Raw genomic sequence first — 40,740 nt, 5'->3', positions numbered from 1 at the left:
GAGAATAGAATAACCCAAAAGATTAAATTCCCCATAATTTTATCAACTGTTTTTTTGTCGCCCTTTCCTATAGCTCTTGATAAAACCGATGCTGAACCTACACCAATAAGTGTAGATACACCACTATTGAAAAATGTAAGTGGCATAGCTACACCACAAGCTGTCATTGCTGTTTGTCCTATAATATTTCCTGCAAAAATTCCATCCATTAGTGGATAAAGACCTATTACTATCATTCCTATTACAGCAGGGATAGATAATTGAAAAAGTAAATCTATAGGTCTTTTTGTTAATAATTGTTCTTTCATATCTTGTTTCATAAAATTACCTCCTTTTTTCATCCATATTTTTTAAGCAAATTTTAAGTTTGATTGAAGAATTCCCTAATTTTTTCCATATTCTTTTCATCTTTAATACCATGCCATTTGACTTTTCCATTCTCCATAAACATAAAATAATCACAACAACATTCTACTAATTCCGGATCATGTGTGATAATAAAAATAGTTTTTCCGTCCTCTTTAAGCCTTATCATTTCATTAGAAACTTCTTTCATATTCTTAAAATCCAAACCACTTGTAGGTTCGTCCAAAATCAGTATTGTCCTATCAGAAGCGATAGCACTTGCAATTGCAACCCTTTGTTTTTGCCCTCCGGATAATGACATTGGATGGCAATCTATAAAATCCATTAAATTTAACTTTTTACATATTTCATCGATCTTTTCTTCTTTATTCTCATCGTTCTCTATACTCAAAAGAATTTCTTCTTTAACTGATTCGGTAAATAATTGATGATTAACATCCTGCATCACCATAAAACATTTTTTTAGCCTTTCTCTTGTAGCATAACTTTCTGTTTGTATATTTAAAGTTCCTTTTGCTTTTTCTTCAACTCCACATAAGCATTTTGAAAAAGTTGATTTTCCAGAACCATTATTTCCTAAAATAGCCACAATAGATTTTTGAGGTAATACAGCATCATTAATTTCAAAAAACGGCTCTTTTCCATAACTAAACATAAAATTCTTAATCTCTATTTGTTCCTTAGATTCTATATTTTTTATACGGCTACTGGTATCAATAGGGTGTATGCTCCTTAACCCCATATTATTTAAAATGCTGTTAGGTAATTTCTTGAACTCAACACAAGAAAATTCTTTGTTAATTTTTCCATCTTTCATATAAATAAATCTATCTGCAATATCTATTAAATATTGTAGTCTATGCTCTGCAATAACCACAGTTGACTTTTTTTCTTTCCATTTTTTTATGATATCTTTTAACATTTTTATAGTTTGTATATCTAAATTAGAAGATGGCTCATCTAATACATAGATTTCAGGCTCCATAACAGCAGCAGAAGCACAAGCAATTTTTTGTTTTTCTCCTCCTGACATAGAAAACAAGCTCTTATCAAGCAAATCTTTTATATTTAATTCTTTTGTCACTTGACCAATTCTTTTACAAATTTCTTCTCTTGGAATTCCAAAATTTTCACAGGTAAATGCAATTTCACTTGTGGAATCTACATTGAAAAATTGAGTTCTTGGATTCTGAAATACTGAACCTACATATCGACTTAATTCATCAATCGAATTTTTAGAAATTTTGTGGTTTCTAACTATAACTTCTCCAGTCAAAGTTCCTGTATAATATCCGGGAATTAGTCCATTTATCAATCTACTTATAGTAGTTTTTCCACAACCGGATTCACCACAAAATACAACCACCTCTCCATCATTGATTTTTAAATTAATATTATAAATTCCAGCATTCTTATTCCCGCTATCATAAGTAAATGACACGTCTTTAAATTCAATCAATGCTATCCCCTCCTATATAAAAATAGTCCTGTAAAGGCAATTGAAAAGAGTAAAATGAGCAAATCATATATAGTAAACTTTACTTTTACTACAGTAGTTCTCTTTTTCAAAGCTCCCAATCCTCTACTTATTGCCGCCGCCGACAATTCATCACCTATTTTTGCAATAGAAACGATTAAAGGTATTGTTACATATTCCAAGTATAAGCTTGGATTTTTCCACGCCTTTTTATTTTTAAAACTAATTCCTCTCATTTTCATAGCAGTCTTAATAGAGTTGTGTTCTTCTTTCAAAGTTGGAATAAACCTGAATGCAACTGCTGTTGGAATAATAAATGCATTGGGAATTTTCCACTTTACCATGGCTGCTATAAACTCGCTCGTTTTTGTGGACATTACAACATAATATCCCAACATAAAAATTGGAAATAGTCTTAAAATTAAGGCATTCAACAATACTGAAATTGTATTTATGAGTGTAGGCAATGTGTACATATCTTTCGTAAAGTGTGCCATAATAGCCAAGGTAAATAGCCCTCCATAAATGAAAGCTATCTTAACTTGTTTATTAGATAATAATAATGCTATTGCCACAATGGCGGATATAAGGCTAACTAAAATATCCTTATATCCGACAGACATTATGGTTGTTATAAATATCATAAATAAAATTTTAGTACGAGGATCTAAGAAAAAGCCCTTTGGTTTATTCGGTTTGTATACCTCATACTCCTCCATTAAATGATACCCGCTCTCTCAAAATGTTTCTTAAGCATTTTCCTCCCTAAATTTGCACCAATAACTGAGCCGATAAAAATGATTCCAAATGCAGCAATCCCCATCCAAGAAGGCATATATTTTGCGAGTGCAAGTGCATATTGTTCTCCCATTTGTTGCTTAACACCTTCCATATAGGTATCTGCCATTACCCACATTGGCATTTGACAACCTATCATTCCGCAAGAAAATAGCCAAAATCCAATAACATTCTTTTTAAAACTCTTAAAACCACCTGATTTCATAACCAGATCACTGATAATTCCAAATGGAATATATCCCACTAACGCTAACCATGTATAGCCCATAAAATACCAAAACACACCGATAATAATTGACATAATCGTAACCATGCCAAATTTTTCTACTTTAGTTAAAAACAACATAAAGGGAATTCCTGTGACTATAGGAATTAGAAGATAGATAGCTGGGTATAAGATAGGTATTGCATTCATCATCCCTATTACAAAAAACAGAACTAAATAAATAGCTGTATAAATGCCTACATTGATTAGATCTTTAGCTGACAATCCTTTTTTCATTTTTTTTAATCCTCCTTAAATTAAAATAATATAAATCTACATGAGCTATATTTGGATAATTCTCATATAAATCATTTTCACTCATGACAATTTCCAATTAACTGCCTTTTGTCGTGCCTCAACAAAATTTTTATAGATACCTTCTGCTTGAATTAGCTCTTCATGTGTGCCTTGTTGCGTTATCTTTCCATTAGCCAAGACAAGAATTTGATTTGCATTTTTTATGGTTTTTAGTCTGTGTGCTATCATTATTACTGTTTTATTTCTTGTGAGTTCCTCCATAGCAACCTGCAATTTATCCTCATTTTCAGGGTCTACATTTGCAGTAGCTTCATCGAAAATAATAATAGGTGCATTCTTTATCATTGCTCTTGCAATTGATATTCTTTGTCTTTCTCCACCAGATAGACTTGCACCTCCCTCTCCTATAACTGTTTCATATTGTTCAGGAAGCTTCATAATAAATTCATGACAACACGCTTTCTTTGCAGCTTCTATAACTTCCTCATGTGTAGCATCTGGCTTAGCAAACTTTATATTGTTCTCAATAGTGTCTTGAAATAAATAAACATTTTGAAAAACCATACTAATTTGTCTCATTAATGACTCCAATGAATATTCTTTAATATTATGTTTACCTATGCTGATTTCTCCTTTCTCTACATCCCAAAATCTCGCTATCAAATTGCAAAATGTAGTTTTTCCAGCTCCTGAAGGTCCAACTATAGCTGTCATTTGGTTTTGTGGTATCTTGACAGAAATATCATCAAGGATTTTTTTGCCTGAATAAGAAAACTCTACATTATCAAAAGAAATATCGAAAGTAGTAGGCTTTATGTCTTTTCCATCAATATCCATCTGTGGAAATTTCTCTAACTTCTTTGTTTGCTCAATAGATCCACTAACAACTCTGAGAGAAGTTGTTGCACTTCCTGCCAATTTTATTTGAGAAAAAGCAAGAAAAGAAATTATAATCGTCATAACTGTATTTAAGAATGAGAGTTCTCCATTAAGATAAAAGAAAATACCTGCACCTATTATCAAAATGCTAAACAAATCCAAAAGAATATTTTGCAAAATCGTATAAGGTGTAAACAGTTTTTCACAATCAAGATTTATTTTTCTGCTATTTTCAATAGCACCTCTGACTTTTTCATCTCCTTTCCCTGTTAAATTGAAGGATTTTATAACAGACATTCCTCCAATTTGTTCTAAAATGGCATCAACTAATTTAGCAGATGCTTTTTGTCTTTTAGGAAGAACACTCCTTGATTTGCTTTCCATTTTTGAGAGAACAAATAAGTACAATAGGCATCCAATTGCAACAATAAAACCTATTCTCCACTCAAATGCTAAAATCATTATTGTAAATATTATCGTGTTTATAAAACCTGATAGTGTATTTACCATAACCATTGCTGCGGTATTTTCTACATCTTCTAAAACAGTTGTAGAAATTCCAACCACTTCACCAATATTGTTTTCATTGAAAAATCCCATAGGTATTTTTTTTAACATTTCACCTATTGCTACTCTTTTATTTGCCACCATAAAATAACTTGCATGGCATTGCTGTAATTGTGAAAAATAATTTGTAACACTTCTTCCGATTATGCTAATAACAAGAAGTATTAATGCGATCCACGCAGGCATCATGCTCATGTCTTTTTGGACAATTGCTTTCACTATAAAATAAATAGCACTGATTTGAAGCATATGAAAAATCGCAAACAAAAAACTTACCCATATAGAGTGATATACATTTTTCTTTTCATCACCTGAGAAATCTAAAATCTTTTTTAAAGCACTTAACATTTCATCCCACCATCCTTTGTTCCTATATGAGCGTTCCACATATTTCGGTATAATTCACAACCTTCTAATAATTCATCATGCTTACCGTATGAAACAAGTTCTCCATTCTCAATTAAGAATATTTGTTCTGCATCTGTTATAGTTGATAATCTATGAGCAATAATAATCACCGTTTTATCTTTTATAAGCTTTGATAAAGCTTGCTTTATAATCACTTCATTTTCAGGATCTATATATGAAGTAGCTTCATCAAGTATTACAATAGGTGCATTTTTGAGCATTGCTCTTGCTATAGATATTCTTTGCCTTTCTCCACCAGAAACATGGCTACCACTACTTCCGACAACCGTATCGTAACCATGTTCCATTTTCATAATAAAATCATGACAACCCGATTTCTTAGCAATGTCTTCTACTTCTTTATCACTGGCACTTGGATTACCCATTCGGATATTTTCCCTAATACTTTCGTTGAACAAAAAATTATCCTGCGAAACAAAGGCAGTTAAACTATATAATTGCTTTAATGGAATTTCATTAAGATTGTATCCACCAATATTTATATTTCCTTCCGTAATATCCCAATATCCAGCTATTAATTTTGCTAAAGTTGACTTGCCACTTCCACTTGGTCCAACAAAAGCCACTGTTGTCCCTTCTTTTATATTTAGGGATATTCCATGAAGAATTTCTTTTTCTTCTTCATATCCAAACTTTACATTTTGTAAATCAATATTATATTGCTGGATAGTCACTTCTCTATCAGAATGCCTTTGTTCTTTTCCTTCTAAAATTAAGTTAATAGAATTTGCAATAGTCCCTATCTTAGCAAGACCATCAACAAAATTGATTGTTTCAAGTAAAGGTCCTGCAATACCTAAAGATAGAATAATTACAGATATAAATACTTCTGCACTTAAACTGCCGCTAATGTAGAAATACCAACCAAATGGAAGCACTGTTATCATTGTAGTAGGAGATATGTTTTTAGATAAAGATACAGGTAACTGACAGCTCTTCATCCATTCATAAAAGTATCTTGCATTTGCAATGACTTTATCTTTGTACTTTGCGTACGATCTCTTGTCTTGATTAAATGTTTTTATCACTTCTATTCCATTAACATACTCAATAATTGCAGAATTCATTTCTCGATTTACCTTTACAGATCCTTCATATTGAACAGCATAATTTTTCATTACGAGTCCCATAAAAAGCATCCCCACAGGAATGGATACCAATGATAAAAGTGCCATTCTCCAATCAAGAAACAATAAATAGATAAATATGCTCAAAGAACCTAAGAGATTCGATGTCATTTCAGGCAACAGGTGAGCGAGCGGTTTCTCCATACTTTCAACCTGATCCACTATAATCTGCTTAAAGTTTCCGCTTGGAACAGAGATTATTTCTCCTAATGGCATCTTTGGAAGTTTTTCAAGCATTCTTAAACGAACATCTTTCAGTACACTAAAAGTTGCTTTATGGGATACAGATAAAGCCATAGAGTATAAAAATGATTTTAAGATGTAGGATAACAATCCTATTCCTAACCATAAAGAATAAATTTTAAAATCCTCATTTCCCTTTAACAATTCAACTAAAATACGACTTGCTGCAATATATGGAATAATCCCTGCAATAACACCGATACTCGCTATAAATACAGATGTTTTTAACTTTGAATGTTCCTTTTTTGCAAGCTCCCACAATATAGCAGCAGGACTTTTTTGTTTCATAATCAACACCTCCAAATAAAATAACATTATTAGCTAACTTAGTTATCATTTATGCAAAAAACTAACCCTTAAAATCCTTGCAATTTTTTCCACCCTTCACGAAAAAATCTCGCAACAATTTCTGAGTTTTGTTTAACCTCTTCAATATTGTCAGAATGCATAATAATTTCACACAATGCATTAATATATGCATGATTAAGTAAGTGCATTGATTTTTCAGATATATTAATGTATTTATAATTATCTTTTAAAACTATTTTTGAGATTTTATTTCTATTTAAATCTTCCATTTTTACTAATTTTTCAATGAAATTATCATATTTTGTTCCATACGCTTTATACACTAAAAGTTCAAATATATCTTTTTTTCTAAATATATATATTGCGGTTTCAATTGATCCATCAATATTAATTTCAGCTAAATCTTTAATGTGTTTCTCATCAATACTTCTAAATGATTCTTCTTCAAATTTTGTATATAAATCTAAAATCTCTTTAGCGAGTGGTTCAACTAATGCAACAAATAGAGCTTCCTTATCCTCAAAATGTCTATAAAAAGCCCCTGTAGTAACACCGGCATCTTTACATATCTTTCTTAAATTAGCTCGTTCATATCCATCATTTAAAAAATTAATTTTCCCACTTTTCAAAATGTTTTCGTGTGTAACATCAAATCCTTTCAGATTTTTCATGTTATTCACCTCTTCCTATATGCAGATAACTTTGTTATCTAAAATTTTACTATATATTCCATTTTAAGTCAAGAGAATTTAGAAGAGACATGATTTTTATGAATTTACAACATCCATATTCATGAACGATTATTTTGTAAGAATAAATGTATGTCTTCGGCAACTTTTTCCCAATGTGGATCAAGCATACAATCATGACATAATTCATTATAAATCTTCAAAGTTGCACCATAATAATTCATACTATCAATCAGAGACTTTACAGGTATGCATCTATCATTTTTTGAGCCAATTATAAAAGTTGGTACAAATTTGCAAAAAAATTTAATAGAAGAATATGTTAATGTCAACAATCTTATATTTTTAGCTTCTTCTTTCATTTTAGCTACATATTCTTCAGCTTTATCTACTCTTCCAGAAAAGAAAAGTTCTTCCTTCGTTTTTCCGTAATAATTAAAAGAAATTTTTATAGCATTCAATAACCTATTACTAATTGGATAAGGTGAAAGTAATACTATTGCATTTACATTATTAATATTTTTATCATCTTGTAAATATTCATTTAAGATTAAATTGCCCATTGAATGAGAAACTATCGCTAATTTACTATTACTTTCTCTTTTTATCTTTCTTATAATTTCTTCTAACATTAAAACAGAGTTCCTAACATTTCTCGCATTTTTAGACAGAACGTGGATATTAACACTATAGCCTTTCTTTATAAAATATTTAGTAAAATTTTCATCCCAACACCATTCAGCATGTGATGCTCCACATATAAAAACAATATTATATTTTTGTGTTACCATATTTTCGCCTCACTTTATCTTTAATTATTAATAACTTTTGCCCAAATATATTCAAATTGAAATTTTCTCTAGGGAAAATACTAATATCAAAATCCCCACATCGATTAATAAGTTCTATCCAATCATTTAATTCTAAAAAAGTGCTATTTTTAATCTTTCGTATATCATCAGGTTCTTCCATCATAAATACTTGTGATACTAGCATCTCAATTGGATTACCTATTGGTTCTGTAATCAACATTACTCCATCTGGTCTTATCTTTTTTAAAAATGCCTTCATTACTTTCTCAAGATTACTAGAATTATTTAAAACCCCTGCTGCAACAATAATATCTACCTTATCTAAAGATTCTATCTCTTCTAAATTATCAATATTAAGCCTTAAATACTTAATTGCTGAATTATTTTTAAACTTCTCTTTTCCAATATCTAAAAAGAACTTCGAAATATCAGTATATAAATAATTTATTTTTTGTATCAAACTATATTCATTTAATTTTGTAATTATACTATCTGTTGACGCACCTATACCAGCGCCAACCTCAAGTATGGTTATTTTCCTAAGCTTGCTTTCAAAATGTCGGTTTACATAATCAGCGACCTGAATTCCGATTATTTCGTTTAAAAATCTGTATATTAAATTATTTTTATACAGAGCTGTAGCATATTTTATATCAGCTTCCGGGAATAATATAGCATTACAATCAATTTCCCCATAAAACAACTCTTTCAAATTTTTTATATTTTCTCTGATATAATCTATCGAAGAGGGATCACCTAATTTCCAATCCCATAATTCACGCAACTCACAAAAAAGTTGTTCTGTATTGATTTGTAAATTCTTAGTCAAATAAAAACTTCCTTCATTATTTTCTATAAATCCATGCAAAACAAGCATTTTTAACCATCTCTTTACTATCTTACTATTTTTGCTATGGAAGCAGTTTTTAATGATCTTTTCCTCAGAATATTTTATATTTTGATCGTTAAAAGCACCGTTGTCTTTAAAAAATTTAAATATTTCTCCTAATATATAAGTATCCAACGTTTCTTTATACTTTAATAAATATTCTTTCGAGATATATGAATAATTCCTCTCTATATTAGCAATTTCTTTACTCATATTTATTGTAACTGAATTATTATAATTAAATCCATCTCCTTGTTTCAAAGTTTGAAACCAATTATTTTTTCTTTTATATTCTCCTATTCCTGTCATTTTATCACATGATAATACTTTATTTATATCTTGAATAAAAGATAAATCGTTTAATGCTTCTTGAATATGAGAGCGATAATTAATTTCATTTATATCTATGCCCTCCTCAATAACTGTACTTAAATTCAACTTATAATTGTTCTTCAATGTTTGATTAAAACCGCTAATATTTCCTGCTGTTTTTTTTATTATATTATAACCATATAATATATTTTTCTGAATAAAGTTAATTGTTATGCAACAATTTTTTGTGAAAATTTTTAACTCATCATTGTACGCAGTAAATTGATATTCTTCATTAAGATTAGGTCTATATATTCTTATGCAAAACGGAACACTTGCAATATATCCTGAAAATGATTTTATCATTGAATTACCATGATTATTTGTTATATTTACTTTTTGATTTGTCTTCAATCCTTCTTTCAGTATTTTAAAAATATAATATATCAAAAACTTTGAAAATAACCCATCAATATATAAAATATTGTTCTTACTAAATTCTTCATATATCGTATTTGTACACTGTTTAAAAAAAATATCATTTTCACTTGGTATTTCTGGAATATAATAAACTTTTTTATTATTTGCAATTTTTACACAATCTTTTATTTGATCTACATCCAATGGCATCTGATCAACTATAGAAATTCCGGCTTCTAACAATTCCATTCTTAAATAGGGATTGTTAGAAGCTATCAAGGATTTTTGAGGAATATACGCCCATTTAATATCTGATGGTAACTGCGAAACAAATTTGTATAGTTTTAGATTTTTAAAATAAGCATTTTTCTCAGCTAACTCATCTTCAGAATCTAATATACATAATTTAGTTTTTGCTTGCAAATAATGTAAATTTTCTGGATTACCACATATCAAAACATTTGACACCTTCATTTACATCTCCTTTAGACGGTTATTTTTTTATTAACATCGCCAATTGTTTAGCATTATTTTTATTTTGTACACAACTGTAGTGATTTCCATCAATATAGAATTTGTTTATATCGCCTATAATTGAATCTTTCCATTTATCAACTAAATGCTCAATATATTTATATGCTCCTTTGTTATCTTTAGCAATATAATAATCAAGATCCCCAAAGAAAAGATCGGGGTTATATTTTTGAGCTTCTACTGAATGTCTAAATATTTTATATAGTTCAAACAAAGAGTACATAGATAACGCCTGTTTCTGCTTTTTATTAATAAGACTATGATACTTAATAAATCTATCACTCTGTATCATATTGTTTAATTCTATAATAAGATTTTTATCTTCTTCATTATTTAAATGATCTAAAATATTTGATATCGTTAGTATGTTTTTATTAGTATCAATTGAAGTATAAATATCATCAAATATATCAATTTGTCTAATTCCTAAATCTTCTAAGTTTATACCAAACGCATATATGAATATTAATTCAAGTGGTAATTCATCAAAACTATTCTCTGGAATTGTTCCGCCTTCAATTATAGATAAATTAACAACATTGATTCCCATTTCTAAAAGTCTTCTTGCCATTTCTATTGCTACGACTCCACTAAAACTATATCCTATTAGCTGCACTTCTTTGACATCAAATCCAACTATCTTTTTACAATACATATCCGCTAACATAGGCACCAGGTTTTTCTTATCAAGTTCTAAATATTTTTTTATATTTGAAACTCCCAATATCAAAACATCTCCTGCATTTTGTTGGCATAATTCTGTAGCTAAATACTTGAAATTTTCCCAACTTCCAAAAGCGCCGTGTACAAGTACCCTTAACCTTGAGGTCTCCAAATTGTTTGAACCTTTAAAAATTTTTGTATATACCATTTCTTCATCACTATAATCTTTTTCTACATCCTTGTCATCACTTTTTTCCAGAAACGCAGAAATTTCAGATACAAAAGGAAAATTAATTATTTCTCTCAATAATTCTTCAAAAGAAATTTCCTTATTTAGCTTATTTTTCACTTCGGTTGCTATTTTTGCAATAATAAGTGAATCTGCACCAAAGTCATAAAAATTTGATTCCAGTGTTAAATCTTCAGTTTCCAACAAATTTTTGCAAATTTTAAGAATTTTTTCTTCAGTTTCAGATGTCGCTTCATTGTTAGCTGTATAAACTTTTTCTTCATTATTCTCAGCATTAATTATATCAAAATTCTTTTCCTGATCAATTTTGCCATTACTATTCAACATTATAGATTCTACATAGTAAACTTTAGATGGAATCATATAATTTGGCAAATATCCCTTAATACTCTCGTTTATTTTTTCCCTATCTATTTCCATAAACTTCGTTTTAAACTTTTTAATAAAAAGAGTTGCCCCAAAAATCCCTAAAGATTTATTCTCATATGGAAATTTATAAACTTTATTGCTATCATCAACCTTAAGCAATATATTTTCCCATGTTTTTGTGTCTATAAATACAGTTTCTTCTCTTATGCTATCAATTGCTTCTTCCATCATTAATGCTTGCGATACCAATAGCCAAGGTTCGTTTTTTATAGCTTCTGAGAATAACAAATATCCTTTAGGTGCCATCAATGTCTTAATGTAAGACATGCTTTTAGCAATATCTTTAACATTTTCCAATACATATGCTCCTATAATAATATCAAAATAATTTGGTTGTAGGCCATTTTTAATTGGATCTTCATTTATATCTAGTTGGTAAACTAATATATTCTTATTATTTTTAAAATTTTCTTTAGCCTGTGGTAAAAAATATTTTTGCAAATCTGTAAAATGATATTCATAGTCATGACCATCAAGTATTTTTAATAGTTTTTTTGTTGTTGCACCAGTACCTGCACCAATTTCTAAAACTCTTATCTTTTTCTTTTTATTGTACTTTAAATAATTTTCTAAAAACTGGCAATAATAGTCATTAATCAAGGCTGAAAATATACTTTTTTCATAAAGAGATTCTGTATATTTCTTTGAGCCATTAGGATAAAGAATTCCTCTTGGATCAATCTTGTTTGTTAAAATGTTTTTTAAATTATCTATATTTTCCTTAATATAATACATTATATTAATATCTCCGAATGCATTATCCCACATTAAAATACAATTATTCCATAACTTATCTAATAATTCTTTCTTTATTATTTTAGGAATTACAATTGATTCTCCCTTTGAATAAATAACATTATTTATTTTAAGCTGAGTTATCCACTTATTTATAATTTTATGATATTTTAAATCTATATCAGTTGAATTTTTTTCATAATTATATAAATTTAAACCAATTTTTTTTAATACCCCTAAATCTATCAAAGTATTTAACATCGAATTAAGGCAAACTATATCCCTTTGTTTGCAAATATATTGATAACAATCATAGTCTATATTTTTCTGAATATTTTCTTCTATTGCCTCAAACCCATCAAAATATTTATCGCATTGTTCGTCAACCTCACTAATATCAACCCCTATTTTGGCAATAACTTCAATCGGTTTATCCTCCTTATTATAGTTGACTCTAACAATTAAATCATCAATTCCTTCCTGTTTCATTAAGGTGTTTTTTATCTCTCCAAGTTCTATTCTATTGCCTCTTATTTTTACCTGAGTATCTTCCGTACCTAAAAATTCTATTTCTCCACTTGATAAATAGCGACCCAAATCTCCAGTAGAATAAAGTCTGACCTGCTTTAGAGGATGAATAAAGAACTTTTCTTCTGTTAACTTTTTATCTCCTAAATACCCTTCCGCCAAGCCTCTACCAGCTATATATAAATTACCTTCGCAATAAACTGGACAATCTTCAAAATTTTTATCTAATACATAAATTTGTTGATTAGTGAGCGGTTTCCCATACGGAATGCTTTTCCATCCCTTTTTAATACCTTTATATTCATGATAGTTAGACCATATAGAGGCTTCTGTATCACCTCCCAATACTATTATTTTAGATTCTACAAAAGTTTTTTGCACCGCATTAGGCATATTTAAAGGGATCCAATCTCTTGATAGCAATATTAGTTTAATAAAATTTTGTTTTTTTGATAAATTTTCTAAATAATTTAAATATAGTTTCATTAATTCTGGTACCATATTTAATATAGACACAGAATTTTCTTCAATCAATTTATCCCAATGAGCAGGATTTAAATACTCACTTTCATCAGGATATACAATAGTTCCTCCAACTGATAACATTCCAAAAATATCATAAACAGATAAGTCGAAATCTAATTTTGATATTCTTAATAAGCAATCTCTCTCAGATATTTCGAATTTTTGATTTATATCATATATAGTATTAAATACTGCTCCATGATTTATTACAGCACCTTTTGGATTTTCAGTAGTCTCTGACGTAAACATGATATAAGCTGCATCATTCGAATCAACATGTTCTATATTAAACATATTTATCAAATCTAACCTATAATTTACATCATCAATGTTCACAAAATTTCTTTGTCTGTTATCATAACAACTGCCATTTGTCAAAATAACTTTACAATTACATTGTTTTAAAATATTCTCTAATCTTTTTTCTTCTATATTAAAATCTACCGGAACATATATAGCTCCTACCATAAGTATTCCAAGAATAGTATAAACTTGACTTTTATTATGTGGTAGTTTTACAATTATATGCTCACCTTTTTTTACATTTTTTTCTTTCAATGCTAAAGCTATAGATACAGACTTATTATATAATTCTTTATAAGAAATTGAACCTCTAGAGTCTATAACAGCCGCCTTATCTGGATAAGATTTTACTTTTTCTATAAAATCTTCTAATAATGTCTTATTATTAATTTTTTTATTTGTAGCATTAACTTTTTCTCTAATTTCACGTTGCCACTTAGGTAGATCAATTTCAAGACGTTTCTCCCAAAATTCTTTATTGTTCGATAAATTTATTAAAATCTTCTTAAACTCACTAAACATATCCTCCAACATATCATCTTCAAATATTCCTTCACGAACATCCCAATTAATCTGTAAACCTAATTCAGTATCCATAGCTTGACAATCAATAAATACTTGCGGTGTTTGAGATATTCCATACACATATCTTCCTATCAACCTCTTTTTAATTAACCCTATTGCACTTGTAAATACATATGGTGCTAAAAATTCTTTGGAGTTATGCAGTTTAGCAATATCTCTTAATATATTAACTCCAGGATATGCACTATTATCTATTGAGCTGAATAATTCTTTATTAACTTCTCTTGCTAACTCTGAAAAAGATTCTTTTATGTTTTTTATCGAAATTACCGATGTATTTGTAAAATCGCCTACTAAATATTCTATATTTTCCCCTAAATTTTTCTTGTTAAATAAAGTTAAATTTATAAGAAATTCTTTTTCTGTACTCCATTTTTTTAGTACTTCACTATATACAGTCAATACTGATGCTGTCGGTGTTAAAGCATGGTTTTGAGCTAAAATTTTAAATTTATCCCACATATCCTTATCTAATGTTAAAGACAATCTTTTAAACTTACAAACGTCCGTTTCTTTTAGCGTTTTTAAAGGTATTACTGGAGATGTCTTTAATTCTCTAGTCTTTTGACTCCAATATGCTTTCGCCTTCTTGTATTCCGAGTTTTCTTTTGTCTTTTCTTCACTTATTATATAATTCCTAAATGATATCTTAGATTGTCTATCATTCTCTATTCCTTTAAAATACTTCATCTCAAACTCTAATAAAAGTTGCCATATACTTGACCAATCACATATCATAAAATCCATCGAAAAGTGTAAAATTGATTTTTCTCCATAATTTGATACTCCAATATCAAACATTGGCCATTTTTCTAATTGATAAACTTTATCCTCTAACTGTTCTCTAATAGATATCCTATCTCCAGTAACAACCTCATATTCTGGAACTTTTTGTAGTATTTTTTGATATCCTTCTTTAAATATAACTGCCCTCAGCATTTCATGTTTATTTATCAAGTAATTCCATGTATCTTGTACTTTTGAAACGTCTAAATTATCATATAAAAATTCTTGATAAATGTGACAAGATACATTTCCATATGAATGTAAGTCATCTCTTCCATAAAGATATGATGTCTGAACTGGAGATAATGGAAATGGTGCGTAATCATCTTTAACATCATATTTATTCTCAAGTTTTTTAATGTATTCTTTAAGTCCTTCTTTATTTAATTTTAATTCCATTAAAATATCTTCATCTAACTGACCATTTATGGATTTATATTTTAACTTTTCACCATCAACATACAACTCAATACCTTGCTTAGAATATTTTTCAATTATTTCTTTATAACCGTTCTCCATTATTTACCTCCTTATTAAATTATTCATCAAGAATTTTTATATCACTCAGCAAAAGCAGCTTCTCTTTACTAGTCTCCATAAACTTTGCATATCCCGCTTTTTTCTGCAAAATTTCCCATTTTTTAGATGTTGATAGTTCCCTGTTTACTCGACGAATATCAAGTTTGCCTGAATTCATATATTTCTTCATTTTAATCAATTCTGCTGTTATTGAATCAATCCAGTATGTTTGAAAAAATTTTGAAGTACTCGTTTCTTTTAAAGAATTCAAAACCTTGTAGATTGACTCTTTACCTATATTTAAATCGTCTTTAGCTCCTTTTAAATATGTTCTTGGACGCCAAGCAACATCTCCATAAGCATCATTTAGCGATAATACTCCATCTTCATAATAAAGTTTAAAACTATACATTAATTGCATATTGTAATCAGGTGTTTTGGGATTTAATTGATTATTGAATTCTATTAAAATAGGTAATTTCCCTATATTTCCATATAATATATCAAATGGGCCTAATCCCTTTATTATATTATTATCCAACTCTAAATCACCTAAAATACCAGAAATAGCTAATAAATCCAAAGCTACATATGATAATTGTGTAGAAAAAGAAACACTTATATATTCTAACTTAGAATATATATTTAATTTTTTTGCATACACTGCAAAGCTCTGCATATTTGATAAATTTGAATATAGATTTGCAGTCATGTAAATAAGGTTTTTCTCTCTTGCTAGCTTATAACATTTATATAAATGTTCTTGATAAACAGGTTGCTCTTGAATTACGTTTATTCCTTTATTTAGTAAATCTATGCACAATTCTGTTCCATCCCCACCTGTTCCCTCACTTCTAACAATAACGCAAGCTAAATCTATATCTGATGGCAATTCTTCAACATTAAAATACAGTGGTATATTATATTTCTTTGAAAATGTCTTTGACCTTTCACTACCTCTTCCGATAATACCAACAATTTGAAAATCTGATTCGGCTCTCTTTAATGCTTTTAAATAAAATTCCCCAAAATTCGTGCCACAAACTATGGCTTTCAATCTTTTTTTCATTTTATATTTCTCCTTCAAAGATATTATTCAATTTCAAATTTGTTCCTTTCATCAATTTGTAATAAAATGTTGTATCCATTTCCATCATCTTATCAAGTAAACTATTTAATAAAGGAAACTCACTCATATCTTTGATTTCAGTTTTATTACCATGTTCTAGAGCTAAAATGGAAACAGCTGCTACTGTTAGAGCCGTTAATCTAGTTGGTGAAATGCTTTTTAAAATCATATTAGCATCTATAGTATTTTTATTTTTTATTCCTGTTGCCTCTAAGATAAATCCTCCAAAATCTTTTTTTTCAATATTATCCAAATTGGATAAATCCACTAATTTTTGTGCCATTACATTTATATTTTCAATGTTATCGGAACGAATATTCTTTAAAAAATTGCAAACATATCCGTTCTTTATGCACATATAAAATATGGCATTTTCCACACCTATTTGCCTACAAACTTTAATAGTTCTTTTATCAATATACGGAAATGGCACCCATCTTTCGCTGCTTATTGGCAATGTTATTGTTTTATTTTCTGCCAAATATGGTTCTATCTTCCCTGAATTTAAGATTGATCTTGCATAAAACCCATCTTCACTTAAATATCTCAAGTATTCTTTGGCTGCATTATAAGTAAATTCTCCATTAGAGGCGTAATACATTTGAAAACTAAGGGTTTTATCAAAAACTCTAGAAATAATAACTGGCAATGCTTCTATTAATCCTGGCGATGAACCAACTCCATGATATATTGTTCCTCCTTCAAAAACAGATTTCTCATAGAAATTATAATAACTTAAGTCAATTAGAATACATTTGTTTTTATTAACTGTATCTATTAAATTAAATATTGATGAATCTGAATACCCTGAACAGTTTATAATACAGTCACATCCATCAACAAACTCAATACAAGTATTTATATCATCCAAATCTATAAACGCAAAAGTATTCTTACTCTTATAAACTTTTTCTTTTTTTCTATATCCCAACTTTATATCTTTGATGCCATAATCATTCAAAATTTTAGTACATTCTGAACCAATATCTCCAGTAGCTCCAATTATTCCTATCATATTTCACCTTCTACTACCTCCATACCTAACTGTTTTGAATTTATCAAATTTAACATTTTTTCAAATTCAGGATTTGAAAAAATTTCATTTAATTTTAGGTTGCATTTTAATCTTCTTTCTATCTCAACTAGAAGCTTTGTTGCAGATAAGCTATTTCCTCCAAGCTTAAAATAATTAGAATTTCTATCTACATCATCTATATCCAAATTTTGCATCCATATTATTTTTAAGATTTCTTCTAAATTTTCATTATGATTTTTTAATTGTTCTTTTATTGTTGCTTTATCAGAGACATCCACATCAAAAGAGTCCAATGACAGCAAAACAATCTTCTTATCGAAATCTAACCCAATTTCATTTTCTAAGTTATTTATCAACTCAAGATGATCTGTATAGTTTTCTGATTCGAGATAATAAGCAATATTATTTTCTATCGAAAACATAGTATTTTTTAAAAAATATTTTTTTGCTATTTCCTTAATGTAATCAACTTTATAAAAAAACTGCGTACGTTTTTCAGTTTCTACATTAAGATTTTTTTCTTGAAAAAATATGGCTGTAAGTATAGATATTGGATCCATTTTACCAAAATCAATTACATGAATTTTTCCGTTTCTTTTTAACATTAGTTTTGAGGTTTTGAAAAAAGATTCAACATCTTCAATTTGATGTAAAAAATTAACAGAAATAATGTGATCAAATCTACTTAAGTAATTATCTTTTAAAAATCTCTTATCATTGCAATCATTTAATAAAATTACATTGTTTAAATATTTAATTCTGCTGACTAAGTTATCTTTTATTGTGCAATCTACATCATTAACAATGCCTATTGTTAACCTTTTAATATCTTTACTTTCATTATTGATGTTTTTAATTAATTTATCTAATAAACTCTCAGTAAACTCACTTCTAATGCCTAGTTTTGCTGGGGATATTTCATTATCTAAAAGCAAAAGCTCTTTTTTATTATTATTCTCAAGTATATCTACAAATAAATTCTTTTTTAGTTGTAGTTTTCTATATAAAGAATCCTCTGCGATTTTTACTTCATTCATCTCATCTGCTTTAAAATCTTTCACATATTTCAACCAGTATTTAATTATATTTTCATTCTTGTTGTCTATTTTTATTTTTTTAACATTAATTTCAGTTAATAAATCTAATAAAAATTTTTGGACAAAATACTTTCTCTTTTTTACTTCATTGTCTGTATTAATATTATCAATATAATTTATCTTAAATTCCGATTTATCTTCCTCTAATTCTGGTTCAACCAGGAGCGTTTTAACATTTTCTTGTGAGATTATTGTTTTATATTTACCACTATAAATTCTTTTTTGATACTCAATATTAAACTTTTTTCTTTTCATATTATTCCCTCCATAGTTGATTTATCAAAAATTAGAGCATATTTCATTTGAAACATCAATATACTTACCTACCATCCAAATAATATCCTCTTCATATAATAATTCATCTATATAATCAAAAGTAATCACAATACTATCATCAATCATTCTTATATGATGATCTAGATAAACTTGAGGTGTTTGACTTAATGAACATATTTCATGGAATCCATTTTTACAATTGTTATAACTCTCTCCAATCATACAGGTAACTACTATTGGAAACAATTTATTTATTCCATTCTCTTGCCTAGCTTTATTTATAACATTAATCCCATCAAAACATCTATATTCTAATAACTTAAATATTTGTTTTTGGGTTTTTTTGATGGACTCTAATATAGATTTATATTCATCTTTATAGCTAATTAATCCTATATTTGTAAATTCTCCCAACAATTCATCTGCATTTTTAACTACTGGTAATTTCCCAAATAATGTTGTTGTTATTGTTAATTCGTCAGTCTCAATTAAGTCAGACAATACTTTCATATAAATAGTGATTAATATAGCAGACAACGTTACACCTCTTAGTTTTGAATAATGTATTAAATTGTCAGTTTGTTCTTTACTAAAACGATATTCTTTTCTTTTAAAATTGTATTCTTCTAAGTCATTAATCGGCATTTTTGTTCTTAAATTCGGTGCTTTTGGTAGTGTTTTTATCATTTTATTCCAATATTTTTCAGCCTCATCTAAAAGTCTCTTATTAAACGCAAGTTCCTTATATATTCTTAAATTCATTACATAATCTTTATAAGATACATCGGAAAAACTTATTTTTTCTCCTTCGTATAACGCAAAAAGCTTATATATCATATTACCTGCACTCCACGCATCTAATATAGAACAATCAAAACTTATGTGGAGTACATCATTTTTATTCCCGCCATTAATTTTCTTTCCAACTACGAATTTAAACATAGGCCATGTTTCGATATTATACTTCATATGCGATAAAATCTTTCGCATTTTATACCTATCCTCTTTAGAATTATATTGATATTTAAAAACTTTATATTCAGGAACTTTTTCCAGTATAATCCCTCTACCATCCGATAATAAAATCAATCTTAAAATATCATTTTTTCTAATCATCAAATTAATGTTTTTTTCAAGATTAGCAATATTTAAATTTTGCTTTTCAAATTCAATATAATAATGAGCATTAACTTTATTTAAAAATTCCCCATCTACTTGTCCAGCCATATATGCCAACTGAAGTGAACTCAATTCCAAAGTGTTTTCTTGTGCTTTTGATAAATATCTGAGTAAATCCTCTTTGTTAACTTTAATTTCGTTGATTACCTCTTCATTGTATAATTCTTTTTTGATTCTATATTTTAATTTTTTATCTTCCACAAACAAAAACATTCCCTGTTTTCTCAGCTCATTTACATAATCAAATAATTCTAAGTCTGTACTATCATTTTTTAGTTTCATTTTTTCATCCCTAAATTTTTTAAAGCTTGTAAATGGTTAAGATGTTCTTCACCAAATTTAACATTTTTAGGAAACCCTATTTCTTTCATTATTTCTCCCCATTTTTTCGAAACTATTATTTCCTTTTGCGTTCTTGTAATATTATTTTTTCTTTGTTTAACATTTTCAATAAATTTTTCAATTTCTTTCCTTATGGCATTCGGAAAAACATCATAAAGTATAGTTTCATATGTCAAGTTACTGTAATTTGCCAAGCTAAATTTTATTGGCTTATTTAAATAATTAACATCAATTTGTTTTGAATCTAACACAATATTATCAGATATATTCATTCTATCCCTCCATATTACAGATCCAAAGGTATCTTCAAGATCTAATCTTCCACTTTTATAAAAAAAAGTAATTTTATGAAGAAGATGCATATGGTTATTCCCATCCACATCAGAAACCTCATTATGAATTTGTAAGTTTACATCCAATTGCCCATTTGACAAAACAACACGATTAAAAGGGTATCTTTTCTCTGTTAACGTTGGAATTATATTAAAACTTCTAAGAAGAGGTAATGCTTCGTTCAGAATACCTATCAAAGAATAAAGAAGTTGCGAAGATGTCATGATATCTACATGTTCAAGAACATCTTTTTTATTTAAATATTTTGCAGCTTCAATAAATTTTTCAATAGTTTCCAATGAATTATATAAATTCCCTACTATATAATATGAGTTGAATTCATGAGCCAACTTTAAGCAGTTCTCTATCTCTCTATAATGAATTGGATGTTCCTGTATCACATGAATTCCTTTTTTTAAGAGACTCTCTGACAATTCAGTTCCCTTACCTCCCAATACAGAAGATTTAATTATAACAAATGCAATATCTATATTTCCTGGAATAGAATCTACATCAACATATAGTGGAACATTATGTTCTTCTGCACACCTCTTAGAACGACTACTTCCAAAAGCTAATATACCTACCAATTCAATATTATTTATTTTTTTTATCGCATTTATATAGGATTGACCAAAAGTTGTTCCACAAACTATCGCTTTCATCATAATGTTCCTCTCTCCAAATACATCATTTCAAAAAATCCATCAACTTTATTACCAAATTTTCAATATATGGAGTTTCCATAAATTCTCCTAATTCTAAATGAAAACCATATCGTTCCATTAATGTATTAGATAGTTGTATCATATTTAAAGAATTCCCTCCTAGTTTAAAGAAGTTATCTTCTTTTTTTATTTCTTCAATTTTTAAAATTTCTTTCCAAATTTCTGATATAGAATAAAGTAGCTCAGTGTTCAGTTTATCTTCTGTTTTCTTGTTTGATTTATGAATATCTTCATCAGGTTCATTATTTTGATAAACTGATAAGTCTTCTCTAATACATACATTATTTTCAGTATCTTTATTTTCCTTATAATTAATTTTAGTGGAAAACGTATTGGTATTATTTATTATAGTATCCAATAAGTTTCCATAAGACTCAAACATCCTATCTAGCAACTGTGCCGTAAATATTTCATCAATGGAATCCCAAATTATTTTTAATTTGCCGTCCATTTCCATAACTTGATGATCAAGCCAAACTTGTGGTGTTTGAGAAATATTATATACAAGTTCTCCTAGCCAAGTATCTTTCCTGCCTTCAGACAAACCTAATCCACTTGTAAATACTATAGGCATTAAAGAATATCTATTGTTAGAGTATTTATTCCTTAATTCTCTTCCAAATTCTACAGCACTATATGAATTGTGTTTTGTATCTTCTAATAATTGTTTTTGCAACATTTTGGATTTTTCTAGCAATGAATCGCTAGTACAATTTTTTACTTCAAGAAATGTTAGGTTAGTAAAATCTCCTATGATTTTATTTATATCCGGATGAATTTGTTCCTTGTTAAACTGTGTAATATTTAATACAAATTCATCATTTAATGAATATTTCCTAATTATTTCAGAAAATAATGTTATTAATAAAATTGTCAATGTTATGTTATTTTCTCTTGCGATTCCTTTTAATTTATTCAATCCATAAGAATCAATGATTTTTTCTCTTCTATTAAAAGTTTGTTCTTCTATATCACTTTCTAACTTTGCTATTTCAAATTTAGGGGCTTCCAAAAATCCATTCAATCTATTCAGCCAATATTTTTTATCAACCTGATATTTAGATGTGTTTTTTACTTTTCTAATTTCTAAAACATAATCTCTAAATGAAACATCTGGTAATTCCTTATAAAAATTTTCTTCATTATATCTTAATTTCAATTCATCTAGAATGTAGAACATACTCCAACCGTCTAAAATAATATTATCTAAACTAATGTGGAGTCTGGATTTAATTTCATCTAAAATGCTAAGTTTGAAATTAAATATAGGCCATTTATCTATCTTTAATATTTCGTGAGACATAATATCTCTAGTCAATTTTAAAGCTTCCTCTTGTTCAACCTTATTAAGACATGATAAGTTATTAATATCTAACATAAATGGTGGAACTTTTTCCAATATCTGTTGTGTTCCATTGTTTAAAATTATCGCCCTTAACATAGAATGATACTTAATCATATCATTTATTATCTTTTGAAGTTTATTAGGCTCAATATTCAAACAATCTAATTCGAAGTAACAATGTGTTGCTACTGAACCTAAAGAATACATTTTGTTTCTTCCTATCCAATATGCAAATTGCACATCCGTTAATGGAAATGGCTCATTTATATTTTCAACATCAGGTATAATTTTTTGAAATGATAAATTTCTCTTTTTGTCAATTTTTTTAATATACTCTGAAAGTTCTCTCAAAACAGGATATTTGAAGATGTCTCCAATTGATATTTGTACACACAATTCTTTCTGTACTTCGGAAACAATTTTCGTCGCTGTAAGAGAATCTCCTCCTAATTGAAAATAATTAGAAGTCGATAATACATTCATATCATTTAAAATTTCTTTATAAATATTGACTAATTTCCTTGTAATTTCATCATACTTTTCTGTTTCATTTTTACCTTCAATACTTTTGCTATCATAACCAGAATCTTGATTATCATGTCCTTCTATCAATTTCCTTAATTCTTTTCTATCAATTTTACCATTTTTATTTAAAGGCATTTCTCCTACTATTACAAATTCAAATGGAATCATGTATTCAGGAAGCTTGTTCTTTAAAAATTTAATTAATTCATCTTGTTCAACATCTATTTTGTTATTTTTAAGAACATATATCATACTTCCCATTTTGTTAATTTCAGTCTCATTAGATAAATACTCAATTTTATATTTACAATTTTCACTTGCATTTTTAATGTTTTTAATATTTGGAATAATTTTTCCATTACGCTCTAACAAATCAAAATCAATAAAACCACGTTCTAATACAGATGCACTAATTTCTGGTAATAATAATTCATCATTTATTTCAGTTCCAATCACAACGCCCATAGGAGATAATATGGTTTTTATATTACGCAACATATCTGAAATATTATGAGAACGATGTAGTGAATTATATAATATGACAATATCGAAATTTTCCGTTTTAAAATTTTCCAAATACTTACTTGAAGAATTTATTTTTATAAACTCGAAACAAGTATATTTATTTTTTATGTCTTCAAACTCATTTGCAAAATATAGTGAATTGTCCGTATAAACATATTTTTCGATTTTATCTTCAAAGTTTGTAATTACCTCTTCTGTTAATTCGCTATTTCTTCCACCTATTTCTAAAATCTTAAGCTTTTTATTTTTGCCATCAAATACCATCTTTATAGTTTCAATAAGTTCATTTATATTTTCTCTATAATTTTTCAGTTTTTTCAAAAGTCTGGAAGGACTAAGTTTAGATTCAGAAGCATAAAACACATCAATAGCTTGTTTCTTACCCTGTATAATATCTACCACATTATTTTTGAAATTATCTAGGTTGACTGTTGTGTCTAATGCTATATCTATTTTTTTAAATAAGTAAATACCATCTTCTAAACTTATCATACTATGCTCTTGCAATAATAATAGCCATCTTTTTACGAGCAATTCATATCCTATATCTATTTCTCCAAATTTCATTATTTCATCAAAAGAATACCTTTTTCCTTGACTAATACCCAAATCCATGAAAATAGAAAATATCAAACCTAAAACCATATTATTTTCACTATTTAGATACTCATCATAATCAATGTATTCAGATTTCAGTTTATTTATTTTTTCATTACTACTTAATCTAGTTAATGTATAATCCTTACTCTCATTACTTTCAATAAATGCGACCAATTGATTATTAGTGCCAATCTTAATAACATCAACAACAGCTTTATTAATTTTAGGATTTCCAATTAAAGCATCTTCAATTTCTCCAAGTTCTATTCGATGCCCTTTAACTTTTACCTGATTATCAAGCCTTCCTAAAAATTCAATAGTTCCATCATTCCATGTTCTTCCAGCATCTCCAGTTCTATACCATTTAACTCCATCCGATTCTATAAATTTCTTTTCTGTTAATTCCTTATCTCCCCTATATCCCTTTGCAACACCAACCCCACCAATTAACAATTCTCCTTTAACATAGTTAGGACATATTCTTCCTAAACCATCAACTACTCTATAGACTTGGTTCTTTAACGCTTTTCCATATGGAATAGAAATCCAATTTTTAGGTATTTCCTTTGGAACATTGATATAATTTGACCAAATGGAAGCCTCTGTTCCTCCTCCCATTCCAACTACAAGAGAATTTTTGCTTCTGTTATAAAATCTTTTAGGTAATGTTGTTGCAATCCAGTCTCCAGAAAGAAAAACTAATCTCAATGGAATAGAAACATCTTTACCCTCTGCCATAGTTACTAGCATATCAAAAAGAATTGGCACCGAATTCCACATTGTTACTTCATATTTTTCAATAAGTTTTAACCAAAGTTCCGGATCTTTGAAATTATTATCATCTAAAGTAATGATAGTTCCTCCAGCCGATAATATTCCAAAAATATCATAAACTGATAAATCAAAATCAATTGCTGATACCATTATTACGCTATCATTGGCATTTACTTCATATCTTTCATTTAAGTCATTGATTGTATTAACAGCACTATTGTGTGCAATTTCCACACCTTTAGGAATTCCCGTCGTTCCTGATGTCATAATTACATAGGCTGTATCAAACGGACTAATATTGACAGGTTTTTCAATTATACTTTGAATAGTTGATTGATCCATATCAACAAATGTGATATCTGTATCATCTAAATTAAAATCCCTTATTGTATTTTTATTGGATAAGACATGTTTTATTCCTATCTGTTCATATATTTTCCTTCTTCTTTCGTTGGGTTGATTAATACCGATAGGAACATATGCTGCGCCGGCAAATAAAATTCCTAAAATACCAACTATTTGACTATATCCCCTTGGCAATGTTATTCCCACGTAGTCATTCTTTTTTACTCCAAAAGAAATTAAATTTGTTGCAATAATTAACGCCTTTTTGTATAAATCTCCATAAGTTAATTCAATACCGGATTGTGCATCCACAATAGCAACTTTTTCCGGGTTTACTTTAATCCTATCAAGAAATTCTGTATAGAGAGTTTGTTTAGGGTAACTCAAAGGCAAAATATTTTTTAATTCTTTTTCTCTATCTTCAATCTGATTCAACGGAAGAATTTCAGGCAATCTATACCAATTTTCATTATCACTTAATGATTGTAATAAAGTGTATAAAGAGTCGAACATATCATCAATCATTCCATCTGGATATAATTCATCAACCACATCCCAGCATAATACAATCTCATCATCTACTAAATAAGTTTGAAAATCGAGCCAAACTTGTGGAGTTTGTGATACCATATAGTTTATTTTCCCGAATATTTTTCTTGTTTCCTGAGTCTCTAAAGGATAATCTATATTACAAGCAAACACCACAGGTGCAATATTGATAGTTTTTCCAACTTCTTTATAAACATCTCTTTGTACCTGCACTCCAGAGTATGAGCTGTGAGAGGCATTTTCTAAAAATGTGCCAGATATAGTTTTCACTCTATCTAAAAATTTTTCATTCTTTCTTTCACACTCAACTAATAGAAGATTAGTAAAATCTGCAACCATTCTTTTAACACTATTATCATTTACATCTCTATTGAATAATGGCACATTGATCACAAATTTTTCTTGATTTGTCCATCTTTCAATAATCATTGAATATGCTGATAACAGAACCATTGATGGGGTAACTTTATTTTTATATGCATTTTCTTTAATCTTAATCCAGTTTTCTTTGCTAATAATTTTCTTTCTTCTTGAAAAAACCACTTTTTCAATCATTTCTGGTTTTTTGTTAATGGGTAAGTTAGGTGCCTCTAAAGGAAAACTGGATTCAATTTTTTTCTTCCAGAATTCCTTATCTTTTTTGTATATTTCGTCATCTATTTTTCGTTCCTCCAGATAATTTTTAAAAGTATAATTGCTATCTATTGAAACTTTATCTTCTCCGCAGTACAGCTCTACAAGTCTACTCATTATAATGCCTATGCTCATTATATCTGCAACTAGAATATCAATATCTAAAAATATTCTATGTTTTTTATCCTTTAGTAACGCAATGCTAAGGCTAGCTACTTCTCCAACTTCTATATCAAATTTTCTATGAGACATTTCTTTTCTCATTTCCAATAATTTTATGTCTGCATCTTCTTCAGATAGTGAAGTATAATTAAAAATTTTAACTTCTTTTGAGTATGGTTCTTCCATAATTTGCTGAGTACCATTACGGTTAAATTTTGCTCTAAGCATTGGATTTTCCATTTGTAAACAGTTCCAAGCAGCAGTTAATTTATCTGTTACAATCTCTTGTCCATCAATTTCTAAGTATGCGTGACACCCAACACCACCTAGAACCTGATCTTCTTCTCTCCCTACAAAATAAGCATACTGTACATCCGTTAAAGGGAACTCTTCCGAAATATTCTTTTCTCTTGATTCAGTCTTTTTATCAATATTTTTAATATTTGCTTTTTCAATAAGTCTAATCCAATCTTCAAGTGTAGGATTTTCCATTAGTTTTGCAAACGATAATTTTATCCCTAATTTTTTAAGCTCTGAAACTATTTGCATGATTTGGATAGAGCCTAAACCCTTTTCAATCAAATTGTCTTTTCCTGAAGGTTTAAATCCATCTAAGTTTGCTTGTAACACTTCATCAAGAAGTCGTACTGCCTGTTGTCTAGTTTGATATGTTTCCATATTGTAGCCTCCTTATCTATTTAATCATTTGTTGTTTTAATTTACTTTTATCTACCTTTCCAACGCTTGTTAATGGCCATTGATCAACATACTGTACTTCATCCGGTAACTTAAAAGAAGCAAGTCCTCTTTCTACCAAATAATTCCTTATATCTCTATGTGTAAGAACGGTACTCCCCTTCAAAATAAATACACCTATTTTTTCTCCGAGAGTCTCATCGGGTATGCCAACAATTTGCACTTCTCTAATATTCTTATTTGTAAGCAAAATATTTTCCAACTCAGAAGGAACTATTTTTTCTCCAGCACGATTTATCATCTCCAACACACGACCAACAATTTTATAATTGTCTCCATATAACTTAGCGGCTCTATCTCCTGTTCTTAAAAAACATTCTTCTGTAAACTGAGTATCATTTAGTTTTGATGAATCATAATATTCCAAAATAGTATATGGTCCCCTAACTATTAGCTCTCCAAAATCTCCATCAGGAACCTCTTTCCCGTTTTCATCAACAATACGAGCTTCGTCAAACTCACTTAACTTCTTCCCTTGAGTATGTAATCTGTCATAATCATCGTCCAAAACCCTAGAGCAAGTAATCAACGACTCACTCATGCCATACAATTGCAATAATTTACAATTAAATTCTTCCTGAATCTTTTTTGCTAAGTTAGAATCAAGAACAGATCCACCTATCTGTATATACTTCAAACTGCTGATATCAGCATCATCATTTTTAAGATATTCTATACACATATTAGCTAAAGTAGGTACCAATGCCATAATGCTAACTTCCTGTTCCTCAATCAAAGGTATTATTTCATCAGGACTGGATACTCTACAAGTAACTACCTTACCACCTTTTGACAATGTCCCAATCATTCCCGGACAACAAAGTGCAAATTTATGGCTCATAGGTAAAGCTGCTAAATACACTGTATCTTCATTCATATCTGTTGCATTTGCCAGTTCTTTTGCTAAATATATAAATTCACAATGCCTATTAGGTATTAGTTTCGGAAAGCCGGTTGTACCTCCTGACAATAAAAATATAGCTGTTTCCTTATACTCTAATTCTTCAACAAATTTATTTTTTCTATTTTGTCTTAAGGTACATAACTTCTCATATTTCTCTGTTTCGCCAATCAAATAAACTTGTAAATCTTCTTTCGTATCTTCTATAATATTAGACACCATATCTTCATATGAAAATCCTAAGTACCTGTTAATTCCAATATATGCTTTTGCATTTGTTTTATTTAAAATTCCCTTAACTTCTGAATATCTATGACCCATCAAGATAATTACAGGAATCACTCCTATACTCATCATTGCAAATAAAATTATAATGAATTCTTTGCTATTAGGAAGTTGAAATAATACTTTATCTCCCTTACAGAAGCCTTGATTTAAAAGTCCATTAGCATAACAATCCACTTCATCTTTAAGTTGTCTATATGTCAATTCTTCATTTTCATCTACAACTGCTACTCTATCGGCGTATGTATTTGACCACATTTTCAAATGTTCGCCAACAGTTAGATGCTCCCAAACATCTTTATCATAAAAGTTGATTAATTGTCTCTTAATCTCTAAATTCATAATATTTGCCCTACCTTTTTAATAGCATAACGCAAAAACAAATTTTTCTTTTTCAAAAATCAAAATCTCCTTTTGAATATTATTTTCTTTATCTATAACTTTCATTACATTATTATTTTTATTAATAACATCAACTGTTTCCAAATTTTGAATTAAACCGACTCCTTTATATTTTAAATAAGCTTCTTTAGAAACCCAATATTTGTAAAAGTCTTTCAAACCTAATATTTTTTCATTGTTAATAAAAAAATTATTCTTAATTTCACTATAATCTATATTTCTTTCTATATTTTCAATATCAACTCCTATATCATTTCTTGAGAAAGCTACTATTGAAAATCCTGTGGTATGTGATATATTAAAATGTAAATTCAAATGATTTCTAATATATGGTTTATTATATTTACCGTAACGCCATCTAATCTCTTCGAATTTTAGTTTCTCAATTTTAGAAAATAGCAAGTTTACTATTGCTTTTGTTACAGCATAATTAATTCTGTCACTTTCTTTTCTATACTTCCACATAATTTCAATTTGATCTTTACTTAAATATGGAATACATTCACTTATAATTCCATAACTATTTGTTTCTACAGCAACTACTGCTATACAATCATCATGTATAAATTGAACTACCTCATTAATGTCAAATTTTGTTAGTTCTGTAATTTTAATTATTTTTAACGTTTTCATTAATATAGCTTTTTATTTCCCCTATAACCATATCAGTAGATGTATTTACAAACATATGCTTGCCATCTATATATTTATAGACGAATTCTTTTGTTGTATAATCTTGCCATTTTTTAAGTTCTTCTAATTTCATTTCTTGATCTTTATCTCCCATAAGGCCAAGTATGGGACTTTCTAATTTTTCATGTTTTGTATCTTGATAGTCTTCGTCTATTACAAAATCTGCTCTAAGTGTCGGTAAAAAAATTGAAATCAATTCTTTATTATCTAATATCTCTTTCGGGGTTCCCTCATATCTTCTTAGCCCTTCTATAAAACCTTCGTCATCAAGGTGATAGATTGGATTTGGTTCTTTATACACTGGAGCACGTCCACCTGAAATTATTATTCCTCTTGGATTTTCATAACTTGAATTTTTGATCTTTAAGGCTATTTCATAAACAATTTTTGTTCCCATACTATGTCCAAATAAATAGTAAGGTTTTCCAAAATCAAAATTTTCTTTCATATCATTGAATAATGTTTCAACTAAAATATTAATATCACTTATAGCCTTTTCAGAAAATCTATTTTCTCTTCCTGGATATTGAGCAACAAATACTCTTACATCTTCAAATTCATATTTCCAATTTCTAAATGCAGATACTCCACCTCCTGCAAACGGAAATATAACAAGACTAGCTTTAATATTGTTTTCGTCTAATTCTTTATTTAGCATTTCAAAATTTTTTGACATAAATTCACCTTTTAATATATTTTTTGTTAGCAATAGCTAACTTTTATTCATTATATACCATTTGATAACATTTATCAATGAGTTTTTGAAATTTTTTGTAAAATAATAAAAAAAATAGCATAAAAAACTTATTTAAAAGTTATCTATGCTATTAATTATAAGGTTTCATTAAAATGTTTTTTTAATTTTTTAAACGTTTCATCTGAGATAACGTGTTCTATAAGACAAGCTTCACTTTCTGCTTGTTTAGGATTAACTCCAAGTTTAATGAATACGCTAGTAAGATACATATGTTTTTTATACATCTTTTCACAAAATTTTTTTGATTCGTCTGTTAAACGAATTATTTTATCATCTCCATAAGTTATCCTGCCTTTATTGTCAAGTTTTTTTAGCATTCTTGTAACCGTCGGTCTTTTGTAATCCAAATAGTTAGCAATGTCTATATTTCTAACCTCTTCATTTTCCAAAGATAAAATATATATGGCTTCTAAATAATTTTCTTCAGCAAATTCCCTGTGTAAAATAAATTACTCCCCCTCTTAAATTGTTAGTAACTAATAATTTAATTAAATATCTTTAAATATGATAATTTAAAATATTTTTTAATATCATACATATTATTATAGTTGTAAAAGTATCTATTTCAAAGTAATTTTTTTAGTTTTTTAAAATTTAAGTTATCATAAAATAGTGTATTTTTATTAAACAAAAATAGCAAAAATAGCAAAAATAGCAAGCACAGTAAGTGCATATGCACTTACTAAAAATGGAATAAGAATACTACGATTATATCGCTTATTTTTTCCATTTTACTTGTTGGGGAATATCCCCAAACCCCTAAATTTATAATAATTAAATTCAACAACAAATGCTCATAATAGTCCCAACGTAAACTTGAATATTATCTCAAAAAGTGATAAAATATGAATAATAAAAATTTAAATCAGGAGATTTCCAAACGAAATATATAGAATAAATTAAACCTGTAAGTCAAGTTATCCTACTTGAATTTACAGGTTTTTCTTTTTTATTTCGATTAATAAATTTATTAGGAAGAGGAACTTCAAGGAAGTTTACTACGAGCTCTTTCTATATAATTATTATCCCATAAGAAAGAGGGATTGAGAACAAAATGTAGTATTTATTACTACAACTATAATATACGAGGAGGTTAAATTATGACAAGTAGATTTAGAAATAACGGAATTTATTTAATGTTATCTGACGAGGAGTTAGAATTGCTAAATGAAAAATATAAAGCATCTAAGTGTAAAACTCTTAGACAATTTATTATGAAATGTATTTTAGAAAAAGATATTTATGTATTAGATATGGATGTCTTTCGTGAAATGTCAACAAATATAAGTCGTACTTCAAATAATATAAATCAAATTGCTAAAAGGGTAAATACTACATCAATTATATATAAAGATGATGTAGAAGATTTAAAAAGCTTATTAGAAAATCAAGCAAAAGATATTTTCTCTATGCGTAAAAAAATATACTCTCTTACTAATTCTAATAGCATAAATACTGAGAAAGAATAATGGCAATTACTAAAATTCATCCTATAAAATCCACTTTAAAAGTAGCACTTGATTATATTATGAATAGTGATAAAACAGATGAAAAAATTCTAATTTCCTCCCTAAACTGTAACCCTATAACTGCTCATTTAGAATTTGAACAAACAAAAATAGAATGTAATTCTAAAGCAAAAGTTTTAGCAAGACATTTAATTCAATCTTTTTTTCCTGGAGAAACTACTGCTGAAGAGGCTCATCAAATAGGCATAGAACTATGCGATAAAATCTTAAAAGGAAAGTATGAATATGTTCTTACTACTCATATAGATAAGGGGCATATTCACAACCATATACTATTTAATAATGTTTCTTTTGAAACTGGCAAAGCATATCAAAGTAACAAAAAAACTTACCACCAAATTAGAAATCATAGTGATGATTTATGTAGAAAATATAAGCTCTCTGTTATAGATGAAGATTATGTAGAATTTAAAGAAAAGTATAAAACCAATGGTAAATCCTACAAAGAATATATTGAATTTAATAAAGGAAAATCTTGGAAACATAAACTTCAAATTTCTATTGATCATGCTATTAATAAAGCAAATAGCTATGAGAATTTCTTAAAGCTTATGGAAGAATATGGCTATGAAATTAAACTTGGAAAATATCTTTCTTTCAGACATAAAAAACAAGGAGAAAAGGGGCGATTCATTCGTGCGAAGGAAACTACTCTTGGAAAAGATTATACAAAAGAGAAAATAAAAGAAAGAATTGAAAATAAGGTAAATGAAGATTACAAAAATAGTGAAATATATTATGCTAAGAAATCTTATAAGAAATTTGATAATATAATAGACATAGAAAGCAATGAAAAGGTTAAATCTTCTAAAGGTTATGAAATATGGGCTAGAAAACATAATATGAATACTATGGCGAAGACCTTAAATCAGCTTAGAAAATATGGTCTATCATCTAGTATGGATTTTGAAAATAAACTCCAAGAAGAGGCAGTTAATAGGCAAGAAATCCTAAATAAGATTAAGGATATAGAAAAAGTTATGAGCGAAATATACGCAGCTATTGAAGACATTAATACTATAAAAATAAATAAGGTTATCTATAAAACCTATAAAGAAAACACAAATGATAAAGATTTTTATAGTGAATATAAGCCTCAAATTATCGCATATGAAAAAGCAATAAATACTTTAGAAAAGTGTCAATATAAAAATCTAAGTATAAAAGAGTTGTCAAAATTATATGATGAATACAAAAATAAAAAAGATATTCTTATGGATGACTACGCCAACGAGAATATATTGATAAATGAATTGACCCAATTAAGAAAGAATACTGATAAGTATATTTATAATGAATTGTATAAGTAAGGATCTGGTGTATCAGATTCTCCAGTAGTTTGAAAAGTTTTGTTTAGGGGAGACTGTGTAAAATTTTGTGTATCAGCCCTCCTGATAGGATGTGGCTGATATTTTTTCAATATAACCCATCATTTTACCTTAAAGACAACCAATAAAAAAAATACAGGAGGCAGACTAAAACCTGCCCCCTATAATCTTTTACCTTTCTATGCTATTATCCTTTTTCTTCTTTTCATCCACTTTCATATCCCCTTTAGTCTTAAATTCCTTTAATTTCCCTAGTGTTGATGCTTTTGCTTTAGTATGCTCTTTAGCTTTTAATAACTTTGCAGAGTATACTTTTAGACTTGTGTATTCCTTATTATCCTTTCCCATACTTTTCTTTTCTTTGCCAAATAGGTGTACAAAATCTCCTTTTTTCAAATTTTTTACTTGATTGATTTTATCATTATAGGCGTAGCAGCTGATGAATTTTGCATCTCCTCCCTTGTCATTTTCAGCAATAGAAAAGGAGGCTACTTTAAAGTCCCTCCCATCTTTTGATTTTAAATCTTTAATTTCTATATCAGTTGCTATATTTCCATCTATATTTAATGTATCCTTCTCTTTATTATCTATATCTTTCATCTCTTTATCTCCTTGTTCTTGATTAACTTCTAAGTTTTCTTTTAACTCTTCTTCGTCTATATATTCAATAAACTTCTCATCAATAAGCCCCATAACTGAATCGTTCATATAATTATCATAGGCATTATTAAGAACATTTTCATTTTCTACTCCTGTTTCAAGAGATATAATACCTTTTACAAATTCTTTATGATTATATTCTGCTAAAAAATCTATTGTATTCTTCATGCTTTCAAAATTTGTATTTTCCATATTTGCTATTGTTTTTATATCACTTGCATATCTAACAGAATCCCATTCATACTTTCCACTTTCTTTATTAAATTCTACTCCTGTGGCTAAAATAAATTGCTTCCCGTCAAATAAGGTAGCTTGATTATCTTTCACATCCAATACCATAGTGTCTCCAAATTCAGTTTCAATTACATTTCCCTTTTTTATATTCATTTTTATTCCTCCGTTTCTATTTTTATCTTTCTTATCTGTTAAATCTTTTATTTCTTCTTCCTTTCCATCACTAATAATAAATTGTTTTATTTCTTCAACTGTTGGATCATCAATTGTAGTCTGAATAAATTCAACTAATTTATCTTCTGAATCGGCAAAATTTTTAATTCCATATTCAACTATATTGTTGATTATTCTCTGAGTATTACCATCAAAAGAAAAATTTTCTCGAATAAATTCATTAAATCTATCTCTATCAAATTCCATATTCTTTGTCCTCTAATAATCTCATTTAAAGTTTTATCTGCCACATGGTTCACTATTATTTATTTCTTTTATATTATTATTTACTACTAAATTTCCCTTATATTCCTTTAATTTATCCATAATAGATGTTTTTTCTTTCCTTTCAAAATCTCCTATTTCCTGCACTTTACTATCTCTAAAGTCAGCATCATTTCTATCTATTATTCCATCTAAATCCATATCTTTAGATAATGGATCATAAAAGTTGCCATCATCATCTATTTCAAGTCCCATTACTTCTCTCAGTTTTTCTTCATTTACTGATACAAGCTCACTAAAATCCCAAAAGCCAATAGATGTCTTTATCTGTACTAGCTCTTTTAAATCACTTGCATCTAAGGGATCATAGGTGTATTGAAAGCTGTCAATTAGGTTCTTATCTACATAGGTGTTCATCTTGTAATTTATTAAATCTAAACTTACTTGTATTTCATGTTTTTCATCTGGTGTAGTTGTATAAGCTATTCCTATATCTGTTAAGTCAGGAAATATAGTATCAAAGTCCTCTAACCTGTTTTCTTCATCATATTCTCTGTTAAGGAAGTCTATCAATTCTTCCTTTACTTCTTCTAGTAATGGATTATCTTGGCTTATATCTTCACTTTTTCCCATATCTAGTAAATTATTTACTTCTGCAAGTCTTAGTGTCTTATCCTTTAAAAGTTCAGCTTGTGGAAATGTCTTTTGTATTTCAATTTTAGCTGTTTGAAATTGCTCTTCTGTATCTTTTAGTTTTGAAATTGTATTTTCTAATCTTTCTGGTAATTTATCTAATACATTATCCATTCTTGTAATATTACCTATTTCATCTGTTCCAAACTCTCCTCTATATTCTCCCTTACCTTTTAATATAAAGTTATATTTATTGAAAAAAGAATCATATTTTATGGATAAATCAAAATTTCTATATTCACCTATTTTTTCTCCATCTTTATCCATTTCCCTATATATTTTAACTCCCTTAATTTTGTTCAACAAAAACTCTCCAGCTATTTTCTTATCTATATACTTCTTTCCGTCAATAATTAGAGAGGTAAATTTATTATCTTCTTTTAAATTTTTATCTACTTCTCTATAAGGCTCAACATTTTTAATATCTTCCTTTAAGTTCTCTATCCTTTCTTTTAATCTTTCTATTTCCTTTGGATAAAATTTAACTACTTTATCTTCCAGCTTGTAAAGATTTGATTTAAAATTGGACTCTAGCATTTTAAGTTTAGAAACTTCAACATCAAGGTCCATCTTCTCCTTTATTAATGGATTTCCTGTTGCAAGAGCTTTGATTTCGGCATAGTTTAATGTGGCTTCGTCTACATCTTCTGCTACTCTTACTGGTGTCTTTGAAGTCATAATTTGGGAAATATATTTTTGTTTATTCTCTAAGGTTTGGAAAAGATAGGCATCAAAAGTATTTTCTGTTACATATCTAAATATATGGACTTCCTTATTCTCATTTCCCTGCCTCACAATCCTGCCTGCTCTTTGAGAAAGATCAGCAGGTCTCCATGGTATATCAAGATCGTGAATTGCAATTAGTTTGTCTTGGGCATTAGTACCTGCTCCCATTTTCTGTGTTGAACCAAGTAAGACTCTTATTTCTCCCTTTCTTACCTTATCAAAGATAGCGTCTTTTTCCATATTGTTTTTTGCCTTATGAATAAATTCTATTTCATTTTCAGGTACTCCCATATCTATAAGTTTTGTTTTAATATCATCATAGATATTAAAATCACTACTTGGTGTAGACATATCACAAAATATTAATTGAGCAGATTTTTTATCTTTATATTTATTCCAAATGCTAAATACATTTTTTATACAGGTATTTACCTTACTATTAGGATCATCAGGAAGTAAAGGATTGATTAATCTTTGATCTAACGCCATCTTCTTCCCATCATTTGTTATTAATAGCATATTATCAACACTTGAATCTACCTGCTTATCACGAACCTTATCTGCTCTCTCGGAAAAAGTTTCAAGAATTTCTTTTTGTTCTTCGGTAGGCTTTGTTTTTATAGTTTCATAATGGGCAATTGGTGTAGGAAGATTTAAAACATCAGCTGTTTTAATATCCATAAATCCTTTTACAGTATTCATAAGTTCAGGAAGATTATAAAATTTTGCAAATCTGGTTTTGCTCCTATAACCATTACCCTCAGGATTTAATTCTATTGCCGTTATTGTTTCTCCAAAAGTAGACGCCCAAGAATCGAAATGTTGCAATTTCATCTTTTTTAATTCATCATACTGTAAATATCTCTGCATGGTATAAAGTTCAGCCATACTGTTGCTTACTGGTGTACCTGTGGCAAATACTAATCCTTTATTATTAGTTATTTCATCCATATAGCGGCATTTCATAAGCATATCTGATGATTTTTGTGAATCTGTAGAAGTAATTCCTGCTACATTCCTCATTTTAGAAAATAGATAGAGGTTTTTGTAGGCATGGGCTTCATCTACAAATAACTTATCTACTCCCAGTTCTTCAAAGGTTACAACGTCATCTTTCTTATAATCAGCATTTAGTTTTTCTAACTTTGTCTCTAATTTTTTCTTTGTTTTTTCTAATTGCTTTACAGTAAATCTTTGATCCCTTTCTCTTTTATATTCATCTATATAGTCAATGATTTCATCAATTTGACCTTGCAATTCATATTCTTGTCTTTCTTTTGATATAGGAATTTTTTCAAATTGACTATGTCCTATAATAACAGCATCAAAACTTCCTGTAGCAATACGACTACAAAATCTTTTTCGTCTATCTGGTGTGAAGTCTTTTTCTGTAGCACATAATACATTAGCTCCTGGATAAAGTTCATTAAATTCTCTTCCAAATTGCTCTACAATGTGGTTAGGAACAACAAACATTGACTTATTACTCATCCCAAGTCTTTTTGACTCCATGGCTATACCTATCATTTCAAAGGTTTTTCCTGCTCCTACTTCATGGGCAAGTAAAGTATTTCCACCAAACAAACCTCTTGCTATGGCATCTTTTTGATGTGCTCTTAATTCTATTTCAGGATTCATTCCTTCAAAAGTAAGATTAGATCCATCATATTCCCTTTGTCTTATGGAATTGAATCTTTCGTTATAATCTTCTACTAATCTATTTCTTCTTTCCACATCATCAAATATCCAGCTTTTAAATTCTTCTTTTATCATCTCTTGCTTACTTCTTGCAAGCATTGTTTCTTTTTGATTAAGCACAGATTTTTTCTTTCCATCACTGTCTTCTACTTGGTCAAATACCTTAGTATCTCTTAAATTTAAAGTATCTTCTATCAATTTGTAGGCATTTACCCTATTTGTACCATAGGTAAAAGAAGCAAGGTCATTGTCCCTATCAGAGCTTTTTCCTTCAACTCTATATTCTCCTGTAAAGTCAGAATACTTAATATCTATATTCCACCTTGATGAAACTGGTGTTTTCAACAAATCAAACATAAATTTTTTGTAATCTTGTTCCGGTATCCATGTTGCACCCATTCTAACTGTAATCTCACTTGCATCTAGTGCTTTAGGCATTACTTCCACTAGCTTTGCTTTTTGAAAATGTAACTCTTCTAATTCTTTTTTTAAGAGTTTACTATCCTCTAGATTTTCTTCCTTTCCTAACTCTTTTTCGATGTTTTTAATATAAGAGTCTACAACTTCAATTTTATCTCTTATATTTCCTGACAAGTATTCATCAGCACTTACGTAAGTTCTTGAAAAATCTCCTAGCTCTTTAGCAGACTTAAATGGATTCATATCATTAGGTTCAAAGGAATCTAAATTTAAAAATATTTCTCCCTTTAATTCTTCTATTAATTTATCTCTTGTTTTTCCTGTCAATTCTTCCATATAATCAAAATTTATTTTACCTTTTTGACTAATAGAGAGTACCAGAGCATCTATTGCCCTATCTGTATGATCTATTATTACAGCTTTTTTTATAGTTCTCTTGTTAAAGATATCAGATTTTCCTATAAAGTTGCCTTCTTTATCTAATTTCTCCAAAGTTGAAATTAAAGAAAAATTGGCATCTTCTCTAAATAACTTTTTATTGGTTTTTGAATTTAGTCTTCCATGTTTGCTATTGAAATCATCGTAGAACTTATTTAGATTTTCTTGTTCTTTTTTTATCTCTTCATCTGAATAGTCTTCTTTTTGATAGGTTATAACTTTCCTTAGACTTTCATTTAATCTTAAATATTCTTTTACCTTATCTTTATCCTTTTGGTTTAAGGATATTCTTTGCATAATTGAATTTTCTCTAAAATATATTTCATCATCCACTAAAGCAAAAGAATAGTTTTTAACACTATCATCAGCTGGTATTGTTTCTTCTCCTAAATCATCATTTATTTGAGCTTCTTCATACCTACCTTGAATATTTTTAATGGCTTTTTTTAGTCCTTGTTCTAAAGAAATATCTTTATTTTCAATACATGCAAGGCTTGTCCCAAATCTTGACGGTATTTCTTCCATAGTCCCTATTACCATCTGAGGATTATCTACAAAGTATTTATTATATATTAGTCCTTTTGCATCTTTGTCTAGCTTTATCCAGTCTTCATCTATCTTTAATAGCCTATCTCTCTTTTTTAAAAAGATTATATCTGAAGTTACTTCTGTTCCAGCTACCCCTTTAAATGTAGTATTTGGTAGTCTTATTGCTCCTAAGAACTCTGCTCTTTCCGATATATATCTTCTAACATCTTCACTTTTTTTATCCATTGTTCCTGAAGATGTTATAAAAGCAATTATGCCTCCATCCCTAACCTTATCTAAAGTTTTAGCAAAAAAATAATCGTGAATTAGAAAGTTATTTCTTTCATACTCACGATCTGCTACTTTAAATTCTCCAAAAGGAATATTTCCTATGGCCACATCAAATAGGTTATTAGAAAAATTGGTTTCTTCAAATCCTTTTATTTGTATATTGGCATTAGGGTAAAGTTCTTTGGCAATTTGTCCACTAATGCTATCTAATTCAACTCCATAAAAGTTTGACTCTTTCATTTCTTCAGGTAGATTTCCTATAAATCTACCTGTCCCAGCACTTGGTTCTAATATATTTCCTTTTTCAAAGCCAAGATTAGAAAGACTTTCATAGATAGCGTCTATAACTACTTTCGGCGTATAAAAAGCTGTTAGGGTTGATCCTCTTGCCCTATTATATTCTTCCCCAGTTAGATTTTCTTTTAAAAAGTTCCTTGCTTCAAGCCATTGACCTTCCTTTTCTTCATCAAATACATCAGAAAGTCCTCCCCAGCCGATATACTTTGCCAAAATTTCCTGTTCATCTTTTCTTGCACTTCTATTTTCTTTTTCTAAGGTCTTTAAGACATTTATAGCTTCAATGTTGTTTTTTAATCTCTGTGAAGGTGGTAGGTTTTCTTCTTCATTAATAATTTTATAGTTTTCTAAAGAAACTTCAGAAACCCCTTCTATATTTTCTCTATCAGTC

At 28.5% G+C, this 40,740-nt stretch carries 24 protein-coding genes; 2 read left to right on the top strand and 22 right to left on the bottom strand.

Going from position 1 to position 40,740, the window contains the following annotated elements:
- The 20 genes from ACLUJM_RS07765 to ACLUJM_RS07670 all read right to left on the bottom strand — a co-directional run.
- Positions 1-320: MATE family efflux transporter (locus ACLUJM_RS07765; RefSeq protein ID WP_412412579.1), on the bottom strand; the 320-nt coding region annotated here is incomplete at its 3' end.
- A gap of 41 nt (positions 321-361) precedes the next feature.
- Complete coding sequence (locus ACLUJM_RS07760; protein ID WP_159798836.1) at positions 362-1,825, bottom strand: ABC transporter ATP-binding protein; 1,464 nt, start codon at positions 1,823-1,825, stop codon at positions 362-364.
- Positions 1,826-1,827: 2 nt separating this feature from the next.
- Positions 1,828-2,562: an energy-coupling factor transporter transmembrane component T gene (locus ACLUJM_RS07755; protein WP_000393370.1), complete on the bottom strand. Its 735-nt coding sequence runs from the start codon at positions 2,560-2,562 to the stop codon at positions 1,828-1,830.
- Entirely contained in the window at positions 2,562-3,143 is a 582-nt protein-coding gene (locus ACLUJM_RS07750) for an MptD family putative ECF transporter S component (protein WP_000715596.1), read from the bottom strand. Before ACLUJM_RS07750 ends, ACLUJM_RS07755 begins: the two co-directional genes overlap by 1 nt.
- An 81-nt stretch (positions 3,144-3,224) precedes the next feature.
- Entirely contained in the window at positions 3,225-4,958 is a 1,734-nt protein-coding gene (locus ACLUJM_RS07745) for an ABC transporter ATP-binding protein (RefSeq protein WP_159798837.1), read from the bottom strand.
- Positions 4,952-6,697: an ABC transporter ATP-binding protein gene (locus ACLUJM_RS07740; protein WP_412412578.1), complete on the bottom strand. Its 1,746-nt coding sequence runs from the start codon at positions 6,695-6,697 to the stop codon at positions 4,952-4,954. Before ACLUJM_RS07740 ends, ACLUJM_RS07745 begins: the two co-directional genes overlap by 7 nt.
- A 68-nt stretch (positions 6,698-6,765) precedes the next feature.
- Complete coding sequence (locus ACLUJM_RS07735) at positions 6,766-7,389, bottom strand: TetR/AcrR family transcriptional regulator (RefSeq protein ID WP_004838465.1); 624 nt, start codon at positions 7,387-7,389, stop codon at positions 6,766-6,768.
- Positions 7,390-7,508: 119 nt separating this feature from the next.
- Positions 7,509-8,198 (bottom strand): alpha/beta hydrolase, encoded by a 690-nt coding sequence (locus ACLUJM_RS07730; RefSeq protein WP_004838464.1) that lies wholly within the window; start codon positions 8,196-8,198, stop codon positions 7,509-7,511.
- Positions 8,179-10,314 carry a class I SAM-dependent methyltransferase gene (locus ACLUJM_RS07725; RefSeq protein WP_159798839.1) on the bottom strand — a complete coding sequence of 712 codons (2,136 nt, stop codon included), beginning with the start codon at positions 10,312-10,314 and terminating at the stop codon, positions 8,179-8,181. The genes ACLUJM_RS07730 and ACLUJM_RS07725 overlap by 20 nt, the downstream gene beginning before the upstream one ends.
- 19 nt (positions 10,315-10,333) lie before the next feature.
- Positions 10,334-15,697 (bottom strand): AMP-binding protein, encoded by a 5,364-nt coding sequence (locus ACLUJM_RS07720; RefSeq protein ID WP_412412577.1) that lies wholly within the window; start codon positions 15,695-15,697, stop codon positions 10,334-10,336.
- 19 nt (positions 15,698-15,716) lie between these two features.
- Positions 15,717-16,766, bottom strand: coding sequence for a Gfo/Idh/MocA family oxidoreductase (locus ACLUJM_RS07715; RefSeq protein ID WP_099320408.1), 1,050 nt, complete (start codon positions 16,764-16,766; stop codon positions 15,717-15,719).
- A 1-nt stretch (position 16,767) separates the two neighbouring features.
- A complete protein-coding gene (locus ACLUJM_RS07710) occupies positions 16,768-17,841 on the bottom strand; it encodes an NAD-dependent epimerase/dehydratase family protein (RefSeq protein WP_099320407.1) in 1,074 nt (357 codons plus the stop codon).
- Positions 17,838-19,214, bottom strand: coding sequence for a phosphopantetheine-binding protein (locus ACLUJM_RS07705; RefSeq protein ID WP_412412576.1), 1,377 nt, complete (start codon positions 19,212-19,214; stop codon positions 17,838-17,840). Before ACLUJM_RS07705 ends, ACLUJM_RS07710 begins: the two co-directional genes overlap by 4 nt.
- A gap of 24 nt (positions 19,215-19,238) precedes the next feature.
- Positions 19,239-20,696: a condensation domain-containing protein gene (locus tag ACLUJM_RS07700; protein WP_004838458.1), complete on the bottom strand. Its 1,458-nt coding sequence runs from the start codon at positions 20,694-20,696 to the stop codon at positions 19,239-19,241.
- On the bottom strand, positions 20,693-21,757 hold the full coding sequence (locus ACLUJM_RS07695; RefSeq protein WP_154541799.1) for a Gfo/Idh/MocA family oxidoreductase: 1,065 nt from the start codon (positions 21,755-21,757) through the stop codon (positions 20,693-20,695). The genes ACLUJM_RS07700 and ACLUJM_RS07695 overlap by 4 nt, the downstream gene beginning before the upstream one ends.
- 22 nt (positions 21,758-21,779) lie before the next feature.
- Positions 21,780-27,953: an amino acid adenylation domain-containing protein gene (locus tag ACLUJM_RS07690; RefSeq protein ID WP_412412575.1), complete on the bottom strand. Its 6,174-nt coding sequence runs from the start codon at positions 27,951-27,953 to the stop codon at positions 21,780-21,782.
- A gap of 16 nt (positions 27,954-27,969) precedes the next feature.
- The gene (locus ACLUJM_RS07685) at positions 27,970-29,559 is read right to left on the bottom strand and encodes an AMP-binding protein (protein WP_412412574.1); all 1,590 of its coding nucleotides are present in this window, start codon (positions 29,557-29,559) and stop codon (positions 27,970-27,972) included.
- Positions 29,560-29,577: 18 nt separating this feature from the next.
- A complete protein-coding gene (locus ACLUJM_RS07680) occupies positions 29,578-30,252 on the bottom strand; it encodes a 4'-phosphopantetheinyl transferase family protein (RefSeq protein WP_022620595.1) in 675 nt (224 codons plus the stop codon).
- Entirely contained in the window at positions 30,230-30,988 is a 759-nt protein-coding gene (locus ACLUJM_RS07675; RefSeq protein WP_412412573.1) for a thioesterase II family protein, read from the bottom strand. Before ACLUJM_RS07675 ends, ACLUJM_RS07680 begins: the two co-directional genes overlap by 23 nt.
- A 155-nt stretch (positions 30,989-31,143) precedes the next feature.
- Positions 31,144-31,515: a metal-dependent transcriptional regulator gene (locus ACLUJM_RS07670; RefSeq protein WP_073998359.1), complete on the bottom strand. Its 372-nt coding sequence runs from the start codon at positions 31,513-31,515 to the stop codon at positions 31,144-31,146.
- A gap of 654 nt (positions 31,516-32,169) precedes the next feature.
- On the opposite strand from ACLUJM_RS07670, the gene ACLUJM_RS07665 reads away from it, so the two are divergent.
- Together ACLUJM_RS07665 and ACLUJM_RS07660 are read left to right on the top strand one after the other, a co-directional pair.
- Positions 32,170-32,538: a plasmid mobilization protein gene (locus ACLUJM_RS07665; RefSeq protein WP_036764329.1), complete on the top strand. Its 369-nt coding sequence runs from the start codon at positions 32,170-32,172 to the stop codon at positions 32,536-32,538.
- Entirely contained in the window at positions 32,538-33,908 is a 1,371-nt protein-coding gene (locus ACLUJM_RS07660) for a relaxase/mobilization nuclease domain-containing protein (protein WP_412412572.1), read from the top strand. The genes ACLUJM_RS07665 and ACLUJM_RS07660 overlap by 1 nt, the downstream gene beginning before the upstream one ends.
- 189 nt (positions 33,909-34,097) lie before the next feature.
- Here ACLUJM_RS07660 and ACLUJM_RS07655 read toward each other — a convergent pair whose 3' ends face one another.
- A complete protein-coding gene (locus ACLUJM_RS07655; RefSeq protein ID WP_412412571.1) occupies positions 34,098-35,240 on the bottom strand; it encodes a single-stranded DNA-binding protein in 1,143 nt (380 codons plus the stop codon).
- 33 nt (positions 35,241-35,273) lie between these two features.
- On the bottom strand, positions 35,274-40,740 hold a 5,467-nt coding region (locus tag ACLUJM_RS07650), incomplete at its 5' end, for an SNF2-related protein (protein ID WP_412412570.1).

The sequence above is a fragment of the Finegoldia sp. genome (genome assembly GCF_046991905.1).
In the GTDB taxonomy this organism is placed as follows: Bacteria; Bacillota; Clostridia; order Tissierellales; family Peptoniphilaceae; genus Finegoldia.
The sequence above is the reverse complement of the archived record's forward strand: the minus strand, read 5'-3'. Positions and strand labels throughout refer to the sequence as shown.

Excerpts from the sequence above, each read along its gene's own strand:
- ACLUJM_RS07740 (WP_412412578.1), bottom strand. The coding sequence starts at position 6,697 with ATGAAACAAAAAAGTCCTGCTGCTATATTGTGGGAGCTTGCAAAAAAG.
- ACLUJM_RS07725 (WP_159798839.1), bottom strand. The coding sequence starts at position 10,314 with ATGAAGGTGTCAAATGTTTTGATATGTGGTAATCCAGAAAATTTACAT.
- ACLUJM_RS07685 (WP_412412574.1), bottom strand. The coding sequence starts at position 29,559 with ATGAATTTAGAGATTAAGAGACAATTAATCAACTTTTATGATAAAGAT.
- ACLUJM_RS07750 (WP_000715596.1), bottom strand. The coding sequence starts at position 3,143 with ATGAAAAAAGGATTGTCAGCTAAAGATCTAATCAATGTAGGCATTTAT.
- ACLUJM_RS07745 (WP_159798837.1), bottom strand. The coding sequence starts at position 4,958 with ATGTTAAGTGCTTTAAAAAAGATTTTAGATTTCTCAGGTGATGAAAAG.
- ACLUJM_RS07735 (WP_004838465.1), bottom strand. The coding sequence starts at position 7,389 with ATGAAAAATCTGAAAGGATTTGATGTTACACACGAAAACATTTTGAAA.
- ACLUJM_RS07705 (WP_412412576.1), bottom strand. The coding sequence starts at position 19,214 with ATGAAAAGAAAAAAGTTTAATATTGAGTATCAAAAAAGAATTTATAGT.
- ACLUJM_RS07715 (WP_099320408.1), bottom strand. The coding sequence starts at position 16,766 with ATGAAAAAAAGATTGAAAGCCATAGTTTGTGGCACGAATTTTGGGGAA.
- ACLUJM_RS07660 (WP_412412572.1), top strand. The coding sequence starts at position 32,538 with ATGGCAATTACTAAAATTCATCCTATAAAATCCACTTTAAAAGTAGCA.
- ACLUJM_RS07700 (WP_004838458.1), bottom strand. The coding sequence starts at position 20,696 with ATGAAACTAAAAAATGATAGTACAGACTTAGAATTATTTGATTATGTA.
- ACLUJM_RS07675 (WP_412412573.1), bottom strand. The coding sequence starts at position 30,988 with ATGTCAAAAAATTTTGAAATGCTAAATAAAGAATTAGACGAAAACAAT.
- ACLUJM_RS07695 (WP_154541799.1), bottom strand. The coding sequence starts at position 21,757 with ATGATGAAAGCGATAGTTTGTGGAACAACTTTTGGTCAATCCTATATA.
- ACLUJM_RS07680 (WP_022620595.1), bottom strand. The coding sequence starts at position 30,252 with ATGAAAACGTTAAAAATAATTAAAATTACAGAACTAACAAAATTTGAC.
- ACLUJM_RS07710 (WP_099320407.1), bottom strand. The coding sequence starts at position 17,841 with ATGATAGGAATAATTGGAGCTACTGGAGATATTGGTTCAGAATGTACT.
- ACLUJM_RS07665 (WP_036764329.1), top strand. The coding sequence starts at position 32,170 with ATGACAAGTAGATTTAGAAATAACGGAATTTATTTAATGTTATCTGAC.
- ACLUJM_RS07655 (WP_412412571.1), bottom strand. The coding sequence starts at position 35,240 with ATGGAATTTGATAGAGATAGATTTAATGAATTTATTCGAGAAAATTTT.
- ACLUJM_RS07730 (WP_004838464.1), bottom strand. The coding sequence starts at position 8,198 with ATGGTAACACAAAAATATAATATTGTTTTTATATGTGGAGCATCACAT.
- ACLUJM_RS07755 (WP_000393370.1), bottom strand. The coding sequence starts at position 2,562 with ATGGAGGAGTATGAGGTATACAAACCGAATAAACCAAAGGGCTTTTTC.
- ACLUJM_RS07690 (WP_412412575.1), bottom strand. The coding sequence starts at position 27,953 with ATGGAAACATATCAAACTAGACAACAGGCAGTACGACTTCTTGATGAA.
- ACLUJM_RS07720 (WP_412412577.1), bottom strand. The coding sequence starts at position 15,697 with ATGGAGAACGGTTATAAAGAAATAATTGAAAAATATTCTAAGCAAGGT.